This window comes from Burkholderia sp. Ac-20365 (genome assembly GCF_017104715.1).
GTDB lineage: Bacteria > Pseudomonadota > Gammaproteobacteria > Burkholderiales > Burkholderiaceae > Paraburkholderia.
In genome coordinates this window covers 1-57671 of record NZ_JAAGPI010000024.1, presented here as the reverse complement: position 1 = coordinate 57671, position 57671 = coordinate 1, and the positions used below count along the sequence as shown (strand labels likewise).

General features: G+C 63.0%; 46 protein-coding genes, 1 tRNA gene and 2 riboswitches (1 of these 49 running past the window's edge). Of the genes, 29 read left to right on the top strand and 18 right to left on the bottom strand.

Going from position 1 to position 57671, the window contains the following annotated elements; genetic code table 11:
- Together putA and G3O01_RS30265 are read left to right on the top strand one after the other, a co-directional pair.
- A protein-coding gene (gene putA, locus G3O01_RS30270; RefSeq protein WP_205810287.1) for a trifunctional transcriptional regulator/proline dehydrogenase/L-glutamate gamma-semialdehyde dehydrogenase crosses the window boundary here: on the top strand, positions 1-3109 show its 3' portion. 839 nt of this gene lie to the left of the window's left edge; the window shows 3109 of its 3948 coding nt (coding positions 840-3948); the start codon falls outside the window, past its left edge; it ends in the stop codon at positions 3107-3109.
- Positions 3110-3197: 88 nt separating this feature from the next.
- Positions 3198-4346, top strand: a complete 1149-nt coding sequence (locus G3O01_RS30265) for a branched-chain amino acid ABC transporter substrate-binding protein (RefSeq protein ID WP_205810282.1) — start codon at positions 3198-3200, stop codon at positions 4344-4346.
- A 272-nt stretch (positions 4347-4618) separates the two neighbouring features.
- Here the strand turns inward: G3O01_RS30265 and G3O01_RS30260 are convergent, their stop codons facing one another.
- The 4 genes from G3O01_RS30260 to G3O01_RS30245 form a co-directional block, all read right to left on the bottom strand.
- Positions 4619-6319, bottom strand: a complete 1701-nt coding sequence (locus G3O01_RS30260; RefSeq protein ID WP_205810281.1) for a thiamine pyrophosphate-binding protein — start codon at positions 6317-6319, stop codon at positions 4619-4621.
- A gap of 77 nt (positions 6320-6396) precedes the next feature.
- Complete coding sequence (locus G3O01_RS30255) at positions 6397-7785, bottom strand: L-serine ammonia-lyase (protein WP_205810280.1); 1389 nt, start codon at positions 7783-7785, stop codon at positions 6397-6399.
- Between the two features lie 81 nt (positions 7786-7866).
- On the bottom strand, positions 7867-8883 hold the full coding sequence (locus G3O01_RS30250; protein WP_241024389.1) for an alginate lyase family protein: 1017 nt from the start codon (positions 8881-8883) through the stop codon (positions 7867-7869).
- Between the two features lie 382 nt (positions 8884-9265).
- Entirely contained in the window at positions 9266-9862 is a 597-nt protein-coding gene (locus tag G3O01_RS30245; protein WP_205810276.1) for a YdcF family protein, read from the bottom strand.
- 6 nt (positions 9863-9868) lie between these two features.
- Between G3O01_RS30245 and G3O01_RS30240 the strand changes: the two genes are divergently transcribed.
- From G3O01_RS30240 to G3O01_RS30210, 7 genes are all read left to right on the top strand, one after another.
- Complete coding sequence (locus tag G3O01_RS30240) at positions 9869-10489, top strand: formyltransferase family protein (protein ID WP_205810274.1); 621 nt, start codon at positions 9869-9871, stop codon at positions 10487-10489.
- Between the two features lie 63 nt (positions 10490-10552).
- Positions 10553-11548, top strand: a complete 996-nt coding sequence (gene pseB, locus G3O01_RS30235) for a UDP-N-acetylglucosamine 4,6-dehydratase (inverting) (protein ID WP_205810272.1) — start codon at positions 10553-10555, stop codon at positions 11546-11548.
- Positions 11545-12699 (top strand): UDP-4-amino-4,6-dideoxy-N-acetyl-beta-L-altrosamine transaminase, encoded by a 1155-nt coding sequence (pseC, locus tag G3O01_RS30230; protein ID WP_205810268.1) that lies wholly within the window; start codon positions 11545-11547, stop codon positions 12697-12699. The genes pseB and pseC overlap by 4 nt, the downstream gene beginning before the upstream one ends.
- Positions 12696-13397 (top strand): pseudaminic acid cytidylyltransferase, encoded by a 702-nt coding sequence (gene pseF / locus G3O01_RS30225; protein ID WP_205810267.1) that lies wholly within the window; start codon positions 12696-12698, stop codon positions 13395-13397. Before pseC ends, pseF begins: the two co-directional genes overlap by 4 nt.
- A gap of 74 nt (positions 13398-13471) precedes the next feature.
- Entirely contained in the window at positions 13472-14524 is a 1053-nt protein-coding gene (pseI, locus tag G3O01_RS30220) for a pseudaminic acid synthase (protein ID WP_205810266.1), read from the top strand.
- Positions 14521-15807 carry a class I SAM-dependent methyltransferase gene (locus G3O01_RS30215; RefSeq protein ID WP_205810265.1) on the top strand — a complete coding sequence of 429 codons (1287 nt, stop codon included), beginning with the start codon at positions 14521-14523 and terminating at the stop codon, positions 15805-15807. The genes pseI and G3O01_RS30215 overlap by 4 nt, the downstream gene beginning before the upstream one ends.
- A complete protein-coding gene (locus tag G3O01_RS30210; protein ID WP_205810264.1) occupies positions 15804-17849 on the top strand; it encodes a methyltransferase domain-containing protein in 2046 nt (681 codons plus the stop codon). Before G3O01_RS30215 ends, G3O01_RS30210 begins: the two co-directional genes overlap by 4 nt.
- Positions 17850-17958: 109 nt before the next feature.
- Here G3O01_RS30210 and gcvP read toward each other — a convergent pair whose 3' ends face one another.
- From gcvP to G3O01_RS30185, 5 genes are all read right to left on the bottom strand, one after another.
- Positions 17959-20889 (bottom strand): aminomethyl-transferring glycine dehydrogenase, encoded by a 2931-nt coding sequence (gene gcvP, locus G3O01_RS30205; RefSeq protein WP_205810263.1) that lies wholly within the window; start codon positions 20887-20889, stop codon positions 17959-17961.
- A gap of 79 nt (positions 20890-20968) precedes the next feature.
- Entirely contained in the window at positions 20969-21349 is a 381-nt protein-coding gene (gcvH, locus tag G3O01_RS30200) for a glycine cleavage system protein GcvH (RefSeq protein ID WP_205810262.1), read from the bottom strand.
- A gap of 116 nt (positions 21350-21465) precedes the next feature.
- Complete coding sequence (gene gcvT, locus G3O01_RS30195) at positions 21466-22584, bottom strand: glycine cleavage system aminomethyltransferase GcvT (protein ID WP_205810261.1); 1119 nt, start codon at positions 22582-22584, stop codon at positions 21466-21468.
- Positions 22585-22672: 88 nt separating this feature from the next.
- A riboswitch (glycine riboswitch) is annotated at positions 22673-22814 on the bottom strand.
- Positions 22815-22863: 49 nt separating this feature from the next.
- Positions 22864-22974: riboswitch (glycine riboswitch) on the bottom strand.
- A gap of 219 nt (positions 22975-23193) precedes the next feature.
- Positions 23194-23553: a hypothetical protein gene (locus G3O01_RS30190; protein ID WP_205810260.1), complete on the bottom strand. Its 360-nt coding sequence runs from the start codon at positions 23551-23553 to the stop codon at positions 23194-23196.
- Positions 23554-23788: 235 nt separating this feature from the next.
- Positions 23789-24838 carry an oxidoreductase gene (locus G3O01_RS30185; RefSeq protein ID WP_205810259.1) on the bottom strand — a complete coding sequence of 350 codons (1050 nt, stop codon included), beginning with the start codon at positions 24836-24838 and terminating at the stop codon, positions 23789-23791.
- 295 nt (positions 24839-25133) lie between these two features.
- Between G3O01_RS30185 and G3O01_RS30180 the strand changes: the two genes are divergently transcribed.
- Positions 25134-27221 carry a UvrD-helicase domain-containing protein gene (locus tag G3O01_RS30180; RefSeq protein ID WP_205810258.1) on the top strand — a complete coding sequence of 696 codons (2088 nt, stop codon included), beginning with the start codon at positions 25134-25136 and terminating at the stop codon, positions 27219-27221.
- Between the two features lie 56 nt (positions 27222-27277).
- Here G3O01_RS30180 and G3O01_RS30175 read toward each other — a convergent pair whose 3' ends face one another.
- On the bottom strand, positions 27278-28210 hold the full coding sequence (locus tag G3O01_RS30175; RefSeq protein ID WP_205810257.1) for a c-type cytochrome: 933 nt from the start codon (positions 28208-28210) through the stop codon (positions 27278-27280).
- Between the two features lie 352 nt (positions 28211-28562).
- Here G3O01_RS30175 and G3O01_RS30170 point away from each other — a divergent pair.
- From G3O01_RS30170 to G3O01_RS30135, 8 genes are all read left to right on the top strand, one after another.
- Positions 28563-28638, top strand: a tRNA-Arg gene (locus G3O01_RS30170).
- 379 nt (positions 28639-29017) lie between these two features.
- Positions 29018-29707: a glycosyltransferase gene (locus G3O01_RS30165; protein WP_205810256.1), complete on the top strand. Its 690-nt coding sequence runs from the start codon at positions 29018-29020 to the stop codon at positions 29705-29707.
- Between the two features lie 32 nt (positions 29708-29739).
- On the top strand, positions 29740-31860 hold the full coding sequence (locus G3O01_RS30160) for a tetratricopeptide repeat protein (RefSeq protein ID WP_205810255.1): 2121 nt from the start codon (positions 29740-29742) through the stop codon (positions 31858-31860).
- Positions 31857-33740: a tetratricopeptide repeat protein gene (locus G3O01_RS30155; RefSeq protein WP_205810254.1), complete on the top strand. Its 1884-nt coding sequence runs from the start codon at positions 31857-31859 to the stop codon at positions 33738-33740. The genes G3O01_RS30160 and G3O01_RS30155 overlap by 4 nt, the downstream gene beginning before the upstream one ends.
- On the top strand, positions 33737-34678 hold the full coding sequence (locus G3O01_RS30150; RefSeq protein WP_205810253.1) for a UDP-glucuronic acid decarboxylase family protein: 942 nt from the start codon (positions 33737-33739) through the stop codon (positions 34676-34678). Before G3O01_RS30155 ends, G3O01_RS30150 begins: the two co-directional genes overlap by 4 nt.
- A complete protein-coding gene (locus G3O01_RS30145; protein ID WP_205810252.1) occupies positions 34675-35880 on the top strand; it encodes a methyltransferase domain-containing protein in 1206 nt (401 codons plus the stop codon). The genes G3O01_RS30150 and G3O01_RS30145 overlap by 4 nt, the downstream gene beginning before the upstream one ends.
- Before the next feature lie 21 nt (positions 35881-35901).
- On the top strand, positions 35902-38274 hold the full coding sequence (locus tag G3O01_RS30140) for a tetratricopeptide repeat protein (RefSeq protein WP_205810251.1): 2373 nt from the start codon (positions 35902-35904) through the stop codon (positions 38272-38274).
- Positions 38275-38317: 43 nt separating this feature from the next.
- On the top strand, positions 38318-40750 hold the full coding sequence (locus tag G3O01_RS30135) for a glycosyltransferase family 41 protein (RefSeq protein ID WP_205810250.1): 2433 nt from the start codon (positions 38318-38320) through the stop codon (positions 40748-40750).
- A 163-nt stretch (positions 40751-40913) separates the two neighbouring features.
- Here the strand turns inward: G3O01_RS30135 and G3O01_RS30130 are convergent, their stop codons facing one another.
- From G3O01_RS30130 to G3O01_RS30120, 3 genes are all read right to left on the bottom strand, one after another.
- Positions 40914-41207 (bottom strand): flagellar protein FliT, encoded by a 294-nt coding sequence (locus tag G3O01_RS30130; protein WP_205810249.1) that lies wholly within the window; start codon positions 41205-41207, stop codon positions 40914-40916.
- Positions 41208-41240: 33 nt separating this feature from the next.
- The gene (fliD, locus tag G3O01_RS30125; RefSeq protein WP_205810248.1) at positions 41241-42668 is read right to left on the bottom strand and encodes a flagellar filament capping protein FliD; all 1428 of its coding nucleotides are present in this window, start codon (positions 42666-42668) and stop codon (positions 41241-41243) included.
- 163 nt (positions 42669-42831) lie between these two features.
- Positions 42832-43650, bottom strand: a complete 819-nt coding sequence (locus tag G3O01_RS30120; RefSeq protein WP_205810247.1) for a flagellin domain-containing protein — start codon at positions 43648-43650, stop codon at positions 42832-42834.
- Between the two features lie 240 nt (positions 43651-43890).
- Between G3O01_RS30120 and G3O01_RS30115 the strand changes: the two genes are divergently transcribed.
- The gene (locus tag G3O01_RS30115; protein ID WP_205810246.1) at positions 43891-44832 is read left to right on the top strand and encodes an aldo/keto reductase; all 942 of its coding nucleotides are present in this window, start codon (positions 43891-43893) and stop codon (positions 44830-44832) included.
- 296 nt (positions 44833-45128) lie between these two features.
- Positions 45129-45341: a 30S ribosomal protein S21 gene (rpsU, locus tag G3O01_RS30110; protein ID WP_006050883.1), complete on the top strand. Its 213-nt coding sequence runs from the start codon at positions 45129-45131 to the stop codon at positions 45339-45341.
- A gap of 125 nt (positions 45342-45466) precedes the next feature.
- Here the strand turns inward: rpsU and G3O01_RS30105 are convergent, their stop codons facing one another.
- Positions 45467-45892 carry a hypothetical protein gene (locus G3O01_RS30105; RefSeq protein ID WP_205810245.1) on the bottom strand — a complete coding sequence of 142 codons (426 nt, stop codon included), beginning with the start codon at positions 45890-45892 and terminating at the stop codon, positions 45467-45469.
- A gap of 441 nt (positions 45893-46333) precedes the next feature.
- Positions 46334-46936, bottom strand: a complete 603-nt coding sequence (locus G3O01_RS30100) for a DNA-3-methyladenine glycosylase I (RefSeq protein ID WP_205810244.1) — start codon at positions 46934-46936, stop codon at positions 46334-46336.
- 151 nt (positions 46937-47087) lie between these two features.
- Here G3O01_RS30100 and G3O01_RS30095 point away from each other — a divergent pair, with 151 nt between their 5' ends.
- Together G3O01_RS30095 and G3O01_RS30090 are read left to right on the top strand one after the other, a co-directional pair.
- Positions 47088-47972 carry a BadF/BadG/BcrA/BcrD ATPase family protein gene (locus tag G3O01_RS30095; RefSeq protein ID WP_205810243.1) on the top strand — a complete coding sequence of 295 codons (885 nt, stop codon included), beginning with the start codon at positions 47088-47090 and terminating at the stop codon, positions 47970-47972.
- A gap of 91 nt (positions 47973-48063) precedes the next feature.
- Positions 48064-48885: a Cof-type HAD-IIB family hydrolase gene (locus G3O01_RS30090; RefSeq protein WP_205810242.1), complete on the top strand. Its 822-nt coding sequence runs from the start codon at positions 48064-48066 to the stop codon at positions 48883-48885.
- Positions 48886-49024: 139 nt separating this feature from the next.
- On the opposite strand, the gene G3O01_RS30085 is transcribed toward G3O01_RS30090, so the two are convergent.
- Positions 49025-49327, bottom strand: a complete 303-nt coding sequence (locus G3O01_RS30085) for a hypothetical protein (RefSeq protein ID WP_205810241.1) — start codon at positions 49325-49327, stop codon at positions 49025-49027.
- A gap of 370 nt (positions 49328-49697) precedes the next feature.
- A complete protein-coding gene (aqpZ, locus tag G3O01_RS30080) occupies positions 49698-50447 on the bottom strand; it encodes an aquaporin Z (protein WP_205810240.1) in 750 nt (249 codons plus the stop codon).
- 290 nt (positions 50448-50737) lie between these two features.
- Here aqpZ and G3O01_RS30075 point away from each other — a divergent pair, with 290 nt between their 5' ends.
- A complete protein-coding gene (locus G3O01_RS30075) occupies positions 50738-51040 on the top strand; it encodes an H-NS histone family protein (protein ID WP_205810239.1) in 303 nt (100 codons plus the stop codon).
- Between the two features lie 313 nt (positions 51041-51353).
- On the opposite strand, the gene G3O01_RS30070 is transcribed toward G3O01_RS30075, so the two are convergent.
- Complete coding sequence (locus G3O01_RS30070) at positions 51354-52418, bottom strand: glycosyltransferase family 4 protein (RefSeq protein ID WP_205810238.1); 1065 nt, start codon at positions 52416-52418, stop codon at positions 51354-51356.
- 672 nt (positions 52419-53090) lie between these two features.
- Here G3O01_RS30070 and flhD point away from each other — a divergent pair.
- The 6 genes from flhD to G3O01_RS30040 form a co-directional block, all read left to right on the top strand.
- Positions 53091-53411 (top strand): flagellar transcriptional regulator FlhD, encoded by a 321-nt coding sequence (gene flhD, locus G3O01_RS30065; RefSeq protein WP_205810237.1) that lies wholly within the window; start codon positions 53091-53093, stop codon positions 53409-53411.
- Between the two features lie 131 nt (positions 53412-53542).
- Positions 53543-54154, top strand: coding sequence for a flagellar transcriptional regulator FlhC (gene flhC, locus G3O01_RS30060; RefSeq protein ID WP_205810236.1), 612 nt, complete (start codon positions 53543-53545; stop codon positions 54152-54154).
- Between the two features lie 160 nt (positions 54155-54314).
- Positions 54315-55175 (top strand): flagellar motor stator protein MotA, encoded by an 861-nt coding sequence (gene motA / locus G3O01_RS30055; RefSeq protein WP_205810235.1) that lies wholly within the window; start codon positions 54315-54317, stop codon positions 55173-55175.
- Positions 55176-55187: 12 nt separating this feature from the next.
- Positions 55188-56288: a flagellar motor protein MotB gene (gene motB / locus G3O01_RS30050; protein ID WP_205810234.1), complete on the top strand. Its 1101-nt coding sequence runs from the start codon at positions 55188-55190 to the stop codon at positions 56286-56288.
- Positions 56289-56357: 69 nt separating this feature from the next.
- Positions 56358-56720, top strand: a complete 363-nt coding sequence (locus G3O01_RS30045) for a response regulator (protein WP_205810233.1) — start codon at positions 56358-56360, stop codon at positions 56718-56720.
- A 73-nt stretch (positions 56721-56793) separates the two neighbouring features.
- Positions 56794-57671 (top strand): Hpt domain-containing protein (locus tag G3O01_RS30040; RefSeq protein ID WP_205810232.1); only part of this gene is annotated, 878 nt, incomplete at its 3' end.

Sequence of the window (57671 nt, the reverse complement as noted above, 5' to 3'; positions counted from 1 at the left end):
CATGCTCGGTGAAGCCGCGACGACGGAAGCCGACGCGCAGCGCTACTACGCATCATACGAACAGGCGATCCACGCGATCGGCAAGGCTGCCGGCGGCCGCGGCATCTACGAAGGTCCGGGCATTTCGATCAAGCTGTCGGCGCTGCATCCGCGCTATTCGCGTTCGCAGCAGGAACGCACGATGAGCGAACTGCTGCCGCGCGTGCGCGCACTCGCGATTCTCGCGCGCCGCTACGACATCGGCCTGAACATCGACGCGGAAGAAGCGGACCGCCTCGAAATCTCGCTCGATCTGCTCGAAGCGCTGTGCTTCGATCCGGAACTGCAAGGCTGGAACGGCATCGGCTTTGTCGTGCAGGCGTATCAGAAGCGCTGCCCGTTCGTGATCGACTACATCGTCGATCTGGCACGCCGCAGCCGTCACCGGATCATGGTTCGTCTCGTGAAGGGCGCGTATTGGGATACGGAAATCAAGCGTGCGCAAGTGGATGGCCTCGAAGGCTATCCGGTGTACACGCGCAAGATCTATACGGACGTGTCGTACCTCGCGTGCGCGAAGAAGCTGCTGAGCGCACCGGATGCCGTGTATCCGCAGTTCGCGACGCACAACGCGCACACGCTGTCGGCCATCTATCACCTCGCGGGCCAGAACTACTATCCCGGCCAGTACGAGTTCCAGTGCCTGCACGGCATGGGCGAGCCGCTGTACGAAGAAGTCACCGGCCGCGACAAGCTGAACCGTCCGTGCCGCGTGTACGCGCCGGTTGGTACGCATGAAACGCTGCTCGCATATCTCGTGCGTCGTCTGCTGGAAAACGGCGCGAACACGTCGTTCGTGAATCGCATCGCGGATGAAACCGTTGCGATCAAGGATCTGGTTGCTGATCCGGTGGAAGAAGCGTCGAAGGTCGTGCCGCTCGGCGCGCCGCACGCGAAGATTCCGTTGCCGCGCAATCTGTTCGGCACGGAGCGTACCAATTCGATGGGCCTCGATCTGTCGAACGAGCATCGTCTCGCGTCGCTGTCGTCGGCGTTGCTGGCGAGCGCGAATCATCCGTGGCGCGCTGCGCCGATGCTCGAAGACAACGAGATCGCCGTCGGCAATGCACGCGATGTGCGCAATCCCGCCGATCATCGCGATCTCGTCGGCACGGTGGTCGAAGCGACGCCGGAACACGTGAGTGCCGCGCTCTCGCATGCTGTCGCTGCCGCGCCGATCTGGCAGGCGACGCCCGTCGAAGCGCGCGCCGATTGCCTCGCGCGTGCCGCCGATCTGCTCGAAGCGCAGATGCATACGCTGATGGGTCTCGTCGTGCGTGAAGCGGGCAAGTCGCTGCCGAACGCGGTTGCGGAAATCCGCGAAGCCATCGACTTCCTGCGCTACTACTCGACGCAGATCCGCGACGAATTCTCGAACGACACGCACCGTCCGCTCGGTCCTGTTGTGTGTATCAGCCCGTGGAACTTCCCGCTGGCGATCTTCATGGGCCAGGTTGCCGCCGCGCTCGCCGCTGGCAATACGGTGCTCGCGAAGCCGGCAGAACAGACGCCGCTGATCGCCGCACAAGCCGTGCGCATTCTGCGCGAAGCGGGCGTGCCCGCAGGCGCAGTGCAACTGCTGCCGGGCGATGGCGAAACGGTCGGCGCCGCGCTGGTCGCCGATGCGCGCACGCGTGCCGTGATGTTCACCGGCTCGACGGAAGTCGCGCGTCTGATCAACAAGACGTTGTCGAACCGCCTCGATCCGGACGGCAAGCCGATTCCGCTGATCGCCGAAACGGGCGGCCAGAACGCGATGATCGTCGATTCTTCGGCACTTGCTGAACAGGTCGTCGCGGACGTGCTGCAATCGTCGTTCGATTCGGCCGGTCAACGTTGTTCGGCGCTGCGCGTTCTTTGTCTTCAGGACGACGTTGCAGACCGCACGCTCGAAATGCTGACGGGCGCAATGAAGGAACTGGCTGTCGGCAATCCGGACCGTTTGTCGGCTGATGTGGGCCCTGTGATCGACACGGACGCGAAGCGCGGCATCGACGCGCACATCGCGTCGATGCGTGAAAAGGGCCGCAAGGTTACGCAACTGCCGATGCCGGAAGGTTGCAATGCAGGTACGTTCGTGCCGCCGACGCTGATCGAACTCGACAGCATCGACGAGCTGAAGCGTGAAGTGTTTGGCCCGGTGCTGCATGTGGTGCGTTATCGCCGCAGTGCGCTGGACAAGCTGCTCGAACAGATCCGCTCGACGGGTTACGGTTTGACGCTCGGCATCCACACGCGTATCGATGAAACGATCGCGCATGTGATCAGCCGCGCGCACGTGGGCAACATCTACGTGAACCGTAACGTGATCGGCGCCGTGGTCGGCGTGCAGCCGTTCGGCGGCGAAGGGCTGTCGGGCACGGGTCCGAAGGCGGGTGGTGCGTTGTATCTGCAACGTCTGCTGGCAACGCGTCCGGCGGGCTTGCCGAAGTCGCTCGCGCAGACGCTGATGGTCGACAATTCGCAAGCTGCATCGAATGGCGCACAAAACGGCAACGCCGCGAGCGATAATCCTGCCGCTGCGCTGACGACGCTGCGCGACTGGCTGATCGCGGAACGCGAGCCGGTGCTGGCCGCACGTTGCGACGGTTATCTGTCGCACGTTCCGGCGGGCGCGACGGCGGTGCTGTCGGGTCCGACGGGCGAGCGCAACACGTACACGCTCGGCGCACGCGGCACGGTGCTGTGCGTTGCATCGACGGCAAGCGGCGCGCGCGTGCAGTTCGCGGCGGCGCTTGCGACGGGCAACAAGGCGCTGTTCGAAGGCGCGGCGGGCGAGCAGTTGTATGCTGCGTTGCCCGCATCGCTGAAGCAGTACGCGAGCGTGAAGAAGAACGCCGAAGCATCGTTCGATGCCGTGCTCTTCGAAGGCGACAGCGACGAGCTGCTGACGCTCGTGAAGGACATCGCGAAGCGCGCTGGCCCGATCGTGTCGGTGCAGGGCGTTGCGGCGCGCGCGCTGGAAAGCGGCGACGAGGATTACGCACTCGAACGTCTGTTGACGGAACGTTCGGTGAGCGTGAACACGGCAGCCGCAGGCGGTAATGCGAATTTGATGACGATCGGCTGAGCGAACCTCGCTCGATCGATTCAAAAAAATGGCGCGAGACGGCGACCCCGATCACCGCGCCGTCCACACCTGGTACCAAGGAGAAGCTATGCAACATACGATGAAAAAGCTGGCAGGCGCGACGCTGTTCGCTGCCATGTCGCTGGCGGGGACTGCGCATGCACAGCAGGTCGAAGACGTGAAGATCGGCTTCGCCGGCCCGATGACGGGCGCACAGGCGCACTACGGCAAGGACTTCCAGAACGGCATCACGCTCGCAGTCGAAGACATGAACGCGACGAAGCCGGTGATCGGCGGCAAGCCGGTTCGCTTCGTGCTGGACGTGGCCGACGACCAGGCTGACCCGCGCACGGGCACGACGGTCGCGCAGAAGCTCGTCGACGACAACATCAAGGGCATGCTCGGTCACTTCAACTCGGGCACGACCATCCCGGCATCGCGCATCTACGCGAACGCCGGCATTCCGCAGATCGCGATGGCGACGGCACCGGAATACACGCAGCAAGGTTTCAAGACGACCTTCCGCATGATGACCTCGGACACGCAGCAAGGCTCCGTTGCGGGCACGTTCGCTGTGAAGACGCTGGGCGTGAAGAAGATCGCGATCGTCGACGACCGCACGGCTTACGGCCAGGGTCTGGCTGATCAGTTCGAAAAGGCAGCGAAGGCAGCAGGCGGCACGATCGTCGATCGCGAATTCACGAACGACAAGGCTGTCGACTTCAAGGCAATTCTGACGAAGCTGAAGTCGGTGCAGCCGGATCTGATTTACTACGGTGGCGCCGATTCGCAGGCTGCACCGATGGTCAAGCAGATGAAGACGCTGGGTATCAAGGCGCCGCTGATGGGCGGCGAAATGGTCCACACGCCGACGTTCCTGCAAGTCGCTGGCGATGCGGCTAACGGTACGGTTGCTTCGCTGGCTGGTTTGCCGCTGGAAGAAATGCCTGGCGGCAAGGACTATGTTGCCAAGTACAAGAAGCGTTTTGGTGAAGACGTTCAGACGTACTCGCCGTATGCGTATGACGGCGCAATGGCCCTGTTCGATGCAATGAAGAAGGCTAATTCGACGGATCCGGCCAAGTATCTGCCGATGCTGGCGAAGACCAGCATGCCGGCTGTGACGACCAAGGATCTCGCTTATGACCCGAAGGGCGATCTGAAGAACGGCGGTATCACGCTGTATAAGGTTGTCGACGGTAAGTGGACGACGCTGCAGAGCGTTGGTGGCAAGTAATCTTTTTGCCTTGCGGCGCCTGGGTTTTATAGCTGGGCGCTGCTGATTTTTTCGAAGCCTCGTAGGGTTTATTGCTCCGCGAGGCTTTTGTGTTTTTTCGCGGCTTATGTTGTTGGCATCCGCGACTTGTTATTGGTTCTTCACGCGTTGCCCCTGTGCGGGGCGGCACCTACTTTTCTTTGCTGCTGCAAAGAAAAGTAGGCAAAAGAAAGCAGCTCACACCAAGCCGCTTGACGAATGCCCACGGGCCCCCGGCGGCCCGTGGCTTCTGCTTATTCGCCTCGCAGTTTCTTGCCCTGCTCGCGTACCTGCTCCAGTGTTGCGCCCGGTGTGCTCGCCTCCTGAATCAGACGGACTTCGATCACTGCCGGTTTCTTCGATTCCTGTGCGCGCTTGAATGCGGGCATGAAGTCTTCCGTGCGCTCCACCGTTTCGCCGTGTGCGCCGAATGATTTCGCAAACGCCGCGAAGTCCGGATTCGTCAGTCCCGTTCCATGTACGCGGTTCGGATAGTGCCGCTCCTGATGCATCCGGATCGTGCCGTACTGGCTGTTGTTCACGACGATAAAGATCACCGGCAAGTCGTACTGCATCGCCGTCGCAATCTCCGATGACGACATCATGAAGCAGCCATCACCCGCAAACGCCACCACCGTTCGGTCCGGATACATCGACTTCGCTGCGATCGCCGCCGGTACGCCGTAGCCCATCGCGCCGCTTGTCGGTGCGAGTTGTGAGCGGAAATGGCGGTACGCAAAATGTCGATGCAGCCACGTTGCGTAGTTACCCGCGCCGTTGGTGAGAATCGCGTCCTTCGGCAGGTGCTCACGCAGTTGCAGCATGATCTCGCCCATCTGCACGTCGCCTGGAATCTTGCGCGGCTTGCGCCATTCGAGGTATGCGTCGTGCGCTTCTTTTGCCGAGCCTTCCCACGCCAGTTTCGTCGATGGCTTCAGTTGGGCAAGCATCGACGCGATTTCCGGCATGCCCGACACAATCGGCAGATCGGCAGCGTAGACGCGGCCCAGTTCTTCCGCGCCCTGATGCACGTGGATCAGCGTCTGCTTCGTCTTCGGAATCTCGAGCAGCGTGTAGCCGCCTGTTGTCGCTTCGCCGAGTCGCGGACCCAGTGCGAGCAGCACGTCGGCTTCGTCGATGCGCTTCGCAAGCGCCGGGTTGATGCCGAGGCCCACGTCACCCGCGTAGTTTGGGTGTTCGTTGTCGAGCGTGTCCTGGAAGCGGAATGCGAGACCAATCGGCAATTGCCAGTTTTCGATGAAGGTGCGCAAGTCCTCGCACGCTTGCGGCGTCCAGCCGCTGCCGCCCGCGATCACCATCGGTTTCTTCGCGCCTTCGAGCAGGCCGCGCAGTCGTTCGATCTGCTGCGGCGCCGGCGCCGCCGCCACGCGTTGATATGCGGGTGCGCCCGGCATCGCGGCACACGCATCGCTCAACATGTCTTCCGGCAGCGACAGCACGACGGGGCCCGGTCGGCCCGATGTTGCCGTGTGGAATGCGTGGCTCATGTACTCGGGGATGCGGCGGGCGTCGTCGATTTGCGCGACCCACTTCGCCATCTGGCCGAACATGCGGCGATAGTCGATTTCCTGAAATGCCTCGCGGTCCAGATGCTCGCGCGCGCACTGGCCGATCAGCAAAATCATCGGCGTCGAGTCCTGAAACGCAGTGTGCACGCCAATCGATGCGTGCGTCGCGCCCGGTCCGCGCGTGACGATGGCGACGCCCGGTCGGCCCGTCAGTTTGCCGACGGCTTCCGCCATGTTGGCCGCGGCCGCTTCGTGGCGGCACACGACCGTCTGGATTTGCGACGTCTCGTCGTGCAGTGAATCGAGTACCGCCAGAAAACTCTCGCCGGGCACGCAGAACACGCGCTCGACGCCATGCGTCAGCAGCGCGTCGACCATCAGACGCGCGCCGGTAGTCATATTTGATGCATCGGAAGACAGCGACATTGCGAAGACACCTCCAGTCAGAAGAGCTTCGACAGCTTACGCCGAGTCCCTTTCAGGTGTCATGCGTAAAAGCGGCATCAACATTCGATGATGTTCACCGCCAGCCCGCCGCGCGACGTTTCCTTGTACTTGGTCTTCATGTCGGCGCCCGTTTCGCGCATCGTCTTGATGACGGAATCGAGCGAGACGTAATGGCTGCCGTCGCCGCGCAGCGCCATACGCGCTGCGTTCACCGCCTTCACCGACGCCATCGCGTTGCGCTCGATGCACGGAATCTGCACCATCCCGCCGACCGGGTCGCACGTGAGGCCCAGATTGTGTTCCATGCCGATTTCCGCAGCGTTTTCCACCTGCAACGGCGTGCCGCCCATCACGGCCGCGAGCGCGCCCGCTGCCATCGAACACGCGACGCCGACTTCACCCTGACAGCCGACTTCCGCGCCCGAGATCGACGCGTTCAGCTTGTACAGAATGCCGATCGCCGCCGCCGTCATCAGGAAGTCGAACACGCCTTGCTGGTTCGCGTTCGGCATGAAGCGCGTGTAGTAATGCAGCACGGCCGGGATGATGCCCGCAGCGCCATTGGTCGGCGCGGTGACGACACGGCCGCCCGCGGCATTCTCTTCGTTGACGGCGATCGCGTACAGGTTGATCCAGTCGACCATCGACAGCGGATCTTGCAACGCACGCTCCGGATTGCCCGTCAGCGCGCGATATAGTTGCGGCGCGCGGCGCTTCACCTGGAACGGGCCGGGCAGATTGCCGTCCGCGTCGGGGTTATTGATGCCGCAGCCGCGCGCGACGCACGATTGCATCACGTCCCAGATCTTCAGCAGACCCGCGCGCGTTTCTTCTTCCGTGTGCCACGCGCGCTCGTTGTCCCACATCAGTTGCGCGATGCTCTTGCCCGTCGTTTTGCACATCTCGAGCAATTCAGCGCCGGTGCGGAACGGATGCGGCAATTGCTCGACAGCCGACAGCACTTTCGTATTCGGCGCGCCCGCCGTCACGACAAAACCGCCGCCGACAGACAGATACGTCGATTCGCGCAGCGTCTCGCCGTTCGCATCGAATGCACGCAGCTTGAGGCCGTTCGGATGCTCGGGCAGCGCCTGTCGATAGAACGAAATGTTGTCCTTCAGCACGAACGGCACCGGATGCGTGCCGAGCAGCGCGAGCGTGCGTGACGTGCGGACCTGTTCGAGGCGGGCCGCGATGGTTTCGGGATCGACGGTATCGGGTGCGTCGCCGAGCAGGCCGAGCATCACGCCGCGATCGGTGCCGTGGCCTTTGCCCGTCGCACCGAGCGACCCGTACAGATCGACTTTCACCGATGCCGTGTTCGCCAGCAGTCCGTCGCGCTCGAGCCCTTGCGCGAACATCAGCGCGGCGCGCATGGGACCGACCGTGTGAGAACTCGACGGGCCAATGCCGACTTTGAAAAGATCGAAAACGCTGACTGCCATCACTGCTCCTGCTAGAAAGTTCGTCTGTGCTGCACTGCGCGGGTAGCGCGGCAGCTCAATGCGCCGATGCGCCGCGCGTGATCAACGCGCGGGCAACGGCAGGCACACGGCGAGCCACGCGGGCGGCGTCGGTGCCAGTTGTCGCGCGATGGGCAAATAGCGCCCATCGAGCCGTGCGGCGAGGTGATACAACTCCGCCGCGTTTTTGGGATCCCACTGACCACTATAGCCGGGCAACCCGGCCTCGCGGCGCTTCGCGTCGAAGGGCACGCTCGAGTGTACGAACTCTTCGTGCGTCTTTTCGCCCGTAGCGTATGGCGTCAGCCAGTTCAATGCGGCGGCGAGCGTTGCGCCGCCAGGCGCGCGTTCATTCAGCCAGTTGCGGTTGTGGCGGCGCGCAGCGAGCGCGGCCGTCACGAGCGGTTGCAGATCGTAGGTCACGTAGTGCAGCGCATCACGCTCGCCGAAATCGACAGTCGTGCCGTCAGGCGCGATGTTGTCGTTGATGTGTTCGACGTAGAGGCGCTGCGCCGACTCGATCAACTTGCGGTTGTCGAGCGTAAAGGCGGCCATCGAAATCAGCTTCACGCGGTGGCTCTGCCAGTTGTTGCGGAACGTGCCCGTCAACGGGCGCTTTTGCGCGTCGATCTGCGCGATGTAGCCGTTTGCGAGCTTCGTCAGAAAGGCCATCGTCGCGTTGCGTGTCTTCACGGGCAGCGCGCTGGCCGTCATGTCGTAGGCGAGGATCAGCCCTTCGAATGGCGTTTCGTCGATCGGATTGAACGACGGCTGGTAGGTCGTCACCCACGCATACAGCAGGCGATCGACCAGCTTCAGATAGCGGTCGTCGCTGGTCGCGCGCCATGCGAGCGCGGCGTCGCGCAACAGATCGAGATCTTTTTCCGCTTCCTTGCTCTGGTCGTAGATGCCCTCGTGCGGCAGCGTGCCTTCCGTGTGCAACCGGGGCACGGCATGCGCGGGCGCGTTCAGCTGCGCCTGGACATTGCTCACCAGAGCCTTGACGCCCGGATCGGCATTGGTGCGTTCGCTGGTTTGCAGCGCCGGCGCGGCGCAGAGGTTCATGGCGGCGTGGGCCATCCCCGGCGACAGCGCACACACTGCCACGGCGAGCAGCGTGGCGGCACTGCGTGGAAGAAACGGACGCGTCGACGGCGCGCGCGCGCTACGGCGTATCGGCGCCTGACCGTTTCGCTTCATGCATGGCTCCTCTGGTTCGATCCAAGTTGAGATGTTAGCCGCCCAACGCGCAAAGCGACAGCCCGACAGGCCACCGCGCAGGGCGGACGGCCCGGCTGGCGGCCCGTCGGCGGCGTCTCACGCAGCCCGCTTTATCGACCGAATTGGGCCGCTTTTCGCCCGCATTTCCACGCGTCGTTTTTTCCGGATGTCATCGATACTGCCTTCCGTGTTACAGGGATTGCGTCGTAAGTGGACAGCTGACGGACGGCAGTGCGCCGCATCAGACGCGAGGATAGACGTCGCCGTTGTAGAACGGATGACGCTCGCGCAACCGCTCGAAGATCGCATCGCCGTCGCCAGACGCGACGCCCGAGAAGGTGGCGCGAAACGCGTCGAGCGAGCGTGCTTCGCTGGCCAGCTGCGCGGCAGTCGGTGGATCGCCGGCGCCTGCGACGTCGATGTGGAATGAAGGGCCGTAGACAAAGGTGAAGATTTCGAGCGTGCGGGCCGCGTGATAGGCGCTCGTGGCAACGAGTATGCGCGGGCCGTCGAACGTGGCAGCGAGATTGCGCCGCGTGAAGACGGCGTCGCCGACGGTGTCGCGAGACGTGGTTTCGGCGATCACTCGCGACGCATCGAGCTGCGTGTATTCGAGTGCATAGCGCCGCATGGCGTCCGCGATGCAGATGTCCGAGTCGTCGCGATAGGCCCAGCCGCACATCACGAGCAAGGGCGCGCTGGCGGTTTTCATCGCCTCGATGCCGAGGTCTACGCGTGCGCGGGTTTCGTCGTTCAGGGTTCCGTCCGCATCCATCAGATTTGCGAGGACCACGACGGCGTCGTAGCGGGCGTCGGTGAAATCTACAGGGTTCGGCATAGGCAAATGAAAGTACTGTTTTTGACGAGTGGCGAGGCGGCGCGGCCGCTGGCCGGCTGGCTCGGCCAACGCGAAGCGCTCACTGTGCGGGAGACGCCGTTGAGCGCTCAGGATGTTGCCGCGCTCGCGCCGGACCTGATTGTAAGTCACTCGTACCGTCACATTCTGAAGCGAGACGTGCTTGCCGCCGCGCCGGGCCGGTTCATCAACCTCCATATCTCGCTGTTGCCCTACAACCGCGGCGCGGACCCGAACCTGTGGTCGTTCCTCGACGACACGCCCAAAGGCGTATCGATCCACCTGATCGACGAGGGCATCGATACGGGCGCGATTCTGCTGCAACGCGAAGTTTCGTTCGACGAGAACCGCGAGACGCTCGGCAGCAGCTACGCGACCTTGCAGCAGACGATCGGCGAGCTGTTCATCGACAACTGGCCGTCGTTGCGCGACGGGCGAATCGCGCCGCGCTCGCAGACGGGCACCGGCACGTTTCACCGTGCAAGCGAATTCGCGGCGCTCAAGGATGCGCTGCTGGGCGACGAAGGATGGAACGTGCCGATCCCGGTTCTGCGGCAGCGTCACCGCGCGCTGCTCAGCGGGACGGCGCAAGGGCATGACAACGCATAAACGGGCAACCGGGACGCATACGCGGTTCACGAGAAGTACGGCTCGATATCAAGGAAGCGAACAATGTTGGACAACAAGGCAATTCTGATCACGGGTGGCACGGGTTCCTTCGGCCATAAGTTCATTTCGGCGGTGCTGGCGCAATACAAGCCATCGCGTGTCGTGGTGTTTTCGCGCGACGAGCTGAAGCAATACGAAATGCAACAGAAATTCGACGCGCCGTGCATGCGCTATTTCCTCGGCGATGTGCGCGACGCCGAGCGTCTGCGTCAGGCCATGCGCGGCATCGATTACGTGGTGCACGCTGCCGCGCTCAAGCAGGTGCCCGCCGCCGAATACAACCCGACGGAATGCATCCGCACCAACGTGACGGGCGCTGAAAACGTGATCAATGCCGCGATCGAAAACGGCGTCGAGAAAGTGATCGCGCTGTCCACCGACAAGGCCGCGAGCCCGATCAACCTGTACGGCGCGACCAAGCTGCTGTCCGACAAGCTGTTCGTGGCGGCAAACAATCTGGTCGGCAAACATCGCACCCGCTTCGCCGTCGTGCGCTATGGCAACGTGGTGGGGTCGCGCGGCTCGGTCGTGCCGTTCTTCCGCAAGCTGATCGCCGAAGAGGCGAAGAGCCTGCCGATCACCGATCAGCGCATGACGCGCTTCTGGATCACGCTCGATCACGGCGTGGACTTCGTGCTGAAGAACTTCCAGCGCATGCAGGGCGGCGAGATCTTCGTGCCGAAGATTCCGTCGGTGAAAATCGTCGATCTGGCGAAGGCGATGGCGCCCGAACTCGATCAGCACGTGATCGGCATTCGACCCGGCGAGAAGCTGCACGAAATGATGATCGCCCGTGACGACAGCCTGCACACGCTCGAATATCACGACCACTACGTCATCACGCCGGCGATCCGCTTTGTCGTGCAAAGCGAGTACGCGACGAACGGCATGGGCGAGACCGGCAAGCGCGTCACGGAAGGCTTCAAGTACACCTCCGACAACAACGGCTGGTTCCTCACGGTGGACGAACTGGCTGCCCTCGACAAGCAACATCCATGAGTGCGTTCATTCCGTACGGCCGGCAGTCGATCGACGCCGAGGACATCGCGGCCGTCGAAGCCGTGTTGCGCTCCGACTGGCTCACGCAAGGCCCGGCGATCGCCGCGTTCGAAGAAGCGCTGGCCAGCCGCGCCGGCGCTCGTCACGCCGTCGCCGTGTGTAACGCGACGGCGGCGTTGCATATCGCGTGTGTCGCCGCCGGGCTGGAACCGGGCGACCGGCTGTGGACGGTGCCGAACACGTTCGTCGCCTCGGCGAATTGCGGCCGGTACTGCGGCGCGGAAGTCGATTTCGTCGATATCGATCCGCTTACGTGGTGCATGGACGCAAACGCACTCGAAGCGAAGCTGAAGGCGGCGCGCCCGGCCGGCACCTTGCCGAAAGTGGTGATTCCCGTGGCGTTCGCGGGCCGCAGTTGCGACATGAAGCACGTGAAGCGTCTGTCCGACGAGTACGGTTTCACCGTGATCGAAGATGCATCGCATGCCGTCGGTGCAACGTACGCGGGGCGGCCCGTCGGTTGCGGCGAGTACGCGCACATGACGGTATTCAGTTTTCATCCGGTGAAGATCGTGACGACGGGTGAGGGCGGCGCCGTGCTGACCAGCGATCCCGCGTTGTGCGATCGCCTGCGCCGTCTGCGCAGTCACGGCATTACGCGGGACGCCGCGCAGATGGATACGCCTGACGAAGGCGCGTGGTCGTACGAGATGCAGGAGCTGGGTTTCAACTACCGGATCACCGATATCCAGGCGGCGCTCGGGCTGTCGCAACTCAAGCGTCTGGACGGCTTTCTCGCGCGACGCCGCGAACTGGTACAACGCTACGGCGCGCTGTTGAAGAACCTGCCGCTGCAATTGCCGCAGCTCGACGCGCTCGACGATTCCGCGTGGCATCTCTATGTCGTGCGCGTGAAGAACGACGATCGCCGCGCAGTGTTCGATGCGTTGCGCCGCGCCGATATCGGCGTCAATGTTCACTACATTCCGGTTCATCTGCAGCCGTACTATCGCCGCCTCGGCTTCGAGCCCGGCGATTTTCCGCAAGCGGAGCAGTATTACCGCGAGGCGCTCAGCCTGCCGCTCTACGCGAGCCTCACCGATGCGCAGCAGGATCGCGTGGTGACGGAACTGAAGCGGGTGCTCGCATGAGCCGCGTCGCCATCATTCCCGCGCGCGGCGGCAGCAAGCGCATTCCGCACAAGAACGTTCGCCTGTTCGACGGCGTGCCCATCATCGCGCATTCGATTCGCGCAGCGCTCGATAGCGCGCTGTTCGATCGCGTCGTGGTCAGCACCGACAGCGAAGACATCGCGGCCGTTGCGCGCGATTACGGCGCGCAGACGCCGTTCATGCGCCCCGCCGAACTCTCCAACGATCACGCCGGCACGCTCGAAGTGGTGCAGCACGCGTTGAGCGCGCTCGACGAGCCATACGATTACGCGTGCTGTATTTACGCCACTGCGCCGTTCATCGACGTTCGTTATCTTCGTGAAGGCATCGCGATGCTCGAAGCGCATCGCGAGAAGTCTTATGCGTTTTCGGTGACGACCTTCGCGTTTCCCGTGCAGCGCGCCCTACGCCTGACGGCGGACGGTGGGCTCGATGCCGTCTATCCCGAACACCGTCTGACGCGCTCGCAGGACTTGCCGGAAACCTGGCATGACGCAGGCCAGTTCTATTGGGGACGCACACCGGCATGGCAGCGCGGCGACACGCTGTTTTCACCGTTGTCGATGCCCGTCGTACTGCCGCGCCATCTCGTGCAGGACATCGACACGCCCGAAGACTGGCGACGCGCGGAGCTGATGTTCGCGGCGCTGCGGGCGCTCGCGCAATCGAACGGATGAAGCGCAAACCCGCAACACACAGGAATCGCGCGCTCCGATGACGGGCCGCGCGGCAAGGCGTGAGGAAACTATCGATGAAAGAAATCAGAATCGCGAACCGGTCCGTCGGCCCCGGCTCACAGCCGTTCGTGATCGCGGAGATGTCCGGCAATCACAACCAGTCGCTCGAACGCGCGCTGGAAATCGTCGAGGCGGCGGCTCGCAGCGGCGCGCACGCGCTCAAGCTGCAAACCTATACGCCGGATACGATGACGCTCGATATCGATGAAGGCGAATTCCATATCGGCGACGAGAACAGCCTATGGGCCGGCAACTCGCTCTATGCGCTGTATCAGCAGGCCTATACACCCTGGGAGTGGCACAAGCCGCTGTTCGATCGTGCGAACGAACTGGGCATGCTCGCTTTCTCGACGCCGTTCGACGAAACGGCCGTCGACTTCCTGGAAACGCTCGACGTGCCAGCGTACAAGATCGCGAGCTTCGAGAACACCGATCTGCCGCTGATCCGGCGTGTCGCCGCGACGGGCAAGCCGATGATCATCTCGACGGGCATGGCGAGCGTCGCGGAACTCGACGAGGCCGTGCGCGCGGCGCGCGGCGCCGGTTGCGAAGACCTGATCCTGCTCAAGTGCACCAGCTCTTATCCCGCTACACCCGAGCACAGCAACATTCGCACGATTCCACATATGCGCGACCTGTTCGGTTGTCAGGTCGGCCTGTCGGATCACACGATGGGTGTCGGCGCGGCTGTCGCCGCCGTCGCGCTCGGTGCAACCGTGGTGGAAAAACACTTCACGCTGCGGCGCGCCGACGGCGGCGTCGACTCGGCGTTTTCGCTGGAACCGGAGGAAATGCGTTCGCTCGTGATCGAAACGGAGCGCGCGTGGCAAGCGCTCGGTCAGGCTACGTACGGCACCAACGAACAGGAGCGCAAATCGATGGTCTTTCGCCGCTCGCTTTACGTGGTCGAGGATGTTGGCGCGGGAGAAGCGCTGACACGCGACAACGTCCGCGCGATCCGGCCTGGACTCGGCATGGCGCCTAAGCATCTGGACACCGTGATCGGCATGACGGCGCGCGCGCCGATCAAACGCGGCACGCCGCTTAACTGGGAAATTCTGAAATGAGCGCACAACCCGAACACGCTGGGCCGCAAGATCGCCAGGATCTGATCCAGTGGAAAACCGACGCCTGGAAAGATCCGGGCATGGTGAACTGGTACTCGAACCGGATGGTTCAGAGCGAGACCACCAACCTGCTGAAGAACGCGGTCGAGGTCAACACGATCCGGCGCCATGCGCGCGGGCCGAAGATCATCGATATCGGCGTCGGGACCGGCCGCGCCGCGTTGCCGCTCGTCGCCGACGGGTACGACGTGATGGGCGTGGACAGCTCGCAGGCTATGCTCGACGAAACGCGGCGCCTCGCGAACGGCGCGCCGATCCGTCTGCAGGTTGGCGACGTCGCGAGCTTGCCTTGCGACGACGCGTCCTTCGACTGCGCCGTCTCTCTGAACGTGCTCGTGCATTTCCCGAACTGGCGCGAAGCGCTGCTCGAATGGAAGCGCGTCGTGCGCCCGGGCGGCCGGATCATTTTCGACATTCACACACAGGATCACGCGGTCGCCGCGTATGGCGCGGACAAATCGCGCTGGCCCGACGCGCTGCGCGCCACTGACGAGGCGGGCAAGTTCGGCCTGTACATGTCGCGCGCAAGTATCGCCGAGCTGGTCGAGTTCGCCGACGCACAAGGCTTCGCAATCGAAACAGTTGTGCCTTACGGTGCATTTCTCGGCGGCGGCAATACGAACTGGCTGCTGTACGAATCGCTCGAGCAAAAGGCGAGCTGGAAGCGCACGCTGTCGTGGTTCGCGCGCGACAAGGGGCTGTTCGATCTGGGGCTGTTCATCGAAGAGGCGATCGTCGCCCATCTCGCGCCGAAGATCGCGGGCCGCATGTTCGTCGTCATGGATAACCGGGCAGACCCTGCCGCCAACGCGCGTTTCGCCGCGGACATGGCCGCGCGCAACACGGCGCTCGATTCGCTCGACGTCGCGCAGCTCGCTCAGTGGCTGCCGCTCGCGCCCGAAGCGATGAGCGTGGAACTGGACAAGCTGCTCAAACCGTTGCGAAGCCGCCATTTCTTCTTCCTGCTGTTTCAGTGCCTGCTCACGCGCTTTCCGAACTTCGAGTTTGGCGGCGCTGTTTCGCCGCAGATGTTGCGCGAACTCTCGACGTGGCTCATCAGCAATGCGCTCGACCAGAAATCGACGGAAATCGCGCGCGGCTGGTCGGCGGGACTCGCGGACAAGTTCAAGGCGGGCACCGACGTGACTGTCGGCACGGAATACAACCTGGTTCGGGCACTGCTGTCCAGATACTTCGGAATTTTTAAAGAGGGCCGACAATGAAGCAGAAGGCCATTATCAGCCTGCTCTGGGGCAAGCACTTCAACGCGCTGCTGCAGTTCCTGCAGATGCATGAGCCGTTGACCATCATCGCACCGCCGACTTCGCTGTCGCCGCAAATGCAGTCGGCGATCACGCAGGCGGGTTGCACGTTCGTGTCGATCGACGCTTTCGCGCAGGACGCGAGCGCGGCGCAGACAGTGAGCGCGGAGACGCAACATCTGCTGGACGTCTTCGAGCGGCACATCCAGCAGCAGCCGGAGTTTTGCGGGTTCGCGGCGGACGCGTCGGACAAGCTGCGTCCGGTCGTGTTCGAGAGCGTCAAAAGCGATCTGCCCGCTACCGTGCAATTGCTCGAATGCCTGAAGCGCGCGGCCGGGCAATACGATATCGCGCTGCTCGCGACCAACGACGACATGACGCGCGTCGGCAAGACAGCGACCGTATGGGCGCGCGCGCAGGGCATTCCGAGTGTGCATGTTGCGCACTCGATCGCGCTCGTCGATCCCTACACGGTGCACAACGAACTGGTCGCGGACAAGCTCGTCGTGTACGGGCAGCGCGGCATCGAGGGATATCGCGACCTGGGCGTCGCACAGGAACGGCTGATTGCGGCTGGCAATCCCGCGTGGGACGTCTATGCGACGCTGCGCAAGCAGAAGCCTTCGTGCCGTCAGCAGTTGAATACGAAGTACGGGCTGAAGCCGGAGTTGCCGCTCGTCGTGTTCGGCACGACGTGGGCTGCGAATCTCAGCGCGCACTGCATCGAGGACATCTATGACGAGTCGGTGCGTGCCTTCATGATCGCGTGCGAAAGCCTGAAAAGGGCGGGCATGCAGATCAACGCCGTGATCAAGGATCGTCCGTCGAACGCGGCGTTCGGCGAGAAGCGTTGCGCCGAAATCCTCGTGAAGCTGGGCGCATCGGGAGACGGCTATTTCTACGCGAGCGACGACACGGAACTGTTCGCTGCGGGTGCCGACGTGCTCGTTGCCGTCGATTCGAACTATCTCGTCGAAGGCATGCTCGCGCACACGCCGGTCGTCAATCTGATGAACACGGCGGGCATGCTGATGGGCCCATGCTTCGAAGCGGAGACGGGTGTCGTCGAAGTCGAGGCGCACGAGCTTGCGTCGGCGCTTCAGCAGATTCTCACCAATCCGGAATTGCGCGCCGGCCTGCTTCAACTCGGCCAGAAACGCGCCGCGCACTACAACCTCAACGATGGCGACGGCATGGCGTCGATGCGGGTCGCGCAGATTCTCGCCGGCTCGGCGAAGGGGCTTGCACCGCGCAAGCAGCGACATGTGTGGCAACAATATCTGGACGTCGAGTCGGGCGAGATTGCCGAGGGCTACCATACGCCGGGCCGTCCGAACCTGGTCGCGATGTATTCGAACGATCCGTCGATCGTGATCGACATCGGCTGTGCAGCGGGCAGCACGGCGGCGTTGATCAAGCAGCGTTTCCCGATGAGCCAGGTGTGGGGCATCGAAATGAATCGCGCGGCCGCGCAACTGGCCGCCAGCAAGATCGATCGCGTGCTGGTCGGCAAGTTCGAGGACTTCGATCTGGAGCGTGAAGGCATTGCGAAGGGAACGCTCGACGGCGTCCTGCTCGCCGACGTGCTCGAACACATGTACAACCCGTGGGACGTGATGGTGAAGCTGCGTCCGTACATGTCGCCGAAGGGCCAACTGGTGTTGAGCATCCCGAACGTGCGCAACCTGATGCTGATGGACGATCTGAGCAAAGGCAAGTGGACCTATGCCGAAGCCGGATTGCTCGATATCACGCATATCCGGTTCTTCACGCTTGCGGAGATCGTCAGGTTCGTCGCGGAGACGGGGTATCGCATCGTGCGCGCGGAACACGCGATCGACGGCAGACTCAGGGACTTCTGGAACCAGAATCAGGCGAACACGGCGCCCATCGAAATCAACATGGACCGGATGAAGCTCAAGGATGTGACGCGCGACGAATTGCTCGAACTGTGTACGATCCAGTTCCATCTGGTGATCGAAAAGGATCCGCTGCAAGGCTGACAAACGCAGCCGGCGTGCAAGCGAAAAAGCCCGGTAACGATCGACTCGTTACCGGGCTTTTGTATTTCAGCTTCGGTTCGCCCGCATCGGGGCGGGCAAACCAGTGTCGTCACTCGTAATCGGCCATAGGCACGCACGAGCAGAACAGATTGCGGTCGCCATATGCGTTGTCGGCACGGCCAACGGGCGGCCAGTACTTCTTCGCGATCAGCGTCGGCAGCGGATACGCCGCCGTTTCACGCGCATAAGCGTGCGTCCACTCGTTCGCGACAACCACAGCCGCCGTGTGCGGTGCGTGCTTCAGCGGATTGTCTTCGCGATCGCTACGGCCTTCTTCGACGGCGCGGATTTCGTTGCGAATCGCGATCATCGCTTCGATGAAGCGATCCAGCTCTTCCTTCGATTCCGATTCGGTCGGCTCGACCATCAGCGTGCCCGGCACCGGGAAGCTCATCGTCGGCGCGTGGAAGCCGTAGTCCATCAGGCGCTTCGCAACGTCGTCAACGCTGATACCGCTCGTTTCCTTGATGGGACGCAGATCGAGAATGCACTCGTGCGCGACCAGTCCGCCCGGGCCCGAGTACAGCACCGGGTAATGCGGCGCGAGCTTGTTCGCGACGTAGTTGGCGTTGAGGATCGCGGTTTCGGTAGCGGCCGTCAGGTTCTTCGCGCCCATCATCGCGATGTACATCCACGAGATCGGCAGGATCGATGCCGAGCCGTACGGCGCAGCGGACACCGCGCCGATGCCGTTCGCATCGCGCTCGTAACCCGTCGAAGTTTGATTCGGCAGGAACTTCGCCAGATGCGCGCCGACAGCGACAGGGCCGACGCCGGGTCCGCCGCCGCCGTGCGGAATGCAGAACGTCTTGTGCAGGTTCAGGTGTGAAACGTCGCCGCCGAACTGGCCCGGCGCCGCGAGGCCGACCATTGCGTTCATGTTCGCGCCGTCCACATACACCTGGCCGCCGTGCGCGTGAACGATCTCGCAGACTTCACGGACGTTCTGTTCGAACACGCCGTGCGTCGACGGATACGTGATCATGATCGCCGCGAGTTTTTCCGAATGCTGTTCGGCCTTCTTCTTCAGGTCTTCGAGATCGACGTTGCCTTGCGCATCGCACGCGACGACGACAACCTGCATGCCTGCCATCTGTGCCGACGCCGGGTTCGTGCCGTGCGCCGAAGCGGGAATCAGGCAGACATTGCGATGACCTTCGCCGCGCGACTCGTGATACGCGTGGATGATCAACAGGCCCGCGTACTCGCCTTGCGAACCGGCATTCGGTTGCAGCGACACAGCCGCATAACCCGTTGCGGCGACCAGCATCTGTTCGAGCTGATCGATCATTTCGCGGTAGCCGACGGTTTGCTCGGCGGGCGCGAACGGGTGAATCTGGCCGAACTCGGGCCACGTGACGGGCAGCATTTCCGACGTCGCGTTCAGCTTCATCGTGCACGAACCGAGCGGGATCATCGAGCGGTCGAGCGCAAGGTCCTTGTCCGACAGGCTGCGCAGATAGCGCAGCATTTCCGTTTCCGAATGATGACGGTTGAACACGTGGTGCGTCAGATACGCGCTCTCGCGTTCGAGCGTTGCGGGGAACGTGTTCGACGCGCCGAGCTTCGCATCGAGTTCATCGATTTGCGGCACGGCTTCGACAAACGCGGCTTGCGCGAATGCGGCGAGCAGATCGGCGAGATCGGCGCGCGTGGTGGTTTCGTCGAGCGACAGGCCGACGCGCGTTTCGCTCACGTGACGCAGGTTAATGCCCTTTGCCGTCGCTGCGTCGTGCAGCGCTTGCGTGCGCGGGCCCGTTTCGAACGTCAGCGTGTCGAAGAACGATTCGTTGACGAGCGTGTAGCCAAGTTGCTTCGCGCCTTCCGCGAGCAGCGCAGCGATGCGGTTCACGCGTTGCGCAATCGTCTTCAGGCCGCGCGGGCCGTGATAGACGGCGTACATGCTGGCCATGATCGCGAGCAGCGCCTGCGCGGTACACACGTTCGACGTCGCCTTTTCGCGGCGGATATGCTGTTCGCGCGTTTGCAGCGCGAGACGCAGCGCGGGGTTGCCCTGCGCATCGACCGTCACGCCGACCAGACGGCCCGGCATCTGACGCTTGAATTCGTCGCGCACGGCGAGATACGCCGCGTGCGGGCCGCCGAAGCCAACCGGCACGCCAAAGCGCTGCGAGTTGCCGACGGCCACGTCCGCACCCCATTCGCCCGGCGGCGTGAGCACGGTTAGCGCGAGCAGATCGGCGGCGGCGACCACGTGGCCGCCCGCTGCGTGGATCGCGTCAGCCAGCGCGCGGTAGTCGCGCACGTCGCCGTTCACGCCCGGATATTGCAGCAGCACGCCGAATGCATTCGACGTTGCAGCATCCGCAGCCGGACCGACCTTCACTTCGATGCCGACTGGCTTCGCGCGCGTCTTCACGACTTCGATGGTTTGTGGCAGCACGTCGTCTGCCACATAGAAAACGTTCGACTTCGACTTGCCGACGCGTTGCAGCAGCGTCATCGCTTCAGCGGCGGCGGTCGCTTCGTCGAGCAGCGATGCGTTCGAGATTGCGAGGCCGGTCAGGTCGACGATCATCTGCTGATAGTTCAGCAGCGCTTCCAGACGGCCTTGCGAGATTTCCGGCTGATACGGCGTGTACGCCGTGTACCAGGCCGGATTTTCGAGCACGTTGCGCAGGATCACCGTCGGCGTGTGGGCGTTGTAATAGCCCTGGCCGATGTACGAGCGGAACACCTGGTTCTTGTCCGCGAGTTCGCGCAGCGCGGCGAGCGCTTCGGCTTCGCTCTTCGGCTGGGCGAAGGGGCCGAGCGGCAGCGCGTCCTGGCGGCGGATCGCCTGCGGAATCACCGCGTCCATCAACGCGGCGCGCGATGCGAAGCCGAGGGCTTCGAGCATCGACTGCTGATCGGCGCCGTCCGGGCCGATATGCCGTTCAGCGAAGGCGTCATGCACTTCGAGCGCGGCGAGCGAGAGGGGAGTGCGGTTCATCAGACGATCCGGGTGTTCGAGCTTCATTGAGTGTTCCTGCTGGCGCGGCGCGCGTTCACGAGTGCAAACGCCGCGCCCTTCGTGGGTAAGTGGCTTGAGCGCTGGCTTATTCGCCGATCGACTTGCCGTAAGCGGCTGCGTCCATCAGACGATCTTCCGACGCACCTGCAGCCGGCTTGATCTTGAACAGCCAGTTGTCGTACGGCGCGGTGTTCACGGCGTCCGGCGTGTCGGCGACGTTCTGGTTTGCCTCGATGATCTCGCCCGACACGGGTGCGTAGATATCGGACGCGGCCTTCACCGATTCGATAACGGCGACCGTGTCGCCAGCCGAGACGGTCTGGCCCAGTTGCTGCACTTCGAAGAAGACGATGTCGCCGAGCGCTTCCTGCGCGTGGTCGGTGATGCCGACCGTCAGCGTGCCGTCTGCTTCGGTGCGGACCCATTCGTGCGATTCGGTGTATTTCAGATCGGCCGGGATGCTCATCGGATGCTCCTATGCGGTAATTCGGTTGATTTAAATGGTGGGACGCACGCGACGCTTTCGTGTCTCGGCTTTGTGTCTGTCAGGTGACGGTGTCGTGACGCGGATCGTATGAACGATCAGCCGACGAGCACTTTGCCGTTGCGCACGAATGGCAGTTTAACCACGCTGGCGGGAAGTGCCTTGTCACGGATCTGAACGTGCACGACGTCGCCCGGCTGCACGCCCTTCGGCACGCGCGCAAACGCAATCGATTCCTGCATGGTCGGCGAGAACGTGCCGCTGGTGATTTCGCCTTCGCCGTTCGGCGTGACGACTTTCTGGTGCGCACGCAGCACGCCCGCTGCCTTGCCGTTGTCCTTGTGCAGGATCAGGCCGACGAACGACGCCTGCGAGCCATCCGCTTCCAGCTTCGCGCGGCCGATGAAATCGCGCGGCGCGGACAGATCGACCGTCCATGCGAGACCGGCGTCGAGCGGCGACACGTTGTCGTCCATGTCCTGACCGTAGAGGTTCATGCCCGCTTCGAGGCGCAGCGTGTCGCGCGCGCCGAGACCGGCCGGGCGCACGCCTTGCGCCTGCAGCGCGTTCCACAGCGCTTCGACGTGATCGGCGGGAACGATGATTTCGAAACCGTCTTCGCCCGTGTAGCCGGTGCGCGCAACGGTCAATTCGCCGAACGGCGTATCGGTGACGCGCGCGGCGTTGAAGGGTTTCAGCGCTTCGCTGGCGGCGCGGGCATGCGGCACCGTCGCCCAGACTTTTTCGCGCGCGTTCGGGCCTTGCACGGCGACGATCGCGTAGTCGCGGCGCGGTTTGATGGTCAGGCCGAAGCCTTCTTCGTCATTGAGCTTGCTGAACCACGCGACGTCTTTCTCAGCCGTACCGGCATTCACGACGACGCGGAAATGATCTTCGCCGAAGTAATAGACGATCAGATCGTCGATCACGCCGCCTTCGGGATTGAGCAGACAGGAGTAGAGCGCCTTGCCGGGCGTTTGCAGCTTGCCGACGTTGTTCGCCAGCGCGCGCTCGAAGAAAGCGCGCACGCGTTGACCGGTGAAATCGACCACGCACATATGGGACACGTCGAACATGCCGGCGTCGGTGCGCACGGCGCGATGCTCTTCGATCTGCGAGCCGTAGTTGACGGGCATGTCCCAGCCGCCGAAATCTACCATGCGGGCATTGAGCGCACGGTGCGTGGCGTGGAGCGGGGTGTGTTTGAGTTCGGTCATCGGGGCCTCGGGCATCGCTAAACAGGAAAGGCCATGCGGCGAAACCCCTCGCGGCCTGATCCCATCTCGGGCCAACGAGCGATAACTGCATGCCCCCTCTGTCCTCGGTACCTGAGAGATTGCGCTGCCGCCAGCGAGTGCTGACGTGCGTGGCGCGCGCCCCTTCGGTGGGCAGCCTGCGCGTGCGGTTTAGTGCACCGGCGCTACTGCCGCTCTCCAGAGTGCGAAAAACGGACGCTCATTCGATTGGGGTCGTGTGACCGGAAGACGAGCGGGTTTTTCGACGCGGTCGGTCCTTTTGCCTGAGAGTTTGCGGGTGTGCCCCTTCGGCGGCGCTGGCTGCTGATCGATCAGACGACAGCAAACAGCACGCTCTCCCGACGCGTGCGGCGAATGTACGCGAGGCCCGAGGGGTTGTCAAATTGCGACATAGAGGCCATGTCCGGCTTGCGTCGCGGGGGTGCGACGATATGCCTGCGGTCAAAAATGACGCCCCAAAATCGGGCAGACTGGCGGTCGCGCCTGCGCGCTCGCTGGGCGCAATAACGTGAGCGCAAAAGAAGCGCGGACCCATGCCTGGCCCGCGCTCTGGAAGTGCAAATCAGCCGGTCAGCGGTTGATCGCCGCCGCCGCCGTATCCAGCTCCTGATTCAGCACGCGCTGTTCGTCGCCGTTCAGACCGCCGCCATGCTGCGCGGCCATGTCGCGCGCTTCCTGGCGGATCGTATCGAGCCGGTGATGCAGCGCTGCACCTTCGGGCGGCGGATAGTGACCCTGGTTCACGCGCGAGTCGATGTTGCGGCCCATATTGTCGATGCGGCCGTTGACCTGTTCGAATCGGCGCACGGCCATTTCGTGCGGACTCACCGTCGGACCCGGCTCAGAGATCTGCCTTGACGGCGGCGCCACGCACGCGGCAAGCGACAAAACCAGCGCACCACAGCCAAGCGCGCGGACGATACGTTGCATAAAAGTTTTCTCCTTTCGACGATGGCCCGTGGCGGCCGCCGGCCGATACGGCACGACGCGGAACACGGGCGGCGCGCAGTCACGCCACGAGGCCCGATCTTGCGGTGGCCTGATGTCGGCGGAAACTGCGGCGGGAAAGGGTTCGCGCGCGGCGAACCCTCGATGGCGCAATGAAGGCTGGCGCGAGTCCAGCCTCAAGCAAAGCAAAACGCAAAGGCGGAATGTTATCCGCTTGTCACGCGCCGCGCCGGAACGGCAGACGCACGCCTTCCTGTTCGCTGCGGTTCGCCAGTTCGATGATGGCCATGACGTCCACGGCGTCATCGGCGCTGACCGGGAACGGCGCGCCGTCCTGAATCGACGCAGCCAGCGCGCGGTAAAACTCAACATAGGCGCCGTCGCGGGTCGGCAGTTCGCGCTGCACTTCCTGCTCGCCTTCGAGCACGCGCAACGCACCTGCCTCATTGCCGCCGCCAAAACCGGCATCGCCTGGGCGCAGGCCCGCTTTCAGCTGATCTTCCTGCGTATCCAGCCCGTATTTCACGTAACTGCCGCGCGTGCCGTGAATCGTGTAGCGCGGCGCGACGATCGCCGTCAGCGCGCTCGCGTGCAGCACCACTTCGAAATTCGCGTAGCCGAGCAGCAGATGCACGTAATCCGGCGCGCTCGCGTTGTCGCGATACGCCTTCACCGTCGCATAAACCGTGTCGGGCGCGCCGAACAGCGTCAAGGCTTGATCGATCAGATGCGGGCCGAGATCGAACAGGAGACCGCCGCCGCGCGATGCCTCTTCACGCCACCGTTGCCGGATGCCCGGACGAAACCGGTCGAAGTGCGATTCGAAGTGCGTGACGCGCCCCAGTTCGCCGCTTGCGATCAGATCGCGCACTGTCATGAAATCGCCGTCCCAGCGGCGGTTGTGGAACGGCGCGAACAGCAGCCCTTTGCTTTTCGCGAGATCGGCGAGCGTGCGCGCATCGGCGGAACTGAGCGTGACGGGTTTATCGACCACGACGTGCTTGCCCGCTTCGAGCGTGCGGCGCGCGAGGTCGAAGTGCGTGTCGTTCGGCGTCGCGATCACAATGCATTCGATGTCGGTCAGCGCGAGCAGCGCGTCGATGTCGGCGACGATCGTGGCGTTCGGATAGTCGGCGCGCGCCTTGTCCGGCTGGCCCGTGGCGATCGCCGCGACGCTCGCGCGTCCGCAATGTTCGATCACCGGCGCGTGAAACGTGGCACCCGCGAAACCGTAGCCCATCAAGCCAATTTTCAGCGATGAAGACATGCGTGTTCCCTGCAAAAGCGGCGCGCCGCGGTGGCGGCGTGCAACGCCGTAATTGTTACACGGACACCTTTCGTCGCTCGATCGGCGCGCGGGCGGCATCGTCCGGATGGCGTAAGACGAGGCATCGGGAAGGTCATTCGTGTTAACATCGCGGCTCTCACGCGAACGGCAAAAAGCGCATGGAATCAATTGCGTGGCGCATTTCGCCACGATGCGCAGCGTGTGCCGTCCCGCTGCATGTTCCCCGGGCATTCCTCGTGAATCGCGCCCTCAAACGTTTACTCATCCACACACGATGTCCGCAGGCCTGAATTCCGCCCAAAGCGAAGCGGTGCGCTATCTCGACGGTCCCTGCCTCGTGCTCGCAGGCGCGGGCAGCGGCAAAACGCGCGTGATTACGCAGAAGATCGCGCATCTGATCGAAAACAAAGGCTTCGAGCCGCGCCATATTGCCGCTGTCACGTTCACGAACAAGGCCGCGGCGGAAATGCGCGAGCGCGTGGGCAAGCTGCTCGAAGGCAAGACGCTCAGTGCGCCCGGCAAGGAAGGCCGCAAGGTGCCCGTCAATCAGCTGACGGTGAGCACCTTCCACTCGCTCGGCGTGCAGATTCTGCGTCAGGAGGCAGAGCACGTCGGCCTGAAACCGCAGTTCTCGATCATGGATTCCGACGACTGCTTCGGCATGATCCAGGAGCAGGTCGGCTCGACGGATAAAGGTTTTATCCGCAAGATCCAGACGATCATCTCGCTGTGGAAGAACGGCCTCATCATGCCGGAAGAGGCGATGGCGATCGCGTCGAACGAGGACGAGCATCAGGCGGCAATTGTCTATCGCAATTACGTCGCGACGCTGCACGCCTATCAGGCCGTCGATTTCGACGATCTGATCCGCCTGCCCGCCGAACTGTTCAAGAACAACGAGCAGGTGCGCGAACGCTGGCAGAACAAGCTGCGCTATCTGCTGATCGACGAGTATCAGGACACCAACGCGTGCCAGTACGAACTGGTGAAGCTCCTGGCCGGTCCGCGTGCCGCCTTCACGGCCGTTGGCGACGACGATCAGGCGATCTACGGCTGGCGCGGCGCGACGCTCGAAAATCTCGCGCAGCTCGGCAAGGACTTTCCGAAGCTGCACCTGATCAAGCTCGAGCAGAATTACCGCTCGACGGTGCGCATCCTGACGGCCGCGAACAACGTGATCGCGAACAACCCGAAGCTGTTCGAGAAGAAGCTGTGGTCCGAGCACGGCATGGGTGACTCCATCACCGTCACAGGCTGCAACGACGAAGAGCATGAGGCGGAGTCGGTCGTGTTCCGCCTGTCGGCGCACAAGTTCGAGCGGCGCGCGCAGTTCCGCGATTACGCGATCCTGTATCGCGGCAACTTTCAGGCGCGCATCTTCGAACAGGTGCTGCGCCGCGAGCGGATTCCGTATGTGCTGTCGGGCGGTCAGTCGTTCTTCGACAAGGCCGAGATCAAGGACCTTTGCGCTTATCTGCGCCTGATCGCGAATGCTGACGACGATCCCGCGTTCATCCGCGCGATCACGACGCCGCGCCGCGGCGTCGGCAACACGACGCTCGAAGCGCTCGGCGCGTTCGCCGGCCAGGCGAAGGTATCGCTATTCGAAGCCGTCTACATGGGTGGCCTCGAGGCACGGCTGTCGGCGCGTCAGGTCGAGCCGTTGCGAATGTTCTGCGATTTCATGCAGCGTCTGCGAGATCGCGCTGAGCATGATCCCGCCAGCACCGTGCTCGACGACCTGATGGAAGCGATCCACTACGAAGCCTACCTGTACGACGCATTCGACGAGCGCCAGGCTCAGGCGAAATGGCAAAACGTGCTGGAGTTCCTGGAATGGCTGAAGCGCAAGGGCACGAAGCCTGAACCGGCAGCGGGCTCGGAACAGACCGGCTTCGACACCGCTGACGGTCTCACCGACACCGGCAAGAACCTGCTCGGACTGATTCAGACTGTCGCGTTGATGTCGATGCTCGAAGGCAAGGATGAAGATCCCGATGCGGTGCGGCTGTCGACGGTGCATGCGTCGAAGGGACTGGAATATCCACACGTGTTTCTGGTCGGCGTCGAGGAAGGCATCATGCCGCATCGCGGCGGCACGGAAGACGACGGTCCGATCGACGACGAGCGCATCGAGGAAGAACGCCGGCTGATGTATGTCGCGATCACGCGCGCGCAGCGCAGCCTGCATCTGAACTGGTGCAAGAAGCGCAAGCGGGCGCGCGAAACGGTGGTGTGCGAGCCGTCGCGCTTCATTCCTGAAATGGGCCTCGACGAAGCGCCGCCGCCGACGCCGGAAGAGGCGCCGATGTCGCCGAAGGATCGGTTGGCGAGCCTGAAGGCGTTGTTGCAGAAGCCATAAAAAATCCCCGCTCAAAGCGGGGATTTTTGTTTGCGTCCGAGAAAGATGCGCGTTGCTTATTTCGACGCGTTGACCATGTAGTCGACGGCGGCTTTCACGTCGGCATCCGACGCGTTCGATCCGCCCTTCGGCGGCATCGCGCCCTTGCCGTGCAGCGCGTAGTTGTAGACGGTTTCCATCGGCTCTTTCAGGCGCGGCGCCCAGGCTTCCTTGTCGCCGAACTTCGGCGCGTTCAGGACGCCAGCCGCGTGGCAGGCCTGACAGACCTGCTGATACAGGGCCTTGCCCGCCTGCGATGCGTCTGCGCTCTGTGTCGCGGGCGCCGCGGCTTGCGGCACGTTGGCCATGGCCGCCATCGCAGCGGCAGCCTGCGCGCCGGCTGCGTCGGAAGCGCCTGCTGCACCCGAAGCACCCGAAGCCGCCTCGGCGCCGGAAGCCGCTGCTGCGCCCGAAGCGCCCGCCGGAGCGGCGGCCGGCTGACCCGGCACGGGTTTCGGCGGATCTTCGAACTTCGCGCCGGCGTTGTTCGCCATGTACGCGACGGCGCGGCCGATCTCGTAATCGCTGTAATCGTCCGGGCTCGTGCCGCCGCGCGCGGGCATCGCGCCCTTGCCCGCCAGCGCGTTGTGCCACAGCGAGTCGAAACCTTCGGCGATGCGCGGCGCCCAGTCGCCCGTGTTGGTGAACTTCGGCGCGCCTGCCGCGCCCGACGCATGACACGCCGAGCAGACTGCCTTGTAGACTTCCTCGCCCGTCTTGTAGACGCGCGGCGCATTGGCATCGCGGATTTCGACCTGGGCGAGCGGTGCGGTGCGCGCGTCGACAGCGGCGTCGGACAGACCATCGGTGCCCGCGCCCGTGCGGGTCGAGTTGTCGACGTAATAGGCGAGCAGAATGATGATGATGATGGGGACAGCAAAGCCAGCGATGACTGCGGCGATCAGCTGTCCGGGCGTCTTGATCGGGGCTCCGTGTGGTGCTTCGCTCATGCTTGTCTCGTCTCCCGTGGGTATTGTGAGCGGTACAGCGCGACGGCAACATCTTGTTCTTGATCAGCCACGGACGATTATAGACGGAAGGTTTCGGCGTCGGCGAGCGGGCCCGGAAGGTGTTCAGTAGGCGTTTACGCGAACATTTTCGGTGTTTATGCGGTAAATCCGGGTGTCGGGTTCATGACGGTGCGTGCCAGGGGAACCGGACGCCGGCGCGGCGCGCCTTGCCGAGCCGGGCGCTGGGCGGGTTCGCGGTGGACGGGCCGCACGAAACCGGGTATGCTCTCGGTCTCGCTTTGGCGCCGCATCTCGCATCAACCGTGTGATTTTGCAGCGCTTTTTGCCGAATGCGCCCGTAGCTCAATGGATAGAGTACTGCCCTCCGAAGGCAGGGGTTGCTGGTTCGATCCCAGCCGGGCGCGCCAAGAACGCATCATGCGTGGTGGCTCAAACTGAAGTAACTGCAGTATGTGCAGCAGGCTGCCACCCGCCGCCATCCAGAACCCGCCCCGAGCGGGTTTTTTTACGCCGTCTGCCTGCGCATCCCTCCGCGCAACGGTCTCCACGCTATCCCCGCCGCTTCAGCACAGTCCGCCGAAATACGGCCATTAACTCCATCTGATCCACCAATCACCCTCTCGGCACCGCGGACAGAATAGCGCCACGGTAGCTCATTGCGGGTCGAGTTGCCGTTGAAGCCGGTGCGTGGCATGCCGGCAGCGCGTGTGTCCGACAGCGCAGAGCGCCGCTGTCGCGCGCGCCAGCCCACGCGCTCGTTCGACTCTTTTCCAGTATTCGGCTTTCATGAAACCCATTCGCCTGGTTTGCGGCACACGCGCCTCGTACGACGACTTCTCGCAGAACACCGCACTCGGCCGCTCGCTCTCACTGTTTCGCCACGCGAGCCCGCCGCAGTTGATGCTGTTCGACAACAACCGGGCCGGTCTTTCGTCGATCTACAACTACGCGATCGAACAGTCCCGCAACGACCCGGCAATCCTCGTGTTTTTGCACGACGATCTGCATCTGTGCGACTTCTACTGGATGGACCGCATCCGCGAAGCCATCACGCAGTTCGATATCGTCGGTCTGGCGGGCAACACGCGCCGGTTGCCGGGCCAGCCGTCGTGGTTCTTCAGGGATGCGTCGTTCACCCGCGATGATGCGCAGTATCTGAGCGGCGTCGTCGGGCACGGCAGCGGTTTCCCGTGCACGAACATGTCGATCTACGGGCCGCCCGGACGCGAATGCAAACTGCTCGACGGCCTGTTCCTCGCTGCCGATAGCGAGCGTCTGATTGCCAGCGGCCTCACGTTCGACGAGCGCTTCGACTTTCACTTCTACGACCTCGACTTTTGCCGCCAGGCCGAATCGCGTGGACTGCGCATGGGAACGTGGCCGCTGAGCATCGTCCACGAAAGCGGTGGATCGTTCGGCAGCCCCGCATGGCGCGGCGGCTACGAGCGCTACATGCAGAAGTACATGGGCGTGTGAGCGCTAGTACCAGCGCGAATTCAGAAGCTCCCATGCAAATGCCAGCCGACCACGAGTCATGCACGAGCGGCGACGTCCCGAAGGACGGGACGCCGCACGCGCCGTCGCTTGCGTTCGATGCCGGCGCCGTACTGCAAGCCGCATTCGCACATCACCAGGCGGGCCGCACGGCGCAAGCCGCCGAGTGCTACAAGCAGATTCTCCAGCGCGACGCAGCGCACGCCGATGCAATGCATTTTCTCGGTGTGCTCGCGTGCGACGTCGGCAATCTGCCTGCGGGGATCGACCTGATCGAAAAGTCGATCCAGCTGCTGCCAAACGCGATCTATCTGAACAACCTCGGCAACATGCGCGGACGCGCGCGCGATCATCAGGGCGCGATTGCCGCGTATCGCGCGGCGTTATCGCTTGCGCCCGATTACGCAGAGGCGCACAGCAACCTCGGCTACACGTTGCGCGAAGCGGGCGACCCGCAGGCTGCCGTCGACAGTTGCGCACAAGCGACCCGGCTCAAGCCTGACCATGCGCAGGCCTGGATCAATCTCGGCAACGCGCTGCTCGATCTGGGCAGCGACGAAGGGGCGCTCGACAGCTATATCAAAGCGCTGGCGCTGAATCCGAACGATGCCAACGCGCACAACAACGTCGGCAACATCCTCGAAAAGTACGGTCAGGCCGCGGGCGCTGCCGACGCATATCAGCGCGCGCTGGCCTTGGAACCGGGACGCGCGTCGCTGCACAACAACCTCGGCAACGTGCTGCGCGATCAGGGCCTGCTCGATCAGGCGACGGCGAGCTACCGGCAGGCGGTCGCGCTCGATCCCGGCTTTGCACAGGCGCACAGCAATCTGCTGCTGTTGCTCAACACGCGGCCCGACATGAGCCTGCGCGAACAGTTCGACGAAGCGTGCGCGTTCGGCCAGCGTCAGGCTGCGAAGGCGCAGCACGTCGAGCACCTGGCGCTCTCGGGTAAGACGGCGAAGCGCCTGCGTGTCGGCTTCGTGTCTGGCGATCTGAACTCACATCCGGTCGGCTTTTTTCTCGAAAGCGTGCTCGGGCATCTGGACCGCGAGCGCATCGAACCTGTCGCCTACGCGACGCGCGAGCGTGACGATGCGGTGTCGAAGCGTCTGATGCCGCAGTTCAGCGCGTGGCACGACATCTCGCGGCTCGACGACGAAGCTTGCGCGCGCCGGATCCACGACGACGCGATCGACATTCTCGTCGATCTGTCGGGCCACACGAATCACAACCGCCTGCCGGTGTTCGCGTGGAAACCCGCGCCCGTTCAGGCAACGTGGCTCGGCTACTTCGCGACGACAGGCCTCACTTCGATCGATTACGTGATCGCGGACAGGCACGTGCTGCCCTTGAGCGAAGCGTCGCAATTCGTCGAAACACCGTGGTATCTGCCCGACAGCTATCTGTGCTTCACCCCGCCGCCTTTCGGTATCGAGGTGGGCGTTTTGCCATCGAGCGCGAACGGCGCAATCACGTTCGGCTGCTTCAATCATCTGGTAAAGCTCAACGATGCCGTGGTCGCGTTGTGGGCGCGTGTGCTCGACGCCGTGCCGCAATCGCGTCTGTTGTTGAAGACACGCCAGCTCGACGACCCGGCGGTGCAAGCGGCCACGCTCGAACGGTTCGCCGCGCACGGCATCCACGCAACGCGTCTGGTTCTCGAAGGACAGTCGCCGCGCGCCGAACTGCTTGCAGCCTATAACCGCGTCGACATCGCGCTCGATCCATTCCCCTACGCAGGCGGCACCACGAGCGTCGAAGCGCTGTGGATGGGCGTGCCCGTCCTGACGCGGCGAGGCGAGCGTTTCCTGTCGCATGTCGGCGAGAGCATCGTGAGCACGGCAGGCCTGTCCGAATGGATCGCAGCGGACGACGACGACTACGTCGCCCGAGCCGTGCGCTTCAGCACACAGCGGCATCAGCTGGCCGCACTCAGAAGCACGTTGCGCGAGCGCCTGCTGGCATCGCCGCTATGTGACGCGCCGCGTTTTGCGCGGCATCTCGAAGACGCATTTCACGGCATGTGGGCGCACCGCGTCGCATGCCTTCATGCCAACAACGGGCTGTCTGCCCAACCGGATCGACCTTCATCAGGAGACGCCCGCGCGTGCGCGGAGCGCAATTTCGCATGACAGACTTCAATCAGAACCACAACGGCTCCTGGCAGCGCATTCCCGTGCCCGCCAACTTCGGCGCGGCGCCGCAGCCGCAAGCGGCACCCGACTCCGCTGCGCAGGAGCGTATCGCGTCGATGCTGCAGGCAGCCGTCGCGCATCATGAGGGAGAGCGCTTCGACGAAGCGGAAACGCTGTATCGCGAGATTCTCGCGCTCGACCCCAATCACGCCGACGCGATGCATCTGCTCGGCCTGATCGCGCACGAGTTCGGCCAGTATCAGACAGCCAGCGATCTGATCATGGCGGCGATCACGCGCAACCCGCAGGCGTTCTACTTCTACAACCTCGGCAACGTGATGCAGGCGAACAACCGGCCTGCCGCCGCCGCCGAGTGTTTCCGTCAGGCCATTGCGCTGCAGCCGGAGTACATCGACGCGCACAACAATCTCGGCAACGCGCTGCGTGCGCTGAAGGATCACCACGGCGCCGTGCAGTCGTTCTGCCAGGCAATCAACCTGAAGCCGGACCATGCGCGCGCGTACAACAACCTCGCGAACACGCTGATGGAACTCGACGAGCTCGACGGGGCCATCGAAGCGTGGCAGACGGCAAGCGCGCTACGCCCCGATTTCGCCGAGCCGCGCAGCAATCTGCTGTTCGCACTGAACTACAGATCGCAGACCACGCCGCAAGCGTATCTCGAAGAAGCGCTGCGCTTCGGCGAGGCGGTTGAAGCGCGTGCAAAGCCGTTTGCGACGTGGCTCGTCGATGCGGGTTCGCGCGCGGACCGTCCGCTGCGTGTCGGCATCGTGTCGGGCGATCTAAAGGAGCATCCTGTCGGATACTTCATCGAAAGCGTGCTTGCGAAGCTCGATGCGTCGCGCGTGCAAGTGGTGGCCTATCCGACCCGTGACGTCGAAGACGAACTCACGGCGCGCATCAAGCCGGCGTTTTCCGCGTGGACGAGCCTTGCCGGCGTCAGCGACGAGGCGGCCGCGCAGCGTATTCGCAGCGATGGCATCGACATCCTGATCGACGCGTCGGGCCACAGCACGCATAACCGTCTGCCGCTCTTTGCGTGGAAGCCGGCGCCTGTTCAGGTCAGCTGGCCGGGCTACTTCGCGAGCACGGGCGTGCGCGCGATCGACTACATCCTCGGCGACGCGCATGTGCTGCCCGAAGCGGAAGCGGCGCACTTCGTCGAAAAGCCGTGGCGTCTGCCTGACAGCTATCTGTGCTTTACGCCGCCCGCCGGCTCCGTCGATACGGGTACGCTGCCGATGCTCACGAACGATCACGTTACGTTCGGCTACTTCGGCAACGTGACGAAGGTCACGGACCATGTGATCGGCGTGTGGTCGACGCTGCTGCAGAACGTGCCGGGCTCGCAGCTGTTCCTCAAGTCCGGTCAGTTCGACGACGCGCATGTGCGCGATTCGTTCGTCAGCCGTTTTGCGGCACGCGGCGTTGCGGCGTCGCGGCTGATTGTCGAAGGGCGCTCGGCGCGCAATCAGTACCTCGCGGCCTACCGGCGCGTCGACATGATGCTGAGCCCGTTCCCGTATGGCGGCGGCACGACGACAGCGGAAGCGTACTGGATGGGCGTGCCCGTGCTGGTGCGCCAGGGCGATCGCTTCGTCACGCACATCGCGGAAACGATGGCTCACACGGCGGGCCTCGCCAACTGGATCGCACAAGACGATGCTGCCTACGTCGAAAAGGCGATGGCCTTCGCTGCCGATCGCGAATACCTGTCCGCGTTGCGCGGCAGTCTGCGCGCGCAGCTCCTCGCGTCGCCGCTGTGCGATGCGGGACGTTTTGCGCGCAATCTGGAAGCGGCGCTGCACGGCATGTGGGAACAGCGCGTCAAGCAGCGCGCGGAGGCGGCGCAGTGAGTGCCCAGTCGGTCCTGATTACGGGCGGCGCGGGTTTTCTCGGCTCGCATCTGTGTGACCGGCTGGTGGCGGCCGGTCACGACGTGATGTGCGTCGACAACTTTCACACGGGCAGCAAGCAGACCATTCACCACCTGATCGGCAAGGTGAATTTCGAAGTGATTCGTCACGACGTGTGGCTGCCGCTCTACGTCGAAGCGGACCGCGTGTTCAACATGGCGTGTCCTGCCAGCCCCGTCCATTACCAGAGCGATCCCGTCTCGACGGTGAAGACGGCGGTGCTCGGCGCGATCAACATGCTCGGCCTCGCGAAGCGTTGCGGCGCGCGCATCCTGCAGGCATCGACCAGCGAAGTCTATGGCGACGCGCAGCAGCATCCGCAGCCGGAAACGTACTGGGGCAATGTGAACCCGAACGGGCCGCGCGCGTGCTACGACGAAGGCAAGCGCTGCGCAGAGACGCTGTTCTTCGACTATCACCGGCAGCACGGCGTCGATATCCGTATCGCGCGCATCTTCAATACGTACGGCCCGCGCATGCGTCCCGACGATGGCCGCGTGGTGTCGAACTTCATCATGCAGGCGCTGCAAGGCGAGCCGATCACGCTATACGGCGACGGCAGCCAGACGCGCTCGTTCTGCTATGTCGACGATCTCGTCGAAGGGCTGATGCGGCTGATGGAACACGAAGGCGAACCGGGGCCGTTCAACATCGGCAATCCGAGCGAAATCACGATCCGCGAACTGGCGGAAACGGTGCTGCGCCTCACGTGCTCGCGCTCGCGCATCGAATACCGGCCGCTGCCATCGGATGATCCCGTGCAAAGGCGCCCCGACATCGCGAAGGCTCGCCAGCATCTCGACTGGGAGCCGGGCGTGATGCTCGAAGACGGTCTCAAGGAGACCATCGCGTACTTCAAAAAGGTAGTGAAGCAATGAGTTGCGATCTGATCGAAGCGATTTGCCCAGTTTGCTCGAACACGGTTGCTGCGCGCTTTTTCCCGGCGGGTGAGCAGACGCTGGCCACGCTTGCCTGGCCGGATTCGGCGCATGCTGCGCAAGCGTTGCCGCGTCATGCGCAGGATTTCGTGCAGTGTCCGTCGTGCACGCACGTATGGAATCACCGCTTCAAATACGACGCGATTCCGTACCAGAGCAATCCGAACCGGATGTTCAACAGCGGCAGCATCTGGAAAGGCCATCTCGCGAACACGCGCGATCTCGTGCTGTCGCAGCTGCCTGAAGCGCCGAACGTCGTCGAGATTGGCTGCGGCGAAGGGCACTTCGTGCGCGGTCTCGCGCAGGCGAAGCCGAAAGGCCGCTTTGTCGGCTTCGATCCGAATGCAACGCCTGAAACAGGACTTGGCGTGGAGTTTCATCCGCGTCTGTTCGAGCCGCTCGCTGACATGAAGGCGTTTCAGCCCGACGCGGTTGTGATCCGTCATGTGCTCGAGCATCTGACGGAACCGGCGCGGCTTGTCGAGGCGCTCGCCTGGGGCGCGGCGTCGGCGGGCAAGGATGCGTGGCTGTTCGCCGAAGTGCCGTGTATCGACCGCGTGTTCGAGACGCAGCGTCTCGCCGACTTCTTCTACGAACACGTGTCGCACTTCACGACGGAATCGTTCCGTGCGCTGATGTCGCGTGCCGGTGAAATCGTGACGCTCGATCACGGCTACGACGGCGAAGTCGTCTATGCGCTCGTCAAGCTCGCGGTGCCTGCACACGCTCGCTCGCGCGCGGAAGCGGCGACGCGTTTTGCCGCGCGCACCGTCACGAGCCGCGCGACGATTGCGCAGCAATTGTCGCAACTCAGCGAGACCGGCCAGCGTGTGGCGATCTGGGGCGGCACGGGCAAGGCGGCGGCGTTCATCCACCATTTCGGCGCGGACGCAAAGCGCTTTCCGCTCGTGGTCGATTCGGACCCTGGCAAGGTCGGCACCTTCGTGCCCGGCACGGGCCAGCGTATCGAATTCCGCGACGTGCTCAAGCAGACGGATGTCGACGTGATCGTGATCCCGACGCAATGGCGCGCGCGCGACATCATCGCTGAAATGACGCGTGAAGGCATTGCAACGAAGCGCGTGATGATCGAGCACGAGGGCGGCCTCGTCGATTTCTTTGCGCACGCGCATCCGTACTGAGCGAGCCCGGGACGTTTGAACATGCACGACATTCCGGGCCTTCTGAACGCCGCGCTCTCGCATCATCAGGCGGGGCGGCTCGCCGACGCGCAGACGCTCTACGATGCCATTCTGCAAGCCGAGCCGACGCAGTCCGATGCGCTGCACTTTTCAGGACTGCTCGCGTGCCAGACGAATCGCGCGGACGCGGGCATTGCGTTGATGCGCGCGTCGATAGCGGCCAATCCGAACGCCGTCTATTACAACAATCTGGGTAACGTGCTGCTCGGGCGACGGCAATTCGGCGATGCCATCGAAGGCTACCGCCACGCGGTGATGCTGCGCCCCGACTATGCGGAGGCGCACAACAATCTCGGCAATGCACTGCGCGAAGCTGGCGACGCACACGCGTCCATGCTCAGTTGCGCGAAGGCGATCGAGTTGCGCCCCGACTACGCCGAGGCGTTCAACAATCTCGGCAACGCACTGAAGGATCTCGGCGATCTCGACAATGCGGTGCTCGCGTATGGCAAAGCGGTGTCGTTCCGGCCCGACTACGCGGACGCGTTCAGCAACCTCGCGCGCGCACAGGCGGGGAGAGGCAATGCGGACGAATCGATCGCCGCGTTCCGCCGCGCAATCGCACTCGATCCGAACCGTGTCGACAGTTACGACAGTCTTGCGGCACTGCTGCACGCGAGCGGCGCCACGGACGCGGCAATCGACGTGCTGCGCCGCGCCGCGCAACTCGATGCGGCGGATGCCGCGCGTCATCGCAAGCTTGCGCAATGGCTGTGCGCGCGCCGGCGCTGGGACGAAGCGGCGCAGGCGTTGACGAGCGCGGTGCAACTCGCGCCGAACGAGGCGCAGGGCTATGTCGATCTTGGCGAGGCATACGAACAGGGCGACAAGCTCGACGCTGCAATCCTCTGTTATCGGAGCGCGACCGAACTCGCACCGCGGGATGCGCATGCGCATCACCGGCTGGCCGTTGCACTGCTCAAACAGCGCCGCGCCGATGAAGCACTCGCGAGCGCGGAAAAGGCGGCCGCGCTCGATCCGCATTCGGCCGTGCCGCATGTGAATCTCGGTGACGTGTTGAGCGTGCTCGGCGACGCGGAAGGCGCGATCGCGAGTTACCGGCGCGGCATCGAACTCGACGGTGAAATGGAGCTGGCGCACAACCGCCTGCTATTCGATCTCGCCACTCACGCGCCGACGCCGCTGTCCGTCACACTGGCCGCCGCGCGCGACTTCGGCGCGCGCATGGCTGCCCGCGCGCACCGCTGCGAGCATCCGGCGCCGCGCGACGATGGACGCAAGCTGCGCATCGGTTTCGTGTCCGGCGATCTGCAGCTGCATCCCGTGGGCATCTTCATCGAATCGGTGATGGAGCATTTTGCGGACGACAGCTTCGGTCTGTTCGCGTATTCGACGCGCGCCAAGGAAGACGACATCACGGCGCGCCTGAAGCCGCGCTTCACTGCATGGCGCAGTCTCGCCAACGTGCCCGACGCACAGGCCGTGCAGATGATTCGCGACGATCGCATCGACATCCTGGTCGATCTGTCAGGCCACACGGTGCACAACCGTTTGCCCATGTTCGCGTGGAAACCGGCGCCTGTGCAGGTGAGCTGGCTCGGTTACTTCGGTACGACGGGCCTGAAAGAAATCGACTACGTGCTTGGCGATCCGCATGTATTGCCTGTCGACGAAGAATCGCACTACGTCGAAAAGACATGGCGGCTGCCCGACAGCTATCTCTGTTTTACGCCGCCTGCGGACGACGTCGCCGTCGGCCCGCTGCCGATGATGCACAACGGACATGTGACGTTCGGTTATTTCGGCAAGCTCGTGAAGATCACGCCGAACGTGATTGTGGAATGGTCGCGCATTCTTCATGCGCTACCGGGCGCGAGGCTGATGATGAAATCCCACGAACTCGGCGCGGAGCATGCGCGCCGTTCGACGGCGGAGAAGTTCGCGGCGCAGGGCATCGACGCGTCGCGTCTGGTTTTCGAGGGCGGCTCGCCGCGCAGCGAGTATCTCGCCGCGTACAACCGCGTCGACATCATGCTGAGCCCGTTTCCGTATCCGGGCGGCACGACCACGGCGGAAGCATTGTGGATGGGCACGCCCGTCGTCGCGCTCAAGGGCGATCGCTTTGTCACGCATATCTGCGAGAGCGTGCTGCATGCAGCCGGACTAGGCGAATGGATCGCGCGCGACGAACACGAGTACGTCGCGCTGGCGAGCCAGTGGGCGACGCAGCGCGAGCACCTCGCCGCGTTGCGCGCGGGCTTGCGCGCGCAGACGCTCGCGTCGCCGCTGTGCGACGCGCAGCGCTTTGCGAAGCATCTCAAGGCGGCATTCGAGGGCATGTGGGCGCAGTACGTCGCGACGCACGCGCAATGACGCGCGCCGGGCGCGCCCGCCTCTGAAGAATCAAAGGATCACTGTGGATCATTCAAACCTTCTCAACACCGCGCTCGCGCATCACCAGGCCGGCCGGCTCGCCGAAGCCAAGTCGATCTACGATCAGATCCTGCAGGGCAATCCGCGTCATCCGGATGCGCTGCATTTCCTCGGCTTGCTCGCCTGCCAGATCCAGCAGCACGACGCCGGCATCACGCTGATGCGCGAATCGATCGCGATTCTGCCGAACGCGATCTACTACAACAATCTGGGTAACGCGCTGCGCGAGCACGGTCAGCTGAAACAGGCGATCGACGGCTACCGCGAAGCGGTTGCGCTCAATCCCGGCTACGCGGAAGCGCACAACAATCTGGGCAATGCATTGCGCGAGGACCGTCAGCCGGATAAGGCGATGCACAGTTGCGCGCAGGCGATCGAACTGCGGCCTGGTTACGCCGAGGCCTACAACAATCTGGGCAACGCACTGAAGGATCTTAACGAGATCGACAGCGCAGTGCTCGCGTACCGAAAGGCGATTTCGTTCCGGCAGGACTACGCGGACGCGCTTAACAACCTCGGCAACGCGCTGATGGAGCAAGGCAAATACGACGAGGCGATCGACAGCTATCGCCGCGCAATTGCCCTCGACCCGAACCGCGCGTTGATGCACAACAGCCTCGGTACGCTGCTGCTCGCGCGCGGCGATCTCGCCGATGCCGCGGCCAGTCTTCGCAGGGCAGTCGATCTCGATCCCGAGCGGCCCGGCGTGCACAACAATCTGGCCAACACGCTGCGCGACATGGGCGAGCTGGAAGCCGCCAGGGCGCATTACTCGCAGGCGCTGCAACTCGCGCAGGGTATCGTCGATTCCTATCTGACCGGCACGCCCATCGCGCCTGGCCGTTCGACCGAGCCGCGCCTGACGCTGGCCGAAGCCTACGCGATGCTCGGCAATGCATGGTATGGGCTGTATCGCTACGACGAAGCGATCGAGAGCTATCTGCGCGCGGTCGCGCTCGCGGACGACGATGCCGAAGTGCACCACAATCTCGCCGTCGCCTATCTGAAGACGGATCGCCCGGCCGATGCGCTGCGCTACGCGCACAAGGCGCTCGAGTTGAAGGCCGGCTCGTCGCGGATGCACATCAATCTCGGCGACGTGTTGCGCTCGCTCGGCGAACTCGAAGCCGCCGCGAACAGTTACAGAAGCGCGATCGAGCGCTCGCCCGATGCCGATGTCGCGCATACGGCGCTGCTGTTTTGCGAGGCGAGCATGTCACAGCGGCCGGTCGTCGACTATCTCGCCGACGCCGTGTATTTCGGCGAGCGTATCGCCGCACACGTCACGCAGTTCACGCATGCGCGCACGCCGCGCGGCACGCGGCCGCTGCGTGTCGGCTTCGTATCGGGCGATCTGCGCACGCATCCCGTTGGTATCTTTACGGAAAGCGTGTTGCGCTACATCGATCCGTCGCGGGTCGAACTGATCGCGTATCCGACCAACGATATCGAAGACGAAACGACACAACGTCTGAAGCCGCTTTTCGATGTCTGGACACCGTTGTGGAAGCTGTCGCGCGACGCCGCGGCTCAGAAGATCTTCGATGACGGCATCGACATTCTGCTCGACATGGCCGGTCATACGGCATTCAACCGCTTGCCCGTGTTCGCGAAGAAACCCGCGCCCATTCAGGTGACGTGGCTCGGCTTCTTTGCATCGACGGGGATCGGACAGATCGATTACGTGCTCGGCGATCGTTACGTGCTGCCGCCGGAAGAAGCCCATCACTTCATCGAAAAGCCGTGGCGTCTGCCCGACGGCTATCTTTGCATGACGCCGCCTGACGCCGATGTGTCCGTCGGACCGTTGCCGATGCTCACGAATGGCTTCGTCACGTTCGGCTATCTCGGCAAGCTCGCGAAGATGACGGACGACGTGATCGATCTGTGGGCGCGCGTGATGCACGAGGTGCCCGGATCGCGCCTGCTTGTGAAGGCGCACGAACTCGACCGCAAACATGCCGTCGACGCCACACTCCGGCGCTTCGCAGCGCGTGACATCGATGCTTCCCGACTCGTGCTCGAAGGCGGGGCGAAGCGCAATGAATACTTCAGGTCGTATCATCGCGTCGATGTCGTGCTCAGCCCTTTCCCCTATCCGGGCGGCACGACGACAGCGGAAGCACTGTGGATGGGCGTGCCCGTGGTGGCGATGAAGGGCGACCGCTTTCTCGGCCATATCTGCGAAAGCGTGTTGCATTCGGCGGGCTTCGGCGAATGGATCAGCAGCGACGCGGCGGGCTATATCGCGAAGGCGAGCGAGCTGGCGGCCAATCCTGATTCTCTCGCGACGCTGCGCGCGCGCTTGCGGGAACACGTGCTTGCATCGCCGATGTGCGACGCGCGCCGTTTCGCGCGCAACTTCGAGGACGCGCTGGAAGGCATGTGGCGCGTGTACGAGGAAGGCGCCAGCTAATCTGTTTCGTTGCGACGTACGCTGCGGTTGCGCATTCATGCCGCAATCGCGGCGCTCATCTGTCGCCAAAGCGGCAGACGAAAAAAAAGCTGCATCGCTGCAGCTTTGTCAATCCGCGCAGTTCTTTTTGACTACGTCGCGCGGCGTTCTTCAGATCGTTTGGTCAGAGCATGCCCGTCGTGTGATACAGGCTCACTGACTTGATGCGCCGCAGTGCATCGCCATGCCGTTCGGCAAGACGGTCCATGCCGACACGCGTCTGCTCCGTGATGCCTGCGTCGATGCGCTGGATCGCGCGGATCTTTTCGAGCGCTTCCGGCGTTTGTTCCGGCTGCAGCGACATCAGCAGCGGCGAGCGTTCTTCGACGATGGCCGACGCGCGCGGCCAGTCTTGTTGCGAAACCGCCGCTTCGAGAGCGTGGGTCAGGTCCAGTGCGCGAGTCAGCGAATCGTTCATCGTGAGTTCCATTAAGCAGCGTGTGTGTACGCGTTACTTCGAGTTCAGCGAACCCGTCAGCCCGCCGCCGCCGAACAGCTGGTTCAGGTACTGCGTGTTGTTCTGCATCTGCGACATCAGCGTATTCAGCGCGGTGAACTGCGCGTTGTACTGGTCGGTGAGTGTGGACTGATAGTTCGTCAGCTGCGTGGCCTGGTCCGACAGATTGCTCAGGTCCGTGTTCAGTGCCTGCGTGCGCTGGTCGATCGTGCCGCTCGATTGCGTGTACGTGTTGATGAACGAGTTCAGCGTCGTGCCGATACCGTTCGTCGTGTTGAACACGGCTGAGACAGCCGAACTGTTGCTCGTCAGCGCGGTTTGCAAGGTCGTTGCGTCGACGGACAGCGTGCCGTCGTGCTGCAGGTCGATACCGATCGCCGACAGGCTGAACGTCTTGCCGCCAGCGGTGATGCCACCGCCGATCAGGCCGCCGAGACCGTTCGTGATCGTGTTCGTCATCGCGTCGCCGAGCAGCGGACCGGCTTGCGAGCCCGTTGCCTGCGTCGAGTCCCACGTGAGGCCCGTGGCCGTCGTGATGTAGTTGTTGTACGCGGTGACGAAGTCATTGATCGATTTCGTCGACGCGGTCGTGTCGTTGGTGATCGAGATCGTCTGCGTGCTGTTCGCCGACGCGCCCGAAATGTCGATGGTCACGCCCGTGAGCGCCGACGTGATCGTGTTGCTCGCGCTCGTGATGGCGTTGCCGTCGAGCGAGAACTGGGCGTCTTTGGCTGCCGCGACCTGCGTGAAGCTGGCCGTGTTCAGGCCCGCGTCGACGCCGGCGCCGGCAGAAACCGAAACGGTGTTGGCCGCGCCCGTCTGCGTCGAGGTGAGTACCAGATGCTGGCCGTCCGCCGCCGTGATAACGGCAGCCGATACGCCCGGATTGTTGTTCGCCGAGTTGATCGCGGTGGCGATGCTCGCCAGCGTATCCGTCGACGAGACGTTGATCTGCATGGAGTTGCTGCCGACGCCGACCGTCAGCGTGCCGCTGCCGAGGCTCGCGCCCGAAGCGTAAGCCTGCGAGGAAATCTTGTTGGCCGTCGCAATATTGGTGACCTGCAACGAATAGTTGCCAGCCACTGCGCCTTTGCCAGGTGCAGCCGTAGCCGTCACGCCCGTGCCGCTGACCGCGACCGCGAGCTGGTTGAGCGCCGTGCCGTCCGACAGGCCGCTGAGCGCGGTCTGCAGCGACGAGAGCGCCGATTTGAGCTTGCCGATTGCGGACAGTTCCGCATTGTCGGAGGTCTGCTTCGTCGTGATTGCCGACGATTGGCCTGCCGTTTTCGCCGTGACGAGCGCGGATACCAGCGAGTCGACATCGAGGGTCGACTTGGTCGAGCCACTGATAATGGACTGTGCCGCCTGCTGCAGCAGCGAGGAGACGTCAGTTGATGAAGTCGAGGTCGACGTGGTGGTCATGCTGGTGCTCCAATGGGCGAAACGGGATGCGGTTTGTTCATGGCTTTTAAATGCATGATGGGAGGCGAGCCTCCCAACCATGCGATCCAGTTGCGTACCGAAGCCGGGCGCAAGCCGCGGCTTCGGAGCGCGGCGCCTTGCTGCGCGCCGCTAGTCGTCACTCTTACTGGAGGAGCTTCAGAACCTGTTGCGGCATCGAGTTCGCTTGCGCGAGAACCGAGATACCTGCTTGTTGCAGAACCTGAGCCTTCGACAGGTTCGCCGTTTCCGTCGCGAAGTCTGCGTCGGTGATCTGCGAACGTGCTGCGCTCATGTTCGTTGCTTGCGTGTTCGTCGTCGAGATTGCAGCAGCGAACGTGTTCTGCGTTGCACCCAGCGTTGCCTGGAAGGTATTGACGCTCGTCAGAACCGAGTCGATCGTGCTCATGGCTGCCTGCGCGCCCGATGCCGTCGAAACCGACACGCCGCTCACGCCGAGGCTGCCCGAATCCCACTTCTGCGTGCCGAAGTTTGCCGTGATCTGCTGGCCGTTGAATGCGCCGATCTGGAAGTTGACCGAGCCGATGCCGTTCAGGACCGATTGGCCGTTGAACGTCGTTTGTTGCGCGACGCGGGTGATTTCCGTCAGACGGGTCGACACTTCCGACTGGAGGTTAGCCAGTGCGTTCGAGTCGAGCGAGCCGTCGCCTGCTTCCACTGCCAGCTGGCGAATACGTTGCAGGTTGTCGACGATCGATTGCAGCGCGCCGTTCGTGGTCGAAACCATCGAAATACCGTTGTTGGCGTTAGCTGCACCTTGCGTCAGTGCGTTGATCGATGCCGTTTGCGACGTCGAGATCGCCAGACCAGCCGCGTCGTCAGCAGCGGTGTTCACACGCTTGCCCGACGACAGGCGGTTGATCGCCTGCGACAGCGCGCTTTGTGAACCCGACAGGTTGTTCTGCGCGGTCAGCGAAGCGATGTTGGTGTTGATATTCAGCATTTTGCGTCCTCGTTTGTAAAACGCCTCGGATGTAGGCTGTTTTGGCTCGGCGTCGCGCTGGACTGAATGCATTGCGCCGCCGCCTGTCCTGGTTGACGGCGTGGTCAGAAGAAAACTTTAGGGGCGATCTCGCGAAATTTGGGGGCGTATGGTCGCCAGGGAGCGTGCGCCGGTGCGCCTGTGACAAATGTCAAGAGGGCGTATTCTGGTTGGCCCGCTATCTTTGCCCGTGGAGATCTCATGCAAAAACGCACTCTCGGCACGTCGCAATTGCAGGTCGCGCCGCTGATGTTCGGCGGCAATGTGTTCGGCTGGACAGCCGATGAAGCCACCTCGTTTTCGATCCTCGACGCCTTCGCCGACGCGGGCCTGAATTTCATCGATACAGCCGACGTCTATTCGGCCTGGGTATCCGGCAACCGCGGCGGGGAATCGGAGACGATCATCGGCAAGTGGTTCGCGAAGTCGGGCAAACGCGACCAGATCGTGCTGTCGACCAAGGTCGGCATGCTGGGAAGCCGTAAGGGATTGTCGGCGGGCAATATCCGCGCGGCCGTCGAAGATTCGCTGCGGCGCCTGCAGACGGACTACATCGACGTCTATTTCTCGCATCTCGACGACGAAGAGACGCCGCTCGCGGAAACGCTGGGCGCGTATCAGCAGTTGATCGAGGCGGGCAAGGTGAGGGTGATCGGCGCGTCGAATTACGGCGGCGCGCGCCTGCAGGAGGCGCTGCAGATCGCGCGCGACAACGGTCTGCCGCAGTATCAGGTGATCCAGCCGGAGTACAACCTGTACGACCGCGCTGCCTACGAAACCGATCTCGAACCGTTCGCGCTGGCGCAGCGGCTGGGCGTGGTCTGCTATTACAGCCTCGCGAGCGGCTTTCTGTCAGGCAAATACCGGTCGCGCGACGATCTGTCGAAAAGCGCGCGTGGTGGAAAGGTCGAGAAATATCTGAATGAGCGCGGTTTCACGATCCTCGATGCGCTCGACGCAGTGGCGGGGCGGCACGGCAGCACGCCGGCAGCGGTGGCGCTCGCATGGCTGATCGCCAGGCCGAGCATCACGGCGCCGATTGCCAGCGCAACGTCCGTCAAACAGCTGGAAAGTCTTGTCGCAGCAGTGCATTTGACGCTAACGGACGCCGATTTGCGCACGCTCGACGATGCAAGTGCCTGAGCAGAATCGTTAAAATGCTGGTCTGAAAAGCAATTTCCTGGTATGATCGGGAGTGAATTGAGATCTTTGCTCGTTTCGTCATGGGTTACTGGTGGCGAAACGCTAGCTAGGCGCGGCGCCGCAACGTGCGCTGCCCGCGTTTCGCGGTGAACTCCCACCTCTCTTTTCCGGCCTCCGTGGCCGCATTGCCTCTCGTTTCAGTTGTGCTTTGCCAGATCTGGGACGACCGGAGGGCCGGCGCGTGAGTGGGCCGACCGCCACGCCATTAACCGTATCAAAGCGTTTTTAGGAATTACATGACGACGATTCTTCTGAAGGAAAACGAGCCGTTCGAAGTGGCAATCCGCCGCTTCCGCCGCGCAATCGAAAAGAATGGCCTGATCGCAGAACTGCGTGAGCGCCAATCGTACGAAAAGCCGACGACGGCACGTAAGCGCAAGAAGGCAGCTGCAGTGAAGCGCCTGCACAAGCGCCTGCGCAGCCAGATGCTGCCGAAGAAGCTGCACTAAGCACGCTTCCAGGCACGCGAAAGCACGCCAACGGCGGTGTGAGCTTCGAAAGAAGCCACACCGCCGTTTTTCATTTGTGCACCTGGATTTGACGCGCGAGAGTCCGCGCGTCCTGAGTTCGAGAATCAGGCTGCCGTTCGCGCGCGCTCGTCGGAGACGCCGAACTGGCGGGCAATCGAGCGCAGGCGGTCACGCCATTCCCATGTACCGAAAACATCGTGAACGTTCTGCAGACAGCTGAGCAGATCGACTGTGGCGGGATCGTAGATATTCAGGCGCGAACGCAGTAACGCTTTCTTGAGCGCGGCAACGCCGACGTCCATATACAACGGCACTTCGGAAGGCGTTTTGCCGATGTATCGAACGGGAATGCCCTCCATCGCGGTCATATAGTCACGCGGATGGATAAAGCTGCCGACCGGGCAGCCGCCGCAATAGCCGCGGTAGGCGCCGCCACCGCGCGGCAGCAACGCCGCGCGGCCCTGGCCGAACAGATGATCGACGGCCCGGTCGAAAATTTCCTGATGCGTCAGGAAGTTATGATTTTTCATGTTGGTCTCCCCCCGCGCGATGCGCAGCGGTCATTCGTTTTCGGTGCAATGGGCGACAGTATCCCTTCGCGCATCCACGCTCCAAGCCACAACGAGAGCGGTAAATACCGTCCAATTCGCGGCTTGCGAGGCGCGCCACACACCAGCGACTCCGTTGACGCCCGGCTGACTTCCCCGTCCGGAGGTGCGTCGAACGACATCGCATGCATCAGTTATAACGAGCGAAACGAGGTACAGGTCAACCGTTGTGTGGGCTAGCGCTCAATCCGTCGCGGATGGCAGTTGCCTCGCATACTGGCTCGTGCTGGAAAGCCTTGTGGGAAGCGGGTCTACACGTGACGCTGTGCAGCAGGTCGTGTCCGCTCGAGGCGGGCACGATTAAGCCATGTGTTGCAACGAAACGACACGTATTCGCTATCTGCCCCGTGCCCACGCCGCGCGTCATTTCGCGCTTTTCTTGCGGCCTTTCTTCCCCAGTGAAGCGCAGCGCGAATAGCAGGCGCAATCGGTCTGGTGATCGTTGACCATGCCCACTGCCTGCATGAAGGCATAGCAAATGGTTGTGCCGACAAATTTGCAGCCGTAGCCTTTGAGCGCCTTACTGAGCGCATCGGACACTTCCGTCGACGCGGGCGCGTGCTGATAACTCTTCCACGCGTTCTGGATCGGGGTGTTGTCGACGAATGACCACACGAAATCCGCTAACGACCCGTGTTCCGCCTGAATCTGCTTCACCGCTTTGGCATTGGTAACCGTGGATTCGATCTTGCCGCGATGGCGCACGATACCTTCATCGAGCACGAGCGCGTCGATCTTTTGCGGCGTGTAGCGGGCGACCTTGTCGATATCGAAGTTCGAGAAGGCGCGCCGGTATCCCGCGCGCTTGTTCAGAATCGTCGACCACGACAGACCCGCCTGCGCGCCTTCGAGCGTCAGCATCTCGAACAGATGCTGGTCATCGCGCGAAGGGACGCCCCACTCGGTGTCGTGATAGTGTGCGAGCGCTTCGCTCGTCGTCGCCCAGTTGCATCGTTGCTCCGTCACGTTCAGGCTCCTGCTTGTCTGGTTGATCGCCCGTCGATCGGGCCACGCCAGCTTAGCGGAACGGGCGGCTGTCGCAACCTGGCCATTCGGCCGATTGTCGCAAGCCACGAGACCTGCCACGCTATGCGGTAACACTTCCGAGAGCAAATCGATGAATCAAGACCTCTATCTGATCGGCGTCGACGGTGGCGGCACCGGCACGCGCGTCGTGCTGGCGAACGCCGCAGGACAGGAACTCGCGCAAGGCACGGCAGGCCCGTCGGGCCTCGCGCTCGGTGTCGAGCGCGCGTGGGAAGCGATCCTGGCGGCAAGCGCGCAAGCGTGCGAGCGGGCCGGCATCGCGGCAGACTGGCCGCGCTTTGTGCTCGGCTGCGGGCTTGCAGGCGTCAACAACCGTGAATGGCTGGCGGCGTTTCGCGCGAAGGCGCCCGCGCTTGCCGGACTTGCAATAGAAAGCGACGCCTATTCGACCTTGCTCGGCGCGCACGGCGGCGAGCCGGGCGTGATCGTCGCGCTGGGAACGGGCAGCGTCGCGGCCGTGCTCGATCGCGACGGTCAAAGCCGGATGGTCGCCGGCTACGGCTACCCATCTGCCGATGAAGCCGGCGGCGCATGGCTCGGCCTGCGCGCCATCGTGCACGCGCAGCAGGCGCTGGACGGCCGCGTTCCCGCCGATGAACTGTCGCAGGCCTTGCTCGCGCACGTCGGCGCAACGGACCGCGACGGGCTGGTGGTCTGGCTGTGCGACGCGAACCAGACTGCTTACGCGAGCCTCGCGCCCGTCGTCGTCGCGCATCGTGCACATCCATTTGCCGCACAGTTGCTGAACGAAGCGGGGCAGGAAATCGGCAAGATGATCGCCGCGCTCGATCCTTCTGGCACCTTGCCCGTCGCGCTGTGCGGCGGGCTGGGCAAGCCACTGAGCGAGTATGTGCCTGCGGCGTATCGCGGGCGTCTGCGCGCGCCGCTTTCGGATTCAGCGCACGGCGCGCTGCAAATGGCCCGGCGGGAGGCCGAACGCGTTAGCGGCGCGTGACGGGCGGCGGGAGCGACTCGGGCGGAAACCGAAGGCAGCGCGCCGCGAGGCGATAAAATAGAGGTTTTCTGCCGCCGTCTGCCGCCTACCCATGTACAAAGTCATCGCAAGTGATCTGGATGGAACGCTCCTGAACAGCAACCATCAGGTCGACCCGTTCACGATCAGCACGGTGCGTGCGCTCGAAGCGCAGGGCATACACATCGTGATTGCGACAGGGCGCCACTATTGCGACGTCGCCGGCATTCGCGACGTGCTGGGTATCCGGCCGTATCTGATCACGTCGAACGGTGCGCGCGTCCATTCGCCCGACGACGAAATGATCTTCGCCGACGACCTCAAGGCGAACGTCGTCCAGCAACTGGTGACGCCGGAGATCGTCGGCGAGCATGGGCGCGTGATCGTCAATCTGTTTGCCGACAGGGAGTGGCTGATCGATCGCGACGCGCCCGAGTTGTTGCGCTATCACCAGGACTCGGGTTTCACGTACAACGTGATGGATCTGCAGAAGCACGACGGCGCGGATATCGCGAAGGCGCTGTACATCGGCGATCCAAAGGATCTCGCGGTGATCTCGACCAATCTCGAGCAGACGTTTGGTGAGGATCTGTACGTTACATACTCGCTGCCGGACTGCCTCGAGGTGATGTCGGCCAATGTATCGAAGGGACGCGCGCTGCAGTTCGTGCTCGACCGGCTGGATGTGCCGGCAGCGAAGTGCATCGCTTTCGGCGACAACATGAACGACATCGATATGCTCGAAACGGCGGGCCATCCGTTCATGATGAACAACGCGAACCCCGACCTCATCAAGCGTCTGCCGAACGTGCCGCGCATTGGCAACAACTTCGAAGCGGGTGTTGCGCATCATCTGCGCAAGCTGTTCGAAGTCGACGGCGAACTGACGTCGTAAATCCGGGCGTCGAATGCACATGGCGCGCTTCCGTGAGGGGAAACGCGCCATGAAGAAGAGGCTTGCTCACCCGCAGCCAACGGGCTGGAATCAAGCGGCCCGGAATCAAGCCTATTCACGCCATCAAAGCCGCGAGCGCTTAGTCTCGATAGCCGCCGCGGTGGTTGTCATTCCAGCGGTTACCGTTGTTCCCGTCCCATCGGTTGCCGTGGTCCCAGCGGCCCCGGTTCCAATCGCGGTCATGTCGATATCCGTCATAACGGCGGTCGCCGCCCCAATATCGGTTGCCGTAGTACACCGGCTGCGGCGCGGGCGCGACGTAGGCAGGCGCAGGCGCGCCGAGCGACAGGCCGATGCTCAGATTCGTATGCGCCTGTGCGACACCGCATGCGCCGGCGGCGAGGCCAGCAGCGACGAGCATGTGAGTGACGATGCGCTTCATTGTGTTTCTCCTGTGAATGCGGCGTGTTTGCCGTACAGGTTCAATCTACGCGCGGCGAGCGTGCGCCACTGCGACAGGATGTTACTAAGTGAAAGCATGCAATGCCGGCGTCCGGGGCGAATTGCGGCACCTGCGCAATCCTCTACGGATGGGGCCGCGCGCGCCGCAAGCAAACGCCTGTGTAGCGCGGAACAGGGCGGAATCGCCCTTTCGAAAACCTGAATGCTTTCTTTAATAGCGGTGAATATGACCGTAAACCGGCCTTACATTTGAACCATCTATTAATGTTGAAGCGCTTCGCCAGAGAGCCTCAGAAACGGAAACGGGGCGCCGAAGCGCCCCGTTTTCACCTGAATCGGCTAGCCGGTAATCAGGCCGTCACGCGCACACGCTCTGATTCAACGACTTGCTGCGCACTGCCCGCAACCATCGGATAGACGATGCCGGCGATCACGGCGCCGAAAATCGGCGCAATCCAGAAGAGCCAAAGTTGATCGACGGCAGCGCCGCCCACGAACAGTGCCGGCCCCGTCGAACGCGCCGGATTCACCGAGGTATTGGTGACGGGAATCGAGATCAGATGGATCAGCGTGAGGCACAGGCCGATTGCGATCGGTGCAAAGCCAGCGGGCGCGCGTTTGTCCGTCGCGCCAAGGATCACGAACAGGAAGAACGCCGTCATCACCGTCTCGCAGACGAACGCAGCCGTCAGCGCGTAGTGGCCCGGCGAGCGTTCGCCGTAGCCGTTGCTCGCAAAGCCATTTGCAACCAGATGGAAATCCGGATTACCCGAAGCGATAACGGACAGCACATACGCGCCAAGCACGGCGCCGAGCACCTGAGCCACGACATAGGGAATGACGTCGCGCGCCGGAAAACGCCCGGCAACAGTCAGGCCGACGCTCACGGCGGGATTCAGATGGCAGCCGGAGATATGGCCGATGGCATAAGCCATGGTCAGCACAGTCAGGCCGAAAGCGAGCGACACGCCAACGAAGCCAATGCCGAGTCCGTGAACAGGGCCAGCGAAGTTTGCTGCAAGGACGGCGCTGCCGCAGCCACCGAGGACGAGCCAGAAGGTGCCGAACAGCTCCGCGGCCAGACGCTTGGAGAGGTTCATCGTGTGTAATCCTAATAAGTACGTGGGATTCAAGGACGAGAGCGCATGCGCCACCCGGCACTTGGGAGCGCAAATTTTAAGCAACGTTGCACAAAAGCACTGTCAAGAATTGTCATTCACGAACGCGGAATTATTTCGCGATAAAAGACCGGTAACTTGAACGATTCAGTGATCTTTTATAAATACTCAGACGAAAACTTTCGATAGCGCGGTATTAGCCGCCATTGCGAATTTCGTTAGTATTGGCTAATCTCCGTGCTAACCACTTTTAGAAAAAGAGGGGAGCCCAAATGTCACAATACGCAGATCTGAAGGCACAAATTGCCCGCTTGCAGGCTGAAGCGGACGAAGCACGACGCAGTGAAGTCGGCAATGTGATTGCCGAAATCCGCCAGAAAATAGCCGAGTACGGCCTTAGCGCGCATGATCTCGGTTTTGCCGAGGCGGCACGCCGGGGACGCCCGCCCAAGAAGGCGCCGCTGCCCGCAAAGTATCAGGATCCGAAGTCGGGAAATACGTGGAGCGGCCGGGGAAAGCCGCCCAAGTGGATTGCCGGCAAGAATCGCGACCGCTTTCTGATCGGCGCTGTGTAATTCGGACGAAGGCCGAAAGCCACTTGAAGGTGATCCGGCCAAATGCGCCACTTTCCAGTTTCGGTTAATGCTCGGTAAGGCGTCAGAAGCTCGGGGATAGCTTCATTCTTTAAAGACGCAATGCCGTGCAATGAGAAAGCGCTTCCATTGCCGGTACGCTACCGAACGCTGGAAAAGAAAAAGCCGCCTGGGGAGGCGGCTTTTTCGTGTGAGCGATGCATTAAAACTGTCTTTGAATGATCGCGCAAACGTTCAAGTGAACAAATTACGCGATATTCACGGCATCGGCAGAGTTGACCGGCATTCCGGGCAATCAGCCCACGGCCACCCGGCGCAGCATCGGACGGCGCGTCGCTTCGAGCAGCGCGCTATAGCTGTCGACATAGTTCTGCGCCATGATCTTCGAGCTGAAGCGGCGTTCGAACTGCGCGCGGATTTCCGTGCGCGACAGATCGTCGATACGTTGCAGCGCGGCGACCGCGCCTTGCACGTCTTCGCAGATGAAACCCGTCACGCCGTGATCGATCACTTCCGGCACCGAGCCGCGGTTGAACGCGATTACCGGCGTGCCGCACGCCATCGACTCGATCATCACCAGGCCGAACGGCTCCGACCAGTCGATCGGGAACAGCAGCGCCTTCGCGCCTGACAGGAATTCCGGCTTCTGTGCTTCGTTGATCTCGCCGATGAACTCGACGTGCGCCTGCGACAGCAGCGGTTCGATCTGCGTCTTGAAGTATTCCTGGTCGACCTTGTCCACCTTGGCGGCGATCTTCAGCGGCAAACCGCTTTGTGCAGCGATCTTGATGGCTGTATCGACGCGCTTTTCCGGACAGATGCGGCCGAGAAACGCGAGGTATTCCGGCTTCTTGCTGGTTTGCGGCGTGAGCAGCTGGTCCGGCAGGCCGTGGTAAATCGTGTTGAGCCAGTTGGCCTGCTGCAGCGGCAGACGCTGCGAATCCGAAATCGAGATGACCGGTGCGTCGCTGAACGTGTCGAACACCGGTTGCAGTTCCGGCAGATCCAGACGGCCGTGCAGCGTCGTCACGAACGGCGTGTCGAGCGTCGAAAACAGCGGGAACGGCAGGTAGTCGAGGTGAAAGTGCAGCACGTCGAATTCATGCGCGATCTTGCGCACGCGCTCCAGCAGCACCATGTGCGGGGCGAGCGCGTCGCGGACCGTCGGGTCCAGACGCAGGGCGCGCGGCCATGCGGCTTCCAGCTTCGCGGACGTCACCGAATCGCCGCTCGCGAACAGCGTCACATCGTGACCCAGATCGACCAGGGCTTCGGTCAGATACGACACGACGCGTTCTGTGCCGCCATAGAGTTTCGGTGGGACAGCTTCGTACAACGGTGCGATTTGTGCGATTCGCATGCGTGATCTCCTATTGCTGAGGGGCTTCGCGCTGCGGTGCCTGCGTGTGGCGTAAACCGCGGAAGCCTGTCGGACGGTTGGGCGCGGTGTGCCGCCGCCCTGGCAGGAAGCCCGATGGGGTTATCCCTAGGTCTCATTATCGGGATCGCGAGCGCCAATTCGAGCTATTTTTCAAACACTTAACGTTGTTACAGCGCGAAACATGATGCGTAACAAGTCCGCCGTTGCTGCCGGAAAGCGGGCTGGCATGGGCATCGGGAGAATATCCGCCGCACTTCGGACAGTTTGACGCAGCATGCTGCACATCCATTTCGTCCGATGATTTTGTACGCCGCCCAACATTCCGATGCGAATTTCGCTTGGTTCCGGCTCGAATATGGGCGCATAATCCGCTTCCCAAACCTTTCACGCGTGAACTGCGTGTAAGCCATCCAGCGCATTCAGCGCGCCGTTGTTCTCCAAAATCCCCGTCTCGAAATTTTGTAGGAAAAAGACCTACAGAAATCCTGGATTTTTCCGTCAAATAGTCAGGGTGTATGTCCGATTTTCGTCGGCTGGCCCTTTAGCGAAAATGCACGCTAACCATAAGCGTGCCGTTCGTGGTTTTTTTTAACGCGAGCGAGCAAACGTTTTACGACGGCCTGACCAGCCAGATTTGAATCGGGGGATTCAATGAGCACTCAAAGTGACATGCTCAATGAAATTAGGGAAGTGAACCTGTCCTATCTGCTTCTCGCGCAGCGCCTGCTGCGTGAAGACAAGCCTATGGGCATGTTCCGCATGGGCATCTCGGAGCAGCTCGCCGACGTGCTCGCCAACCTGTCGCTCGCACAGACTGTCAAGCTGGCCTCATCGAACCAGATGCTGTGCCGCTTCCGCTTCGACGACCACCAGATCCTTTCGTCGCTCGCCGACAAGGGGAAATCGACGGCCGTCGCTCAGGCGCACTCCGCCATCCTGATGGCGGGCCAACCCGTCGAACAGATCGGCTGAGACTGACTTGCGCCCGGCGCTCGCGCGCCCGGACTGACGCAACCATACGCGCGCCGGCAACGGCGCTTTTATCGTTTTTCCGGCCGCTCGCGCTGGCGGGAAAACGACAACGGACGCGGGAAGCGAGGCGGATGGCACAAAAAAGCGTGGTGCTCGAAGTCAGGGAAATCACCCTGGCGATTGAACTGATCGAACTCGGCGCGCGTCTGCAGTTGCTCGAAGCCGAGACGACGCTGTCGCGCGACCGGCTCATCAAGCTGTACAAGGAAGTGAAGGGCGTCTCGCCGCCCAAGGGCATGCTTCCGTTCTCGACCGACTGGTTCATGACGTGGCAGCCGAACATACACTCGTCGCTGTTCTACAACGTCTACAAATTCATGTCGGGGCTGGGCCGCTGCGAGACGATCCAGTCGATCGTCAAGTCTTACCGGCTCTACCTCGAACACGTGAGCATGCACCACGACGAGCCGGCGCTCAGCCTGACGCGCGCGTGGACGCTGGTGCGCTTCTTCGACTCCGGCATGCTGCAGATGACGTCATGCACGCGCTGCCGCGGACAATTTGTCGCACATGCGCACGATCCGCAGCACAGCTTCGTATGCGGTTTGTGTGCACCGCCGTCGCGCGCCGGTAAGACCCGGAAAGCCGCCGACGCACGCTTCGACGAAGCGCAGGCGGCCCTTGGCGCGCCGCTCGAGGAATCGCTCGAAGTCTTGCAGGAAGGCGTTGTCACGGCCGTCTGACGGCCCGCGCGCACGCTCGCCGCGCGGGCTCCGGCATGCGAGCGGCATCACTCTGGTTAACACCCCCCTCATCGCGCGTCCAATACGCCAAAGTTTTCCGATTGCTTGCCGTAAACCTGAATAACGACGGTCTCCCGTCGCTTTTCGTGAGGGCTCGGCAGTGCTGATTTTCGTGGGAACACTCGTTACGCTGTTGTCCGTCTTCGGCGGCTATGCGCTGGAGGGCGGCCACCTGGGCGCGCTCATGCAGCCCGTCGAAGTGCTGATGATCGTGGGCGCGGGTCTCGGTGCGTTCATCCTCGGCAATGGGATGAAGACAATCAAGGCTACGTTGCGCGTGATTCCGACGCTGTTCAAAGGCGCCAAGTACAACAAGGACGTTTACATGGAGCTGATGGCGCTCCTCTATGTTCTGTTGGCGAAGGCGCGCAAGGAGGGCACGCTCACGCTCGAAGCGGATATCGATGATCCGCAGAAGAGCCCGATCTTTACGCAATACCCGAAGATTCTTGCAGACCATCACATCGTCGAATTTTTGACGGACTATCTGCGCCTGATGGTCGGCGGCAACATGAATGCGTTCGAGATCGAAAGCCTGATGGACGAAGAGATCGAAACGCACCACACCGAGGGCGAAGCGCCCGCGCATGCGCTGAACAAGGTTGGCGACGCGATGCCCGCATTCGGTATCGTCGCGGCCGTGATGGGCGTGGTGCACACGATGGCCTCGGCCGACAAGCCGCCCGCAGTGCTCGGCGAAATGATTGCGCAGGCGCTGGTCGGTACGTTCCTCGGCATTTTGCTGTCGTACGGTCTGATTGGCCCGCTCGCGAGCGTCGCTGAACAGCGCGTGACCGAGTCGACCAAGATGTTCCAGTGCATCAAGGTGACGATTCTCGCCAGCCTGAACGGTTATGCACCCGCGATCGCCGTCGAATTCGGCCGCAAGGTGCTGTTCTCGACCGAGCGTCCGTCGTTCGCCGAGCTGGAAGAACACGTTCGCCGCGTGAAGGCCAAATAAGGAACGCGGGCGATGAGCAAGGACAAAGACCGCGCAATCGTTGTCAAGCGCGCCGCGCCGAAGAAGGGCGGCCATCACGGCGGCGCGTGGAAGCTCGCGTATGCGGACTTCATGACCGCGATGATGGCGTTCTTCCTGCTGATGTGGCTGTTGAGCTCGGCCTCGACGGTGCAGCTGAAGGGCATCGCCGATTACTTCAACCAGCCGCTGAAGATCACGCTGTGGGGCGGCGATCGCAGCGCGGTCGATTCCAGCCAGATTCCCGGCGGCGGCCGCGACATCTCGACCGACAAGGACGGCATCACGCGTCAGACAGACGGTTCGACGAACCGCGCCGAGCACACGGCCGCACGCGCCGACGACCAGGCGATGCAGCAGTTGCAGGGCGCCGTCGAACGCCGCGAGCAGGTGCGTCTGCATGACCTGCAGGTCAAGCTGATGGCCGCGATCGAGGCGAACCCGGTGCTGCGCCAGTTCAAGCAGCAGATCCGTATCGATTCGACGCTGCAGGGCTTGCGCATCGAAATCGTCGACACGCAGAAGCGCCCGATGTTCGCGACCGCGCAGGCAATCGTGCAGCCGTACATGCACGACATCCTGCAGGCGATCGGCAACACGCTGAACGACGTGCCGAACCGCATCGTCGTGCAGGGTCACACCGACGCCGTGCCTTACGCGGGCGGCGAGAAGGGCTACAGCAACTGGGAACTGTCGGCGGACCGCGCGAACGCGTCGCGCCGCGAGCTGATCGCGGGCGGCATGGACGAAGCGAAGGTGCTGCGCGTGCTCGGTCTCGCGTCGACGCAGAACCTGAACAAGGCCGATCCGCTCGATCCGGAAAACCGCCGTATCAGCATCATCGTGCTGAACAAGCGCTCGGAAGATGCGCTGATGCAGGACGACTCGACGTCGACCACCTTGTCGAACGACGCGGCAGGCACGAACAAGCCGCTGCTGCAAAGGATTACCCAGCCGCCCGCCGTGCAACCCCAGACGCCGCCCGCGAAAGCGCCGCACGCGATGGAGAAGAGCACAGCGGAACCTGGCGCAGCTGCGCCAGGTGTGACGGAAGCAGCGGACAAAAGCGCGGCGCCTGCAACGGCGACGCAATGACAGATAGCGGATAACGGAAGCGCCGGCACCGGTGCGACCGCGATCCATCGTGAGCGCAGTGAGGATTGAATGATCAGGCACATTCTGGCAATCGACGATTCGGCATCGATGCGGCAAATCCTTGCCGCAACGCTGACGGGTGCCGGCTATCAGGTGACGCTCGCGGCCGACGGCGACGAAGGTCTCGAAAACGCGCTGGCGATGCCGTTCGATCTCGTGCTGACCGACCAGCACATGCCTGGCCGAACCGGTCTCGATCTGATCGCCGCACTGCGCGGCAACCCCGCTTATCGCACCACGCCGATCCTGGTCCTGACGACCGAATCCGGCGAGCCGTTCAAGGCGGCGGCGCGCGACGCGGGCGCCACCGGATGGATCGAAAAACCGCTCGACCCCGACATGCTGACCGAACTGGTCGCGGCGCTCGCCTGAGCGCGGCGGCAGCCAGACAGCAAACGATATATGGAAGCGGCATAGCAGCCAGGACTCTCGCGGTGACACACGCATGACACTCGACATCACTCAGTTCTACCAGACGTTCTTCGACGAAGCGGACGAGCTGCTCGCGCAGATGGAGCAGTTGCTCCTGAACCTGGACGTCGGCCATCCCGATCCCGAGGATCTGGCGGCCATCTTCCGCGCGGCTCACTCGATCAAGGGCGGCGCAGCCACCTTTGGCTTCACGGCGCTGACCGAGACGACGCACATTCTCGAATCGCTGCTGGACCGCGCACGCAACAACGAAATCGTGTTGCGCAAGGACATGATCGACACGTTCCTTGAAACCAAGGACGTGCTCTCGGGCCAGCTCGCCGACTATCGCGCGAGCGCCGAGCCGGATGCGGCCGTCGCGGCTGCGATCTGCGCGAAGCTCGAACTGCTGCACAAGGAAAGCAGCGGCGAAGCAGCCGCTGCAGCACCGGCTGCCGCGCAGGCGGCACCGGCAGCAGCGCCCGCCGCCGCGGAAGGGCGCACGCCGGAGCACGTGGTCGAACAGGCAGTAGAAGCCGCAGGCGAATGGGCAGACAACGATCCGGCACAGACCGGCGCTGCTGCATCCGATGCGGCTGCAGGACCCCATCTGAAAATTACGCTACGGGGCGTGGGGGAAAAGGACCAGGAACTGCTCACCGAAGAGTTGGGCAACCTGGGCCGTATCGTCGGACAGGTGAAGACAGGCAGCGATATCACGCTGTGGCTGGAATCCGATGTGTCGTCCGACGATATCGTCGCCGTGTGCTGTTTTGTGATCGACGAAAGTCAGATCCTGATCGGCCGCGGCGCGGCGCCGGCAAGCGGTGCGGAACAGGGTGCGCCTGGAGCATCCGACGCCGCGCAAAGCGAGCCGGCGAATGCGGGGGGCATGGCGGGCGGCGGCGCGGG

Bases quoted from the DNA above. Each gene is read 5' to 3' on its own strand.
- pseC (WP_205810268.1), top strand. From the start codon at position 11,545: ATGAGTGCGTTCATTCCGTACGGCCGGCAGTCGATCGACGCCGAGGAC.
- G3O01_RS30115 (WP_205810246.1), top strand. From the start codon at position 43,891: ATGCAAAAACGCACTCTCGGCACGTCGCAATTGCAGGTCGCGCCGCTG.
- fliD (WP_205810248.1), bottom strand. From the start codon at position 42,668: ATGACCACCACGTCGACCTCGACTTCATCAACTGACGTCTCCTCGCTG.
- G3O01_RS30045 (WP_205810233.1), top strand. From the start codon at position 56,358: ATGATCAGGCACATTCTGGCAATCGACGATTCGGCATCGATGCGGCAA.
- G3O01_RS30265 (WP_205810282.1), top strand. From the start codon at position 3,198: ATGCAACATACGATGAAAAAGCTGGCAGGCGCGACGCTGTTCGCTGCC.
- G3O01_RS30095 (WP_205810243.1), top strand. From the start codon at position 47,088: ATGAATCAAGACCTCTATCTGATCGGCGTCGACGGTGGCGGCACCGGC.
- G3O01_RS30140 (WP_205810251.1), top strand. From the start codon at position 35,902: ATGCACGACATTCCGGGCCTTCTGAACGCCGCGCTCTCGCATCATCAG.
- pseF (WP_205810267.1), top strand. From the start codon at position 12,696: ATGAGCCGCGTCGCCATCATTCCCGCGCGCGGCGGCAGCAAGCGCATT.
- G3O01_RS30190 (WP_205810260.1), bottom strand. From the start codon at position 23,553: ATGCAACGTATCGTCCGCGCGCTTGGCTGTGGTGCGCTGGTTTTGTCG.
- G3O01_RS30165 (WP_205810256.1), top strand. From the start codon at position 29,018: ATGAAACCCATTCGCCTGGTTTGCGGCACACGCGCCTCGTACGACGAC.
- G3O01_RS30210 (WP_205810264.1), top strand. From the start codon at position 15,804: ATGAAGCAGAAGGCCATTATCAGCCTGCTCTGGGGCAAGCACTTCAAC.
- G3O01_RS30070 (WP_205810238.1), bottom strand. From the start codon at position 52,418: ATGCGAATCGCACAAATCGCACCGTTGTACGAAGCTGTCCCACCGAAA.
- gcvP (WP_205810263.1), bottom strand. From the start codon at position 20,889: ATGAAGCTCGAACACCCGGATCGTCTGATGAACCGCACTCCCCTCTCG.
- pseI (WP_205810266.1), top strand. From the start codon at position 13,472: ATGAAAGAAATCAGAATCGCGAACCGGTCCGTCGGCCCCGGCTCACAG.
- G3O01_RS30130 (WP_205810249.1), bottom strand. From the start codon at position 41,207: ATGAACGATTCGCTGACTCGCGCACTGGACCTGACCCACGCTCTCGAA.
- G3O01_RS30155 (WP_205810254.1), top strand. From the start codon at position 31,857: ATGACAGACTTCAATCAGAACCACAACGGCTCCTGGCAGCGCATTCCC.
- G3O01_RS30240 (WP_205810274.1), top strand. From the start codon at position 9,869: ATGAAAGTACTGTTTTTGACGAGTGGCGAGGCGGCGCGGCCGCTGGCC.
- G3O01_RS30250 (WP_241024389.1), bottom strand. From the start codon at position 8,883: ATGGCCCACGCCGCCATGAACCTCTGCGCCGCGCCGGCGCTGCAAACC.
- G3O01_RS30075 (WP_205810239.1), top strand. From the start codon at position 50,738: ATGTCACAATACGCAGATCTGAAGGCACAAATTGCCCGCTTGCAGGCT.
- flhC (WP_205810236.1), top strand. From the start codon at position 53,543: ATGGCACAAAAAAGCGTGGTGCTCGAAGTCAGGGAAATCACCCTGGCG.
- G3O01_RS30145 (WP_205810252.1), top strand. From the start codon at position 34,675: ATGAGTTGCGATCTGATCGAAGCGATTTGCCCAGTTTGCTCGAACACG.
- G3O01_RS30105 (WP_205810245.1), bottom strand. From the start codon at position 45,892: ATGAAAAATCATAACTTCCTGACGCATCAGGAAATTTTCGACCGGGCC.
- G3O01_RS30260 (WP_205810281.1), bottom strand. From the start codon at position 6,319: ATGTCGCTGTCTTCCGATGCATCAAATATGACTACCGGCGCGCGTCTG.
- G3O01_RS30090 (WP_205810242.1), top strand. From the start codon at position 48,064: ATGTACAAAGTCATCGCAAGTGATCTGGATGGAACGCTCCTGAACAGC.
- gcvH (WP_205810262.1), bottom strand. From the start codon at position 21,349: ATGAGCATCCCGGCCGATCTGAAATACACCGAATCGCACGAATGGGTC.
- gcvT (WP_205810261.1), bottom strand. From the start codon at position 22,584: ATGACCGAACTCAAACACACCCCGCTCCACGCCACGCACCGTGCGCTC.
- G3O01_RS30160 (WP_205810255.1), top strand. From the start codon at position 29,740: ATGCAAATGCCAGCCGACCACGAGTCATGCACGAGCGGCGACGTCCCG.
- G3O01_RS30245 (WP_205810276.1), bottom strand. From the start codon at position 9,862: ATGCCGAACCCTGTAGATTTCACCGACGCCCGCTACGACGCCGTCGTG.
- G3O01_RS30175 (WP_205810257.1), bottom strand. From the start codon at position 28,210: ATGAGCGAAGCACCACACGGAGCCCCGATCAAGACGCCCGGACAGCTG.
- G3O01_RS30255 (WP_205810280.1), bottom strand. From the start codon at position 7,785: ATGGCAGTCAGCGTTTTCGATCTTTTCAAAGTCGGCATTGGCCCGTCG.
- G3O01_RS30085 (WP_205810241.1), bottom strand. From the start codon at position 49,327: ATGAAGCGCATCGTCACTCACATGCTCGTCGCTGCTGGCCTCGCCGCC.
- G3O01_RS30180 (WP_205810258.1), top strand. From the start codon at position 25,134: ATGTCCGCAGGCCTGAATTCCGCCCAAAGCGAAGCGGTGCGCTATCTC.
- G3O01_RS30215 (WP_205810265.1), top strand. From the start codon at position 14,521: ATGAGCGCACAACCCGAACACGCTGGGCCGCAAGATCGCCAGGATCTG.
- aqpZ (WP_205810240.1), bottom strand. From the start codon at position 50,447: ATGAACCTCTCCAAGCGTCTGGCCGCGGAGCTGTTCGGCACCTTCTGG.
- rpsU (WP_006050883.1), top strand. From the start codon at position 45,129: ATGACGACGATTCTTCTGAAGGAAAACGAGCCGTTCGAAGTGGCAATC.
- motB (WP_205810234.1), top strand. From the start codon at position 55,188: ATGAGCAAGGACAAAGACCGCGCAATCGTTGTCAAGCGCGCCGCGCCG.
- G3O01_RS30185 (WP_205810259.1), bottom strand. From the start codon at position 24,838: ATGTCTTCATCGCTGAAAATTGGCTTGATGGGCTACGGTTTCGCGGGT.
- flhD (WP_205810237.1), top strand. From the start codon at position 53,091: ATGAGCACTCAAAGTGACATGCTCAATGAAATTAGGGAAGTGAACCTG.
- pseB (WP_205810272.1), top strand. From the start codon at position 10,553: ATGTTGGACAACAAGGCAATTCTGATCACGGGTGGCACGGGTTCCTTC.
- G3O01_RS30120 (WP_205810247.1), bottom strand. From the start codon at position 43,650: ATGCTGAATATCAACACCAACATCGCTTCGCTGACCGCGCAGAACAAC.